Source organism: Cytobacillus sp. NCCP-133 (assembly GCF_026011715.1).
Lineage (GTDB): Bacteria > Bacillota > Bacilli > Bacillales > Cytobacillaceae > Cytobacillus.
On record NZ_BRVM01000018.1, the window covers coordinates 1 to 57671 of the forward strand.

A 57671-nucleotide genomic window follows, 5' to 3' on the forward strand; every position below is an offset into this window, starting at 1 on the left:
AAAAAACAAAAACCCCGGATGAATATTTTCATACGGGGGTGTGAGTAATTGAATCATGTGTGTTTCTTATTGTTAATAGGTTTTGTGTAATTTCTAATACTATAGATAACATTCACATAAGGAGTGATTATTAGTGGGCGCCATTGAAAGAAGCGGATACCGGTTTGAGCCCGAATTTAGTGTCATTAGCCAAAACGGGGCTATCCATGTGTACCACAATGGAGATTTCATAGAAGAAATTACATTCGAATTTACCGCAAATTTCCGGAAAACGACCAAATAGAAGACATAGTTGAACGATATTGCAATAGGCATGGCCTGTAATTTCCTCCATCCATGGCGTCCTTAGATTGATTTCAGGGGGCGCCTATACTTCCTCCATGTTCAAGACCTTTTTCTTTTCAGCTTTTTTTAAAATCAAGTACAATAATCCGTATCCTGCTAATGAAAGGATGATCAAAATGGAGCCTATTAAAGACCATTTAAAGAAAAAGCTGGATTTGCTGTTTGTCGGCTTCAACCCGAGCATTCGATCGGGAGAAACTGGCCATCATTTTGCCAATCCAAATAACCGTTTTTGGAAAATCCTCCATGAATCCGGATTAACACCACGAAAATATGATCCAACAGAAGACTTCCAATTACTTGAATTGGGTTACGGCATGACAAATATAGTATCACGGCCTACGAAAGCAGCGGATGAAATAACAAAAGAAGAATATAAAGAAGGAAGAGAAGAACTGATCAAAAAAATTAGTGAACTTAAGCCAAAAATTGTTTGCTATGTAGGAAAAGGAGTATACCAGGAGTACAGCCGCAATAAGAAACTTCCCTGGGGAGTTCAGGACGAATCGGTCGTCCCTGGCACCATCGATTTTGTGGCACCTTCTTCTTCCGGTCTTGTCAGAATGAAAATCGATGAAATAATAAAAATCTATGCTGAAATTCCCAAAGTTTTAAGATCTTTGGAATAAAAGGATTCTTCAAAAAAAATTGGATAAAAGTGCGCTAAGGATTGATTTGACAAGCATATTCCGAATCATCCAGGAGACATGGCCGTTATTACGGGATCAACTGTCATTCTTCAATCTAAGAGCTTACAAACGGTCTTGTCCGAGGTCACCTCTAACGTATCCTATAGGGCAAATGGCCCATTTTTTCCCTGTTTTTCATCCTGACTCTAGTAAATTCCCTACCAACGGTACTGTTGAAAAAGATTCAGAATTGTTAAAATGGCAATAACAACAAGAACCAGCTTCAATTTAATCTCTAAGGAGGGAAAGAAATGGAGCAATATGTTCGAGTTATCCCCTACAAGTTTATTCAGCAGGAAGAGTCTGTGAAAGAAGTTCCAAAGGGTGTTGAGTTAATTCAGGCTCCAAAAATCTGGAACGAAACAAAAGGGAAAGGCATTAAAATTGCTGTTCTGGATACAGGCTGTGATGTATCCCATCCAGATTTAAAGGATCGAATTGTTGGAGGCTGCAATTTCACGGATGATGACAGCAGCAATCCTGATATTTATAAAGACTATAATGGCCACGGCACACATGTTGCAGGCACGATTGCAGCGCAGGAAAATGATGCAGGTGTAATTGGCGTAGCTCCAGAAGCAGACCTCCTTATTGTAAAAGTGCTGAACAAAAATGGATCAGGCCAATACGAATGGATTATCAAAGGACTGCATTATGCAATTGAACAGAATGCCGATGTTATTTCAATGTCCCTTGGCGGCCCGGCGGATGTACCAGAGCTATACGATGCCATAAAAACAGCTGTTAAAAAAGATATTCTTGTGGTCTGTGCTGCAGGAAATGAAGGGGATGGAGATGACTCAACCGATGAGTTTGCCTTTCCTGGCTGCTACAATGAGGTGATTAGTGTAGGTGCAATTAATCTGGAAAGAGATTCTTCCGAGTTTACAAACTCCCATAACGAAATAGATGTTGTCGCACCTGGTGAAGGAATCCTTTCTACTTATCTTAATGGAAAATATGCGACACTAAGCGGCACTTCGATGGCTGCTCCACATGTTTCGGGTGCACTGGCACTCATCAAGGATTTTGCCAATAAACATTTTGAAAGAAAGCTTTCAGAACCTGAATTATATGCACAGTTAATTAGACGGACTGTACCGCTTGGCAATTCACCAAAGCTTGAGGGAAATGGGCTTGTCTATCTAACAGTTCCTGAGCACTTGGCCCGAATTTTTGACCAAAACTTCAAAACCATGGTTATGAACGCAATATGACCAATATAACCGCCTTTTCACAAGCATGGAAGACAGCTAAGGCTAACCTTATTGATAGTATTCAAAATAAGCCATATTATGATGCTGAGCTAGATTTAATAAAGCAAGAAGAATACTATAGGAGTCTGGATTTTGAAAAAGAAAATATCGCCGAAGAAACTCATTCTCTTCTTGTTCGTTCGCATACCCATCATTTGGATTATTCACCACATCAATACGTGTATCCTTGGGTTGATTTACAGGAAAACGGCAAGCTGAAGAGTTTATACTCGGGCTCTGGCCTTGATCCGCTAAAAGCAATTGATGAGGACTTGCAGCTTTTGCAAACGATTCGGAAAGGTGGATTTATCAGCAAAGGAAGGGTAATTTTTAATACCGAGCATGTAGTTCCCCAATCATGGTTTGGAGGAAAAGAGCCGATGAGGGGGGATCTGCATCATCTTTTTGCTTGCGAACCCGTATGCAACAGCATGAGAAGCAACTTTCCATATTACGACTTCAAGTCTTATGTCCCTGAATTCCAAACAGAGAATGTAAGAAATGGCTGCGGAATGGCCGAGGATGCAAAATTTGAACCGGAATACGGCAAGGGGATTTCAGCAAGAGCCGTATTCTATTTTTCCCTCAGGTATAAAAAAGTGATAAAAATAGAAGAAAAGATGGATATAAAACTGTTGCTGAAGTGGCATGAAGAGAATCCTCCTGCTTTATACGAAAAGCACAGAAATGCCGCCATACATGAGCTGCAGGGAAACAGGAATCCCTTTATTGATTTTCCTGAAAGAGCAAAAATAATGTTTGGTTAATGTCCGCACCCGCCTGAACTATGGCGGGTTTTGTATTATAATAACAACAAAGAAAGCAAGGAGATCATCATGTATGCAGCCATTTACAGAAAAAGTTATAAAGATTATTAAAAGCATCCCCAACGGAAAAGTAATGACATATGGACAAATCGCAAGTGCTGCAGGCAGTCCCCGAGGGGCAAGGCAGGTAATCCGCATTCTTCATTCCCTAAGCGAAAAGCATCAGCTGCCCTGGCATCGAGTGGTGAATGGAAAGGGGGAGATTGGGTTTAAAGATACCATCTCCTTTAACAATCAAAGAACACTCCTTGAAGAGGAGGAAATTTATGTATCGCCAAAAGGGACCCTGGATTTACGGGAGTATTTATATGATCCCTTAATAGACGACCTGCGGTAGATGACCAAAAAACATGCATTTCTCAAAAATGCACATCCTCCACTAAATAAAATTACCTATTTGGCTCTTGAGGCATATTCCCTAATCATCTCAATCGTTACGTACTTTCTGACAGGTATAATGCCCTGTTTTGATAGTTCATTTATTTCGGCAGTCACTTCGTTTATCTTATCAGCCGAAAATGGCAATCCTCTTTTGCATAAATCCAAAGCTTGTTCAATATAATATTCTCGTTGCTGATCTAGAGCAGCGAACCTCGTAATGATTTTATTCTGTTTTCCAACATGTTCTGATATTGCTTTATGTACACTCATTTTTTCCACCCCTATAAAAAAGTCGATTAATGCTATCATACCATTTTTTATCCCGGCCAAAAGATGATTTATTACTAATTCTATAATATTTTTAATAGACTACAGATAGATAAAAATAGCCAGTCCTAATAACTTCCAATGAAGTATATCAAAATAGTGGAGAAGCTAAAAATGCAGCTTTTTCCTCATACTGGATATAAAGGGAACTCACCTTTCAAAAAAGAAAAGGTTAAAGGAAACAGAAATGAAAGGCGGCTTATACATATGAAAAGAACGAATAAGTTAAGTTTTAGTATCCTGCTGATTTTTATGCTCGCTTTTGTTCCTTTATCCCATAACGAAACACCGCAAGTAAATGCTACGGTAGAAGGAAGCGAGCTTGTTCAGCAACTGAACCAGCTCCTTAATAATAACCCCATTTTACAGGGTGCACTAGCCGGTGTCAGTATACGGGATGCCCAAACTGGTGAGTTAATTTATGACCATATAGGAGATATTCGGTTACGGCCAGCTTCAAACATGAAGCTTCTGACAGCAGCTGCTGCTCTTGATACTTTGGGTGAGGACTTTAGATTTACAACAGAACTTCTTCATACTGGGTCAATAAATGGATCAACTCTCCAAGGCGATCTTATTTTAAAAGGAAAAGGGGATCCAACACTATTAAAACAGGACTTTGATGCATTTGCAGCAAAGTTGAAAGAAGCAGGCATTAAAATAATTCATGGCAACTTAGTGGGTGATGATACCTGGTATGATGATCAGCGCTATTCAACAGACTTATCATGGAGTGATGAATCATGGTACTACGGTGCACAGATTTCAGCATTAACGGCTTCCCCGAATGAAGATTATGATGCGGGAACTGTCATTGTAGAAGTGTATCCTGGAGAAGAAGCCGGAAAAGAGCCAACAGTAAAAATAGAGCCGGAAACAGACTACTTAAAAATTGTGAACAAAGCAAAAACGGTTGCTAAAGGTGAAAAGAAAGATCTCACCATAGAACGTGACCATGGAACATACACTGTAACGATTGAAGGAGAAATCCCTATCGACGGAAGCCGTTCCAGGGAATGGATTGCTGTATGGGAGCCAACAGGCTACGCATTGGATCTCTTTAAACAGTCGCTTGCTGACCAAGGCATTAAACATAAGGGGAAGGTAATTGCAGCTGCCACGCCTAAAGGCGCCAAACTGCTTACGGAGCATCAATCAATGCCACTTAAAGAGCTACTCATCCCATTTATGAAATTAAGCAACAATGGACATGCTGAAACGCTCATCAAGGAAATGGGTAAAGTAGAAAAAGGCGAAGGAAGCTGGGAGAAGGGGCTTGAGGTTTTAGAAGAGAAAGTGACAAAACTGGGAATGAATGAAGAAACTCTCGTACTCCATGATGGCTCAGGCATTTCACATGTAAACTTAATTCCGGCAAATGAAATCTCAAGACTGCTTTTTGAGGTGCGGGATGAAGAATGGTTCCCTTCCTACTTAAACTCCTTGCCGATTGCTGGGATTACCAATCGAATGGAGGGCGGAACACTAAGGAACCGCATGAAGAATTCTAATGCCGCTGAAAATGTTAAAGCAAAAACAGGTTCCATTTCAACAGTAAGTGCATTATCAGGATATGTTACAACCACTAGCGGTGAAGAGCTTATATTTTCAATTGTATTGAACAATGTAATTAACGGGTCAGAAGGAAAGTTAATAGTAGATAAAATTGCTACATTATTAGCTGATCAGTAAACAAAAAAAGGGCAGGAAACCGAAATTTCAAAGGTTCCTGCCTATTCTTATTATTCAGCTTTTGCTGCCTGAATTTGAAGATCAATTTTAACCTTATCGCCTACAAGGACACCGCCAGTTTCCAGTGCTGAGTTCCATGTTAAGCCATAGTCGCTGCGTTTAATTGCACCAGCTGCACTGAAGCCAACCTTTTCGTTTCCCCATGGATCCTTCCCTGATCCTTCATAAGTAACGGTGAAGGTTTCAGCCTTGGTTACTCCGCGAATAGTTAAATCACCCGTAACATCATACTCATCGTCTCCTTTGCCTACGATGCTCGTTGATTTAAAGGTCATTGCCGGATGATTTTCCACGTCAAAGAAGTCTGCGGAACGCAAGTGGTTATCACGATCTTCATTACGTGTATCAACGCTGGAAATTGAGATGCTAAATTGGATGTCAGCTGTTGTCAAATCTATTGGATCTGCTTCAATTTCTGCTTCAAAGCTGTTAAAGCTGCCTTTCACATTTGCAATCATCATATGCTTGATTGAGAAATCCACACTGCTGTGTGCCGGGTCAACTGCCCATTTTATTTTTGTCATTATTTTCTCCTCCATTTGTTTGAATTCAATTGTTTTTAGTTCGAGATATTTTAATTCTAGATAAATTATATGACCGTTTCAGTTTTCTGTCAATGGTATTTTTTCAAAAGATGGTAAAATGAAGACTACTTAATTTTTCGTGTGTATACATAACCTAATACATAATGATTACGTCACATGCTAGCAAAATGGTGATGTTAAAAGGGGAACGGACAATGAATCAACTTGACCAAACATATAATAATGCTGCTGAGCATACAAAAATCAAAATCCTTGAAGATATAGACCGATATTTGGGCAGTAAAGAGCAGATGCCGACATATCAGGAATACCTTTCTGAAAGGCTTCATTATATCGATCAAATTTGGGTAAATGTCTGGCTGAATAAAATCACTACAAAAATATCCAAACACGATAAAAAGAAATACCTTGCAGAAAAAGGCTATGAATCAGAAAATGTCGACAGGAAGTTAATCAATCATCTGTTCAGAGCAGAGATGAAGGATTATCGCCCATTTAAAACGTCAGAATGGCTCAATGATCTTTTTGAAGGAAACACGGAGGAATGGGCAGAACGTTTTCGAAAAGCAAGGGCCTTCTACCTACAAAAAGTGGAAGAGGAAAGACTGCTGCAGAAAAAATACGTAATACGGGAAACAATTGAAGAAAAAGCCGATGAAATCATCGATCAAGAGTATAGCCTTCTTTACCTTTATGTAAGACATATGACTTCAAAGCAGCTGGCTAGCGATTTTCAAAACAAGATCAGGTACCACCACGTCGATACATTTGCATTGGAGGAAAAGCTTGAGGAAACAGGCAGTTTTGATCCGGATGACTATAAGACAACAGCTGATTTTTTGGAAGAACTGACAGGAAATATCCATAAAACACTATACTGGGGTAAAGGATATTTTGAATATGAAACCTTTTACTATGTGTATAAGAGCCTTGTTTCCGGGTATCTTTCCGATATCCTGCAAACACTCTTCCTTCAAAAGCTTCCTCAACACTTATTTGATGAATACCAAGAAGCCTATGAAAAACCGATAACAGGAAAATCAATCAAGAAGCAAATTGCCCATACGCTTCATGATATTAATGAAAACTTCTTTGAAAGCATTCAAGAAGAATATGTGGAAGACTTGCTGAAACTAGCAGATATCCCATTTGACCCTCTTGTCCATAAAGAACTGTTAGAAAAAGACCTGATAGACAGGGAGCGGGAAAAAGCAGAGAAATTTGCAGAACTGCAGAGAAAAAAAGAAGAAGAAGCCCGCATGCTGGAGAATATTTTCAGTCAGGAATATAGCCCCTCACTTGAAAAAGCTAAGCGCTATATTCTTCATATTGGGGAAACCAATACAGGCAAAACCCACCATGCTCTTGAAGGAATGAAATCTGCAAGAAGCGGTATGTATTTGGCCCCGCTTAGGCTGCTGGCTTTGGAAGTGTACGACAAGCTAAACCGTGACGGAGTCCCTTGTTCTTTAAAAACAGGAGAAGAAGAAAAGGTGGTTACAGGATCAGAGCATCTTTCTTGTACAGTAGAGATGTTTCATGAGAAGGACTTTTTTGATGCAATTGTCATTGATGAGGCACAGATGATTACCGATAAAGACCGCGGGTTTTCATGGTATAAAGCTATTACCAAAGCAAATGCCAATGAAGTTCATATTATTGGAAGCCGCAGTGCAAAAAGCATCGTACTCCAGCTGCTTGGTGATGCAGATATTGAATTAAATGAGTACAGCCGGGAGATACCACTGGAAGTAGAAGCGAAGGAATTTAAATTCAATCATGTAAGAAAAGGGGATGCCCTGATCTGTTTTTCCAGAAAAAGAGTGCTTGAGACGGCTTCGAGACTGCAGCAGGAAGGTCACTCCGTGAGTATGATTTATGGTTCCATGCCGCCGGAAACCCGAAAAAAACAGGTGCAGCGTTTTATAAATGGTGAAACCTCTGTGATTGTATCCACTGATGCCATTGGGATGGGCCTTAATCTGCCAATCCGAAGAATTGTCTTTTTGGAAAATGAGAAGTTTGACGGCATAAAGAGGCGGCTGCTTACGTCACAAGAGGTGAAGCAAATTGCCGGACGAGCGGGAAGAAAAGGATTGTACAACATCGGGAAAGTTGCATTTACAAAAGATATAAAAAGAATGAAGGCCCTGCTTGAAATGGTGGATGAACCTGTCCATACCTTTGCCATTGCACCGACAAACACAGTATTTGAAAGGTTTCAAAAGTATTATCGTGATCTCGGTACTTTCTTTGAATTGTGGGATAAATTTGAAAGCCCTAAAGGCACAAAAAAAGCGGCTTTAACCGAAGAAAGAGACCTTTATGAACGAATACAAGGAACTGAAATCGAAGCAAAGCTTGGCATAATGAACCTTTATGGTTTTCTCCATTTGCCTTTTTCAAAAAAAGAGCATGATCTTATCCGTCAATGGGAAGAGACCATGTATGCAATTATCGATGGGAATGAATTGCCTGAGCCGCGCATTAAAAACCGGAATCTGGAGGAATTGGAGCTCACATATAAAGCAATTGGTCTCCACCTTCTTTTCCTCTACAGGCTGGAACAAAGAACCGAAGCCTTATATTGGGAAAGATTGAGGGAAGAAATCAGCGATCATGTTCATGAGCGATTGAAAACAGACATTAAAGAACTTTCAAGGAAATGCAGAAGATGCGGCAAAAAACTTTCATGGGAACATGAGTTTCAGATTTGTAATGATTGCCATGCTTCACGCTCAAGAGGAAAATACAATTATTATAGAGGTAATTAATAATCCGAGAAGCTTAAAAAGCAGTAGTGAAATAAGGAAACGCCCATTAAGAAAAGCCTGCTGGGAAACAGCAGGCTTTTCCTATTACGGCTTTAAAACCACCTTGATGCAATCATCTTCATGATCATTAAAAATTTTATACCCATGGGTTGCATCCTCTAAGCTGATTTTATGCGTAATAATGTCCTTTGGATTAAATTCTTTGTTGATAATTTTCTCATATAGCTTTGGCATAAAAGGAATGACTGGCGCCTGTCCCATTTTCAGGGTAATGTTTCTGGTGAAGAAGGCCCCTAACGGGAACAGATTATAATTTGCTCCATACACACCTGTAATTTGGACTGTTCCTGTTTTTCTGACAGCTTTTGTTGCAATCTGAATCGGCCCCAGGGTGCCTCCTTGGAGCTTTAACTTTTGTTCTATGAACTCAAGGGGTGACTTTTTGCCGTCCATGCCGACACAATCGATGACTACATCAGCGCCTCCATGAGTAATTTCCTTTAGGTGCTCTCCCATATCCGGATATTTAGTGAACTCGAATACTTCCACCTTATTCGTTGCCTTGGCATGATTGATCCGGTAATCGAGATAATCAACGGCGATAACCCGCTCAGCACCTTCCATCCAGGCAAATTTCTGCGCCATTAAACCTACAGGTCCACAGCCCAAAACGATAACTGTATCCCCCTTTTTAACTCCGGCATTTACGACGCTCCAATAAGCAGTCGGGAGGACATCCGATAAAAATAAAAGGGACTCATCTTCCAATTCACATGATTCTGGTACGAGAAAAGGCGTATAATTACCAAAAGGAACTTTTAAGTATTCCGCCTGTCCGCCAGGGTGGTTCCCAAATTTTTCGGTATAGCCAAAGTACCCTCCTGAATCATAATGGGGATTTGAGTTATCACATTGACTGGTTTGATCCTGCTGGCAATAAACGCACTGGCCGCAAGAAACATTAAAGGGAATAACAACTCTGTCGCCTTTTTTTACTTTTGTCACTTTAGGGCCTACTTCTTCCACAATCCCCATAGGCTCATGCCCAATGATATACCCTTCCGGAAGCGGCATGTTCCCCTGATAAAGGTGCAAATCCGAACCGCAGATGGCTGTTGAAGTAATTTTAACGATAATGTCATCTTTCATTTCTAGCTTCGGGTCATTTACATTCGTTACAGCTACACGATTTGGACCCTGATACGTTACTGCCTTCATTTTCAACACTCCAATTAGCTTTTTTGTCCTTGCTGGTATCATAAAAAAATGAAAAAAATTTTGGTTTGCTTTACTCTTTAAAAGTTATAGAAGCGTATCGGCAATAATATAAGTTTCACTCATCTGCTGTTTTTTATTCGATTTTCACTTTATGAAATGAAGGGAAAAGGTGTATATCGTAAAAATATTTAATCAGAATGCAGAGGTTCTGCGTATTGGCCCTTGGGAAGGAAAATGAAGAATCGAAAGTTTCAAAAAGTGAATCAAGATCCGGTTTTAAAAGACTCTAACATCGTTATATGCAATCCAAAAGAGGTTGCCAGCAACCTAAAAAATAGGAAAAAGCTCTATGAGGCGGACGAAATAATGACTATTCAATCGTCCGCCAATTTGAAGAAAAAAAATGATCTTATGAACTGACAGCGAACGAATTACGAAACTAAATAATAAAATTACCGAATTATGCGCCCTTTACTGGAATACATATTCATGGAAACCATCAATGAACTTCCTCAAAAGGAGCGGAAAAAATGCCAAACTCCACACATCAATCAGAAGTAAATGTGCCGATCGGTGCGTTATGGAATTTTGTCAGTGATATTGGGAACTGGGCACCATTAGTACCCGGTTATATTGAACATGAAGTACTTTGCGAGAGAGAATCTACCTGGTGCTTTAAAAGCGATATTGGGATTTTGAAGAAAAAAATTGAATTAAAGGTGGTCATTACTGGCTGGCAGGAGCCTAAAAAGGTGACATTTAATTTAACAGGGCTTAATGAGAAGTTTACGGGGCAGGGATATTTTCATGCCAGCGAAGGTAAAAATAATAAAATTGTGATGACAGGCTCCCTGGATATTAAGGCGGAGGGAATGATGGCGAGTGTAGCAAATTCTTTGCTTAACTCAACTTTACCTGAACTTACTGCCGGCCTTACTGAGGCCGTTGCTGCAAAAGTGGAACAGCAACATAAAGAACATGCTGGTGTCTAGGTTTATCCTGCATTGAAAGGAACTTATCACTTGAGTTTTCTTTACTCTTATTTCGTATATCGATTAGCATAGCTGGAGGCAACGAATGCCTCCGGCTTAATTTTTGGCTCTAAGCCAATGGATTCTATCCTCGACACCATTTCTTTTACAAATTCGCGAGTCTTATTTCTTTTGCCGGATCCAATATCCATATGTCCTTCCATTGAAAAGGAGCCGCCTTTATAAATAAACGGCAAAACGATTTCAACCATTTTATCTTTCCGTTCCTCTGTAAATAGTGAAACCACTTCTTCTGTCAGCGAGGTTTCATATGAGATTCTCTCATGAAGATGCATCATTTTTCTTGGAATAATAGTTTTCCTAATACAGGCCCAGGCACCTTTCCGCTCACTTTGAATCACAATCCCTGTAATGAACACGGTACGATTATAATGAACCTGAGAATCTGTTCCGATCATCAGACGGAAATTCCCATCCGGATTGCGCTTCATAAACAGTAAAATCCGGTTAAAAACCTGCTCAAATGTCAAATTTCGTTCCTGGAGATTTTGAAATTTATAATCAGCACACACCTATGATCACCACATTAAGTATTTTGTTTGGAAAAAACATTCTTCCACAACCTTTAACTTAATACTTTTCTTTTTATTAACATTATATTGAGAACTTTCGAACAAGTTGTTTATTTTTTTCAGAAAATTCATTAATCAAGAAAATAGAATGGATGAATGGGATTAGGGAGGTTGATAAAAACTACAGAATAAAGGAGGAAATCAAATGAACCAAACGATGATATTCATACTTAAATTTGTGTCAAGCCTGATTGCATTTGCAATTGCACTTGATTTATTTTTCGATGCAACTTTTGCCGATATTTTATCATTCAGCCTGCTTGTAACGGTTATGTCATACTTGCTGGGGGATCGAATGATCCTTCCAAGGCTAGGAAACAGGAATGCACTCATAGCTGACTTTTTTTTAGTTTATGCGTCAGTATGGGTTTTTGGAAGTGTCCTCTTAAACAGTTATTTGCAAATTGCATGGGGAAGCATTATTGCAGCAGGGATTATCACACTTGCGGAAGTGTTTGTCCATAGCTACTTATTAAACAGAATGGAAGCAAGAGAGAAGGAGAAGCGAGGTGAATCCGGAATGAATCCAAAACTTGCATATGGGATGGAAATAGCGGAAGAGCGGGAGCCAACAAAAGATTGGGAATGATTGAAAAAGGGGAAAACCCAATGCAGACTGTTTCCGTCTATATTGGGTTTTTTCATTCATTTAGCAATAAAATAGCGATAAAATTAAAACTGTATATAAGATTGCTTGCTATTTTACCGGCAAACACAGAATATAAGTAAGGGTATTACTTCCATAGTAAATTCACCTAAAATATATGCATGTAAAAGAAAGTAGGGTTTTATTTGCAGGAATTTTTAACACTTGGCATTTCAAAAGGGCTCTCTGAAATATTGCTAAATCATGGAATTCGAAACCCAACAGCCATCCAGGAGCATGCCATACCTGCTATTATGGATGGAAAGGATATCATCGCCCAGGCGCAGACAGGAACAGGCAAAACATTTGCTTTTATTCTGCCGATTCTGGAGAAAATTGATCCAACTGCAGCTTATATTCAGGCTCTGATCGTAACGCCAACAAGGGAATTGGCTTTACAAATCACAGACGAAATTAAAAAGCTTACCGCAGACAATGATCATATAGATGTCTTAGCCGTATATGGAGGACAAGATGTAAACAAGCAGCTCAAAAAGCTTCAGAAAAATATCCAGATTGTAGTGGGAACCCCAGGCCGCCTGCTGGACCATATCAAAAGGGAGACCATTAATTTATCTCAAGCCGATTTTTTAGTATTGGATGAAGCCGACCAAATGCTGCACATAGGCTTTCTGGATGAAGTGGAGAGAATTATTAAAGAAACGCCCTTCAAAAGGCAAACGATGCTTTTTTCTGCGACCATTCTGGCAGAGATAAGAAAACTGGCAAACAAACACATGAAAGAGCCGCGGTATATACAAATTGAAAAAAAACAGGGGCCAGCCCATTCAGTCAAACAAATAGCCATACATACAGTCGATCGCGCCAAGCAGGCTGCACTAATACATCTGATTCATACCCACAGACCTTTTTTAGCAGTCATATTTTGCCGCACAAAACGTAGAGTCAGCAAGTTATATGAGGTGCTCAAATCAAGTGGCTTTCAATGCGATGAGCTGCATGGAGACTTATCTCAGGCCAAACGCGAACAAGTAATGAAACGGTTCAGGGATGCTCATACCCAGTTATTAGTTGCGACAGATGTGGCCGCTAGAGGGCTTGATGTTGAAGGAGTCACACATGTATTCAATTATGATATTCCACTGGACCCTGAAAGCTATGTGCACCGAATCGGGAGAACAGGCCGGGCAGGAATGAATGGACTAGCAATCACATTTTATTCATCCGCAGATAAGCCTCTTCTGGAGGCAATCGAAAAAGGGCTTAGGATCAAAATCCCTAAACAAAACCTTGACAATATTAAAGAAACTAAAAATCCTGCCAGGGCACCAGAAACAAGCGGCCAAGCTAAAAAACGCACCTCACCAAGAGGAGAGAATAATGACAGCAGGGAAGATGGCCGCTCAAAAGCTAAAGGCGACAAAGGCTCCCATAAAAAGGGCAGAAAAGAGGGAAGCAATAAGGGGGAAACATTAAATTCAACCCGAACAAGCCGCACAAAATCAAAAGGAAAAAGGAAATCTTCACCTAAACCTACGAAAATATCATCAAAAAGACGGGGAAGGTAATTATATTTTAGGGAGGAAAAGCAAACGTGTTAAAAGATCGGATTGAAAAACACCTGAAAGAACAACCAACTGAAATTTTCAAAGAAGAAAAGGAATTTGCTGAAAAGCACCATTTGCTGTCCGATGGTAACGTAATAGAGATAAAGAATCCGGATACCCGTTTTCTAGATGCTTATATTGAGAGAGGGGACAAGGAAACAGAGGAAGTTCTCAGCAAGGAAACCGCAGAGTTTTTAAATCAGCCAATCAAATACTTCAAAAATCATAAAAATGAATTTATGTACTTGGAGTCAAAATGGTTTGACCTAGTCGGAGCAGATGCTATTTCCTTTGAAACAGATGCTGTCTTTGGCAATTATGAGGTGATGCTGGGACTGAAGCTGCCGAAAAAAGCAGAAACAGCAATAAAAACTTATATAAAGGAAAATACTCTAACAAGCACACCAAAATACAGCTTGATGTTCAGCCAGCAAGATGGGCTTTGGGATCTTAACTTTTCGTTAAACGACCTTGAAGGTTTTACAGAGGATCTATCTATTTATGATGCATATCAATCCATCTATCAATTCCTTTTTAATCTTGTGTCTGTAGTGGAGGGTAACCGTAATAATTAAAAATTATAAACAGCTATTAGGATGAACTCTTAATTTATTGTTCAAACCATGACATTTATCATGTTTTGAACATGACACCTATGTCTACTAATAATTCTGAAAACCTTTTATCATAAGGATAACCTTATGTAGAAGGGAATTAAAAAATGACTTCTAAACAAAAACAACTCAACTTAAAAAAACAGATGGCACCTTATGAAAAATCAGATATAAAACGCAGTAGCACTCAGCTGATCAATACGATTGTACCGTTTATCCTGCTGTGGTTCCTTGCTTATAAAAGCTTGAGCATCTCATTTCTGCTGACACTGTGCATATCCGTTATTGCAGCAGGGTTTCTGATCAGAATCTTTATCATTTTCCATGATTGCTGCCACCATTCATTTTTTAAAAATCGAACAGCCAATAAAATTGTTGGGACAATTACCGGGATTATGACGATGTTTCCTTATCATCAGTGGCAGCATGATCATAACGTACATCATGCAACAAGCGGAAATTTGGACAAGCGCGGAACAGGAGATATTTGGACTCTGACAGTCAAGGAATATCAAGAGGCCACATTTGCAACCCGAGCAGCATACCGGATTTACCGAAATCCCCTTATTATGTTTGGACTAGGGCCGATTTATGTTTTTGTTATAAAAAATCGCTTTAACCGTAAAAACGCAAGAAAGAATGAGCGCATGAATACGTATCTGACAAACGCAGCTATTGTTGGCTTATATGCAATTATGTGCTGGGCAATCGGCTGGGAAGCTTTCCTGATGGTACAAGGACCAACCTTTTTAATTTCAGGCGCAGCTGGAATTTGGCTATTTTATGTACAGCACACTTTTGAAGATTCATACTTCGAGGAGGATGATAAGTGGGAATATGTCAAAGCGGCTGTGGAAGGGAGCTCGTTCTATAAACTTCCAAAAGTCCTGCAATGGCTGACAGGAAACATCGGGTTTCATCATATCCACCATTTAAGCCCGCGTGTTCCGAACTACAACCTCGACGATGCACATTATAATACAGCTGAGCTTCAAAATGTACCTACCATTACACTTTCAACAAGCCTGCAGTCACTCCGCTTCAGATTATGGAACGAAGAAGTGCAGAGTTTCACTGGCTACAGGACTGCTAAAAAAGCGGCTCTTATCCAAAAACAAAACAGAGCTGGCAAAACTGCCTCTGTGAAGCCTTAATTTCTTTGGCAGATATAACCATTATTTATAATCAATAACAGCTCCTTTGTGGTATGATGACAAAGGAGCTGTTTAGTTACATATAGCAAATGAGGTTTTCAAACATGTTAAAAAAATATTTTTCCTCTTTAAAAAGCTCGGGCATATCTCCATATATCTGGAGTGTTTTTAGCATTTTGCCGTTTTATTTTATATTCAGGTCTACCTCTAAAATTGAAATAGCCGTGGGGATTATACAGACAATCCTATTTTTTATATCATTACGCTTTGCATTCATATCACGGCAATGGCCTGTCTATCTTTGGACCGGTATTTTAATCAGCATTTCCATAACAATGGCCATTCTTTTTCAATTTGTTTATTTCGCATTTTATATCGCCTATTATAATGGACATATCAAAAACAGAATAGCCTTTTTAACTTTATATCTCATTCATTTGGTCGCTACTACCATTTCGATTAACTACAATTTTGTTACACAGGAACCTTTGTTTTTAAAGCAAATCCCGTTCATTATTATTATCTGGATCAGTGTTATTTTGCTGCCCTTTAACATATACAATCGAAAAAAACATGAAAAACTTGAGTTGCAGCTAGAGGATGCTAATAACAGGATCGCTGATCTTGTCAAGCAGGAGGAGCGGCAGCGGATTGCCCGTGATCTTCACGACACACTAGGCCAGAAGCTATCGTTAATCGGCTTGAAAAGCGATCTTGCAAGAAAGCTGATATACAAGGATCCCGAACAGGCAAAGGAAGAGCTGGTGGATATACAGCAGACAGCAAGAACTGCTTTGAACGAAGTAAGGAAAATGGTTTCCCAAATGAGGGGAATCAGGCTAAAAGATGAAATTGTACTTGTTAAACAGATTCTAAAGGCGGCTTCAATCGAGTTCATTGGTAAAGAAGAGATCAAATTGACCAATGTTTCGCTCTTTCTGGAAAACATATTAAGCATGTGCATGAAAGAAGCAGTTACGAATGTTGTTAAACATAGTAAAGCTACCGAGTGTCAAATCAGCATTGAACAAACTTGGAATGAACTAAGGATTTCCGTTCAGGATAACGGCATCGGCATGGACCCGTCTAAAGATATAGGAAAGGGTTCTGGACTGCTCGGCTTAGGGGAGCGCCTCGATTTTGTCAACGGAAGCCTTGAAATTATTTCAAATAATGGTACAACGGTTATAATGAAAGTACCAACAGTTGTAAAGCAACCGGATAAGGAGGAACGTTCATGATTCGGATTGTCATAGCAGAAGATCAGCGAATGATGCTAGGTGCCCTAGGCTCTCTGTTAAACCTGGAAGATGATATGGAGGTTATCGGCAAGGCTTCCAATGGGGAAGAAGCTATTTCCCTAGTTAAAAGCCTGCATCCTGATGTATGCATTATGGATATCGAAATGCCGGAAAAAAGCGGGCTGGAAGCAGCAGAGGAATTGAAAAACTTTGGATGCAAGGTTATCATCTTAACAACCTTTGCAAGATCTGGTTATTTTCAGCGCGCACTGAAGACTGGGGTAAGTGGATATTTATTAAAAGATAGCCCAAGCGAGGAGCTGGCTAATTCCATTAGAAGTATAATGACAGGCAAACGCATCTATGCCCCTGAATTAATGGATGATGTGTACGGGGAAGAAAACCCATTGACAGACCGTGAAAAAGAAGTGCTTGAACTCATAGCTGATGGTAAAAGCACAAAGGAAATTGCAGACAAACTCTGCATTAAAACAGGGACTGTGAGAAACTATATTTCTGTCATTCTCGATAAGCTTGAAGTAACAAACAGAATTGAAGCCATTACCCAATCCAAGAAAAAGGGCTGGTTCAAATAAAGTGAAACTTCTATTAGTGGGTAGCTTTATCCCACTGATCGTTAGTTGAGGCCCAAAGGTCAAGGAATGCTTCGTCAGCAAATCTTTTGGCACGAAGAAAAAATCAGTAGCTTTTTTTGCGGATAATCATCGCACGACCAAAAGCGACAGCAAAAGGACGGCAGCCATCTAGGCTTCGCCGTCCTTTTGCAATTTCTTCATTTCTTCCATTACAACAAAGGCCAGGTCATCATTCCCAAACATGGCAAGAACCCCCAGCAGAGTCTGCTCTGGAACTTCTCCAGCTTCTTCTTTTGGAACTGTCAGTTCTATTGCTTCTTGTAATGCTCGATTCTTTGCCTGGCCTGGGTAGGCCTTTAAATAGACAATTTCCGGATCCAAATCATGATTTTTACACCACTGGGCAAAAACAAGGATCATCATTTTTTCTTCGCCTTGATAGTTTTGGATGATCTTCTCTTCCAGCTGTTTTTGATTCATCATCATTCTCCTTATTTTTCAATATATAGTTATTATAAATTTAACTCAGCGCCTTTTCATCTTTGGAGAGCAATAAATTATGAACTGAATTTTCACCTTTTCTAATTAATTCATAATTTATTGTTAATTCATATTGACATTTAATCATGACGGTATCATAATATGAGAAAAACTTACAAAAACTTTCACAGGTAACTGCACTACTGCCTTGAAGTAGAAAAGAGCGAAAGGCAACCTTTTCATTCCAAATGGAAAACAGCTTTAAAATCCTATGACTATTATCAAGCCCATTGCCGGATTTTTAAACTGTTTAACATCCATATTGGTTGTTGCCGGGAAGCAAGCCCTTTCGTCCACGCTCGGAGGATGACTGGGCGTTTTTATTTACCCTCTTTAGAGCAGCAGGAACAGCAGGCATTAGGTTTTTAAATCATCTACAGATGGGGAGTAATGAAAATGACAAAATTTAAAATTGAAATCAATCGCACAACAGAGAAAAAACAGAAACCTCAATTTGAAAGCTTAGAGTTCGGAAAAAATTTCACAGACCATATGTTTGTTATGGATTACACAGCCGGACAAGGGTGGCACGATCCAAGAATCATTCCTTACCAGCCGTTAACACTCGATCCGGCAGCAATGATATTCCATTACGGACAAAGCGTTTTTGAAGGGTTAAAGGCTTACCTTACTAACGATAATGAAGTTCTGCTGTTCAGGCCAGAAAAGAATATGGAGAGATTGAACAAATCTAATTCCAGATTGTGCATCCCCGAAATTGATGAAGAACTTGCCCTGCACGCACTAAAAGAATTGATAGCAGTCGACCGCGAGTGGATCCCGAATGTCGAAGGTACTTCATTATATATTCGCCCGTTCGTCATTTCGACTGAACCATATCTAGGTGTTGCACCTTCTAAGAGATATAAATTTATTATGATCCTTTCACCTGTTGGCGCCTACTATAAAGAAGGCATAGACCCTGTAAAAATTGCAGTCCAAAATGAATATGTCCGTGCTGTAAGAGGGGGAACAGGAACAGCCAAGACCGGCGGTAACTATGCAGCCAGTCTAAAAGCGCAAGAACTTGCGAGTTTAACGGGATACTCACAAGTTTTATGGCTGGATGGAAAAGAAAATAAATATATTGAAGAAGTGGGAAGCATGAACATCTTCTTTAAAATGAACGGTGAAGTTGTAACCCCTGAACTGAACGGAAGCATTCTAGAAGGCATTACCCGCAGCTCTGTGCTTGAATTGCTTAAATACTGGAATATCCCATTTTCTGAACGCAGAATCTCCATTGATGAGATTTTTCAGGCACATGCAGATGGACAACTGGAGGAAGCCTTTGGAACAGGTACCGCTGCTGTTATCTCCCCAATCGGCGAGTTTTTCTGGGACAATAAGAAAATTATTATCAATGATGGGGAAACAGGTTCATTATCAAAGAAAATATATGACACTTTAACAGGCATCCAGAAAGGGATTAAACCGGATCCATTTGGCTGGAGTGTGAAAATTGAGGATAAAGAAGCTGCTGCTATAAAATGAATATAATTTTAAAAGGATCGGCTAAATGGCTGATCCTTTTTATTTTTAGGCATGAAAACAACCTGAATTGGGAAAATAAAAGGAAGAATCCAATTTGGAGAGGAGACGACAAAAATGGACAAGATTGAAGTCGGTGAAATTTTTACAATCAGTGATGAAAACGGACAAGAAATGGAAGTGGAGGTTTTGGCAACTGCAGAGGCAGAAGGCAATAGTTATGCTGCTGTTAGCTTTGTTGAAGATTTAGAAGAAGAAACAGAAGAAGATATTGACGTATTCTTCTTAAAACTAGATGAAGATGGTGACTTTGCTCCAATTGAGAGTGACGAGGAGTTTAAGAAGATCTCTGCAGTATTCGATGAAATGATCGATAAAGAATAGAAGAGAAGGGTTAGCTCCTTCTTTTTTTGTTACAAAACGGATTGGAAAAATAGGTGAGAGCATGAAAATATTATGCATTGATGGCGGGGGTATTCGGGGTGTCTTTGCTATTAGTATTTTAAAGAGCCTGGAAGAAGATTTTAAACAGCCTGCTGGCATTTTTTTTGATATGATTGCAGGAACCAGCACAGGTTCCATCATTGCATCTTCATTAATTCTTGATAAGAAAATGGACGAGGTTTTAAAGGGGTATGAATTATATGGAAAGAAAATCTTTGTCAAACAGGCAAAGGTCGGACTCCTTAAAAGTGTCTACAGCGATAAATATTTACGGCGCTTCTTTCATAGGGCATTCGGGGAAATGGAACTTTCCGAAATACATAAGCCGCTTTTGATTCCAGCTGTGGATGTTACACACGGAAAGCCGTTTGTACATCGGTCCAATTACGGCCACCCTGGAAATGATAGCCTTTCCATGAAGCTTTGGGACGCTGTTCTATCCTCCTGTTCGGCACCTGTGTATTTTCCTCCCAACAATATCAGCAATAGCTACTTATCCATAGATGGGGGACTGTGGGCTAATAATCCTTCGCTTGTTTGCATTACAGAAGCCATGCATTATTTTAAGGCGGAGCTGCAAAATATCAAAATCCTTTCTCTTGGTACCGGGCTCCAAAAGATTGATTTTACTATAGATCATAATAAGGATTGGGGAGTTAAGCATTGGCTGCCTTTTCAGCTGCCATCCATGAAAGTCACACCCAAATTGCTCGACCTTGCCCTTCATTTGTCTTCAGAATCTGTCACCTATCATTGTAAGCATCTTCTGGCAGATAATTACTTGCGCCTTAATGAGAAGCTTGGAGAGGAGATGCCCTTTGATGACATTGAATTTGTGGATGAACTGATTATGCTCGGCAGGCAAGTTTATAAGGATAGGCGGGAAGAAATCAAAAATTTTTTACTTTCATGAATAAGATCATTTGAAATATTGTCAAACAGCAGTAAGATAAGAAAAAATCAATATTTGCATGAACTGTTAAACGTAATTGAGTGCAAGTAAAGCCCAAATAAGAGGAGCATGTTGATTCCCATGCTCCTCTTATTTGGCCTATTCCTTAAAAGAATTCTTAACAGAATAGTATTTAATAGGGACAGTTTCTGTATTCATAAGGACCTCTGCAATTGCACCTGTAAGGCTATTAGGGCCACTGGCATCTAGGCCGACCTCCCAGATCATCATTCCCCCAAATCCATTATTCAAGGCCAGATTCGTTTTCTTTTGCATGGTGGATTCACCATTATAGTAGTAAGTTGTCCCGTTCAAATTGATATTATCTCTGCTGGCATATTCCGGATTGCGTTTAATAATGGCTTCATAAGAAACCTGCTTAATCGCAGGATCTTCAGGTTGAGCATAAAAAGGGACACCAAGAACCAGCTTGTTTTTAGATAAATTTAGTGAATCGAAGAGAGTTGCCCAGTAGTTTACGATATTTTCAGTAAAAGGAAAGGGCGACAGGTTTGAAGCATTGTAGCCGCCATCCCACTGACCGTCGTAAGCCATGATGTTAACATAATCAACTCGCTGAAACATGGAAGGTTCATAAAGGACAAATCCAGTCTCTGTTCCTGTAACACTATGAATTTTAGCGTGAACAGCAACAGAGAGTTCTTTCTCATTTGCATGCAGCCGTTTACTTAGATTATGGATAAAAGCAGAAAGATGTTCGGCATCCTTCTTGGATCGCGGATGCTCAAAATCTATATCAATACCATCAAGATTTTCTCTTTCAGCTATACCGGCAAGCTCATTTACCAGTTTGTCCCTAGAAGTGGGATCTGCCATTGCTACTTTAAAGTACTCATATGATTCCCCGCCTTTAATATGGAACCAACCGCCCACTGCCAAAATCGCTTTCGTATCTTGATTATGGGCATTTTTAACCATTTTGCGCAGATTATTCATTGCAGTATTACCATTAAAAGATAGGCTGCCATCCCTTTCTGGGTGGGCAAATGAAAAGATTATATGGGTCAAATTTGTATAGTCTATGGCATTCGGATCACGATAATCCTGAACATATCCAATTAGCACCTTTGAAGATATATCCGACAAATCCGGAGCATTCTTCTTAACAGGACTTTTAGCTGATTGAGATGCTGTCTTTGCCAGTTTGATAGATTGAGGCTGATCATTTTTTGTATAAAATATGCCTGCAGCAAAGCCGCAGGTAAAAATAATGGCAACCAAAATGATGATTTTATAGTTATTCATTAAATGTTATCCTCCGTGTTTCAATCCCTTAAAAGTGTAACAAAAAAGGGAGGAGACAGGGAGTGGTAATATCTTGCTTCCATACCAAAACCGAGGATTAAACAAGGTATAAAGATGCAAAATAGAAAGCTTCTAAAAATCGTATGCAGTGAATTAAAATATCCCCGGCATATGATGTTCATCACATATCAATCTTTTTTCATATGGTACATTGCTAATGAGAAGTATTATCAAAATTAATTCATTGATGTTTTGTTTACAGGGGGTAAGGGACATTGAGCGAAATGATTAATAACCGTGAGCACCAAATAAAACACAATCAGATCAACCGAAAGGACACCATGCATTCCAATCCGGAGGAACAGCCGGGACATCCAATCCACACATTTATCCGGGAAAATAGTGAAATTGATAAGCACCTGCGGGAAAAGCTTAAGGTCCATTTGGAAGCTTTTATCAATGAAGATAGTGAGGAAAATGTATATAAGCTACTCGAGGACTGCACTCTTTTGCTTGACCTGGACAAGCATTACAGCCGTAAAGAAAATCTGCTTTTCCCGTACCTGGAGAAGTATGGAATTTACGGTCCAACAAACAATATGTGGACTATTGACGATTTTATTAGGGACGGAGTTAAAGAAGCTAAGCAACTGCTGGCAAACTACACCGGGGACAAGCAAAAGATTATAAACGGGGTTCAATTTGTTTTTAATGAAGTAAGTGCCATGATTTACAGGGAGGAACATATTCTATTCCCTATGGCTTTAAAAAATCTGACTGAAGATGAATGGATAAAAATTGCACATGAAAGCGATGAGATTGGTTTTTGCTTGACAGGACCCGAGGCAAAATGGAAGCCTGAAAGGAAAGATATTGGCGAAAACGCCCTTTCAGAAGGATATATCAAAATGGAGACCGGCATTTTATCCTTAAAACAGCTGGAACTCCTTTTGAACCATCTCCCAGTTGATATCACTTTTATTGACCATGACGATGTTGTCCGCTATTTCTCTCATGGGAAGGAACGGATTTTCGCCAGGACCAAAGCTGTCATCGGCCGTACCGTGCAAAATTGCCATCCGCCGCGAAGTGTCCATATAGTAGAGGATTTGCTGAAAGATTTTAAGTCAGGCCAGAAAGATTCGGAAGATTTTTGGATCAAATTTAGAGATAAATATGTGTATATTCGATATTTTACAGTTAGGGACGAAAACGAATCCTACATTGGCACCCTGGAATTTACACAGAATATCAGCCCTATTCAGGAAATTGAAGGAGAAAAAAGGATTCTTTCCTAACGGCTAAAAAGCTAAAGAGCATTGATACGCTCTTTAGCCTTTTTTAATTTTGGATAGGTTATTGATTTTAAATGAAACCGGCTCTTCTATAATGAATTCCTCATCACAGTCTTTCGCTTTTGGCAATTTCTTTTTAACAATCTTTCCATCAAATTCAAGACTTTCTCCAGGCTCCAATTCAAACTTCTTCAGTGTTTTCGAGTGTGAACACCAGGCAAGTCTTACTTCTAAAGGCGCTTCCTGTTGAATAACAACACCCTCGAGAACCACTACTTCGTCATTCTCTTCATTAAAATGGTTCCAGCTTAAAGCAAATTGTTTTACCTTTGCAGTAAAGTGAACCTTTTCAGTTGGAATCTCCAATGCTGGCTGCTTTTCTTTCTTTATTTTATTGGCAGAAGGTTTTTTCTCTGGTGTCTCTTCTGATTTCTTTTGGTCTGCAGAAGGCTTCTCTTTTTCTCCTTCCTGTTTCTGTTTAGAGATTAAGGAAGTTGAACTGCTAAAGTGTGCTGTCAAAGCTTTACCAAAGCTGGGAGACTGCATCTCCTTTAAATACGCAGGGTGGATACAGCTTAAATTCCCATCCTGGAATTCGATCACAATGGTATGAAAATCCCCTGATTGCCCGTACGCCAGATAACCTTTGACTGTAACAAGGCGCTGATGGGTTTTTTCTTTATACCAAAATTCTTTTTTGACTTCTATCGTCGTCGATAGTCCCCACTCCCGGACCATCTTTTCATAGTGGGCATCATCTTTAAATGTTTCGTATTTACATTTGGGCGGAAAATAGGAAGTGTTTGCATCTTCAATATGAGGCAGTGTAGTAGCCAAACTGTCCACATCCTTTCCTGAATATTTTAATGGCCAAATGAGATAAAATCAAAAAAGATGGAGGTTATTGCAGATAAATTTTGAATATAGTTAATAATTTTAGAATGACAGCGATTTCTGTAAAGGAGTTTAGAAGATGATTACATACAAAAATAGAAATGAAGTACCCGAGAATGAAAAATGGAATCTGGAAGATATTTATCCGAATTTGGATAATTGGGAGGATGACTATCAGCAGGTTGAAAAAATAGCAGAAAAACTGAAGCAATTTGATGGCCAAATAACGAATGGATCGTCTTTGTATCAATATCTTGAACAAAAAGAAAAGCTTTCCTACTTATTTAATAAGCTTTACGCCTATGCCATGCTTAAAACAGACGAAGACACAAGAGTGACGGAATCTCAATTCTATGTGGACAAAGCTAAGCAACTAAGCGTAAAAATCAGCTCGTACACCTCATTTTTCATGCCTTTTCTGTTAAGCCTGGATGAGGGAACGCTAAAGGGCTATATTGCACAAGAGAAGGGCTTGAAATACTTCGAGGAAGACCTGCTTGAATCTTTTCGATACAAACCACATGTCCTCAATAAAGACAAAGAAGAGGTCCTTTCACAGCTGGGTGAAGCACTATCAGCTCCCAGCCGTACGTTTGGCATGATCAATAATGCTGATATGAAATTTGGGGAAGTAACCGGTGAAGACGGGAAAAGAGTTGAACTGACCCGAGGAATGTATGCAAAAATCCTGGAAGACGAAGACCGTGCAAAGCGCAAGGAAGCGTACAAGGCGTATTATCAGCCTTACGTCCAGCTGAAAAACTCGATAGCATCCACTTTGTCTGCAGCCATTAAAAACAATGTCACGATGGCTAAAATCCGGAACTACCCATCCGCTCTGGAAAAAGGACTGTTTGGAGACAAGGTGCCAAAAGAAGTCTATGAAAATCTGATAGAAACAACCAAAAAAAATATCAAGCCTTTGCATCAATATACCAGAATCCGCAAAGAAAAACTTCGCCTTGAAACATTGCGCCAATATGATATGAATGTACCTTTAGCAGAAGGCGTTAAGCTTGTTATAACGTATGAAGAAGCCTACGAGACCATGTGCAATGCCTTGTCTCCTTTAGGAGCAGATTATATCAGCATTCTAAAGGAGTTTAAAACGGACCGCTACATCGATGTTCGCGAAACCCCAGGGAAGCGGTCAGGCGCTTATAATTTAGGCATTTATGGCGTTCACCCATATATTTTGCTGAATCACCGTAATGATCTCGATAGTTTATTTACACTTGCACATGAATGCGGGCATGGCGTACACAGCAAACTGAGCTCTCAGCATCAGCCTCAAATCACAGCCCGGTACAGCATCTTTGTCGCTGAAGTAGCTTCAACAGTAAACGAAGTATTGCTGATCAACTACTTATTAAACAACGAAAAAGACGAATTGGTACGGAAGCATCTTCTGAACCATTTTATTGATCAGTTCAAGGGAACTTTTTTCACTCAAGTCATGTTTGCCGAGTTTGAGATGAAGACGCATGAATTGGCAGAAAAAGGACAGCCGCTGAATGCTGACGTATTCAGCCGGATGTATGAGCGTTTATTTCGTGAGTATAATGGGAATGAAATCGTGTTTGATGAAGAAGTCAAATATGGCTGGTCCAGAATCCCGCATTTCTACCGCCCATTCTATGTTTTCAAGTATGCGACCGGTTTTGCATCAGCTATACACCTGGCAACAAAAATTCTTGAGGGGGATCCAGAAACTCTTAAGTGCTACCTTGAATTTTTAAAAAGCGGAAGCTCGGATTATCCGCTTGAGCTTCTAAAAAAAACGGGTGTAGATTTGACAACTCAATACCCGATTGAAAACTCACTCAAAAAGTTCCGCGAGCTAGTAGAGGAATTCGGAGAACGATAAGGAAATAAGACCGGTCTGCTTCAAAGGTATAGGAAGCAGACCTTTTGATTTTTCCCCGTATCTTTTGCTATATGCTATATAAATAATAGACAGAAAGAAATTTTCCTGCAATAATTGATGCAGACTTTTAATAGATCCATTAATAAATAAACTCAATGGCAAAGGATGAAATCATGAAAGTACTTCTGGCAAGTCCGAACTTTCACCAGCCCAGAGGGAATACTGTCACTGTTCAACGCATATCCAAGGGACTTGAAAAGCTCGGCATAGAGACTGAAATAATAAGTATGACAAAAGACATAAGAATGTCCAACCTGCCCCACACAGACATCGTTCATGGATTCCATGCTTACCGGTTCGGCAAATTTATTGAAGGGTTAGGCAAGATTCCGGAAACCTACATGGTTACAATCACTGGAACAGATTTAAATATGGATCTTTTTGATGAATCTAAAAGAGTAGATGTCATTCGGACACTAATCAATGCATCAGCCATCCATGTGTTCGATGAAGAAGCAAAGCTTGTCCTGTCCAATGAGATTGCCGGAATTCAAGAGAAAATATTTGTCATTCCTCAGGGGACTGTTACATTTCCAGTAACTTCACTTGATTTTAGGAAGGAGCCCGGCACCTTTTTATTTGTTCTTCCTGCAGGCATCCGCAAAGTGAAAAATATCCCATTCGCCATCGAGCAGCTTGAATATCTATATATGAAGAAACCTCATATTCGCTTATGGATAGTGGGACCTGTTATTGAAGAAGATGAGGGGCAAATTGTTAAAGATCTGGCAGATAAGCATAATGATTGGGTTCAATATCTGGGACAGGTACCTCATAAGCAGATGGGAGAAATCTATAAACTAGCAGACACGGTCTTAAACACCTCCCACTCAGAAGGCCAGCCTGCAGCTATTTTGGAAGCAATGGGCTACAGTGTGACCGTACTGGCATCCAATAATTTAGGCAATAGAAATATCATTGTGAATCAAGAAACGGGTTTTATCTATACTAATCCGATCGAATTTCTTGATTACGCAGAAAAACTAGTGAATAATTACGAAATGAGGACTAAAATTGGGCAGGCTGCTAAATTCTATGTAGAGTGTAATCATTCCTCTGAATACGAAGCAAGAACATTGCAGAAAATCTATAAGAGTATTTTAGGAAAGTCCCCATGCAAAGGAGAGAGAAACATGTCGAGAGAAGAAATTGTTAAATTAACTTCCCTATCCTCTAAAGGCGGTTGAGGATGCAAAATTGGTCCTGAGGACCTGGCGCAGGTTCTGCGTCATTTGCCAAAGTCTTTACCTGATCCAAACCTGCTAGTAGGACTGGATACTTCCGATGATGCAGGCGTATATAAAATTAATGATGATACTGCACTTGTTCAGACACTTGATTTCTTTACTCCTATCGTTGATGACCCATATATGTTTGGTCAAATTGCTGCCGCAAATTCATTAAGCGATATATATGCAATGGGCGGAAAGCCGATCACTGTCATGAATATTGTCGGCTTCCCAATTAATAAATTGGATAAAAGCATTCTGGCAGACATATTGGCAGGGGCATCAGACAAAGTAAGAGAATCAGGGGCTGTCTTGGTTGGCGGGCACTCCATTGACGACCAGGAACCAAAATTCGGTTTATCTGTTACAGGGATTGTTCATCCTGGGCGTGTACGAACGAACGCGGGAGCTAAACCTGGTGACAGACTGATCTTAACGAAGCCAATTGGTGTCGGGATCCTTACACAAGCGATTAAGAAAGACATGCTTGACGAGGAAGGCATTGACCTTGTAATGGATGTGATGGCTGCTCTAAATAAAGATGCTGCCGAAGCGATGGATCCATACAGCGTTAATGCTTGTACAGATATTACTGGTTTTGGATTGCTTGGACATGCCATGGAAATTGCGAAAGGAAGCTGCACCGGCATTACCATCGACAGTAAAGCAGTACCTGTCCTTCCAAAAACAAGAGAACTTGCTGAACAGAATGTCATTCCTGGCGGCTCCAAAAAGAACCATAAGTGGCTTTCAGAAAACGTTCATTATGAGAATATCGACGAAGTAGATCAATGGATCCTTTGTGATGCAATTACATCCGGTGGCCTGCTTATCACGGTGCCTGAGGCCGAAGCTGAATCTCTTCTCAAGGCTCTTTATGATAAAGGGGTACATTCAGCTGCCATTATAGGAAAAGTGACAGACGAACAGCCTGGATGTATTACAGTTATCTGATAAAAAGGACTCGTACAGGGTCCTTTTTATCTTCATTTAGACCTGTATCTTTTTATCATTTTATAAGGAGGTAGAGACATGAAGAAATTATTATTGCTGGTTGTTATTTTGACATTAATGCTTTTAACCGCATGCGGTGGAAATGAATCAGAGAACACAAAAGAAAGTAAAGAAAAAACAGGTGAAGCTTTTACAATTGGTGTCATTCCGGTTCAAACGGAAGGATCCATGGAAGGTGCCATGGAGAAATTACAGTCAACTCTATCTGAAAAACTTGATCGCGAGGTAGCGGTTGAAGTCTACCCAGATTATAACGGTGTTGTTGAGGCAATGAATTACGACAAGATTGATATGGCTTACTTTGGGCCATTAATTTATGTAGTTGCCCATGAAAAAAGCGGTGCAAGAGCAATCATTACGCAGCTGATAGACGGGGAGCCATTTTATTACTCTTATATAATTACACACAAGGACAGCTCGTGGAATTCACTTGATGAAGTACTGGAAAATAGCGGCGAAGCGGACTTTGCCTTTGGTGACATTAACTCCACTTCCGGATCTTTAATTCCTTCTATCGAACTGAAAAACCGTGGAGTTTATGAATCTGAAGATACGCATAGTTTTAAGTCAGTCAGATTTACTGGTTCTCACGATGCAACAGCATTGGCTGTCCAAAATAAACAAGTTGACGCAGGCGCTATCGATAGTGCCATATATAATCAATTAGTTGAATCCGGGAAAGTGGATGGCGACAAAATCAAAACGATTTGGCAATCAGAAAAGCTTTTCCAATATCCTTGGGCTGTTCATAAAGATACGGATGAAGAAACCATTACCGCTCTTAAAGAGGCATTCTTAGCCATCGATGATCCTGAAATCCTCGAAGCATTCGGCGCAAGCGGTTTTACTGAAGCAAGCAATGAAGATTATGAAAGCATTCGCCAGGCAGCTCTTAAAGAGGGAATTATTAAAGAATAGGGCTGATTATATTGTGGTTTAAAAAGCGGAGCATTATCTCTTACGTTCTGTTAGCCTTATTTCTTTATATAAGCATGAAGCTTACAGAATTTGATTTATCAAAATTCAGGGATTTTCGGAATATGATTGATTTCCTGTCACATTGGTTTCCAATGGATTTCTCCCTTCTACCAAGAATCCTCAAAGACAGCCTGGAAACACTGGCAATGGCATTCCTGGGAAGCTTCTTCAGTTTGCTAATTGGTCTGCCATTAAGCTTTTTAGCTGCCAAAAATACAGCGAGATCGCCATTTGTTTATCATTTAACCCGAGTAGGACTAAGCTTTGTACGATCAATCCCTGAAATTGTATTTGGCTTGATTTTATTAACGGCACTAGGTCTCGGACCTTTTCCGGCAGTGCTCGCCATTATGTTTCACAACATTGGTGTATTGGGAAAATTAATATCAGAGCTGATAGAGGCCTCAGATCCAGGTCCGCAGGAGGCTATGAAAGCGGTTGGAGCGAAAAGCTGGTTTGCTTCCCTTTTTAGTATCCTGCCGCAAATCTGGCCGAATGTTTTATCTAATTATTTCTATCGGTTTGAGGTAGCAATCCGTACTTCGCTTATTCTTGGTTTTATTGGTGGTGGAGGCATTGGCCAAAGGCTTTTTAATGACTTTAAAACGTTTCATTATACCGCTGTGTCGCTTGATGTACTAGTAATCATGATCATCGTTATTCTGGTAGACTTTTTCGGAAGCTATGTAAGGAATCGAGTAATCTAAGGGAGGACAGACAGATGATTGAGATTCGGAAAATTACAGTCCTTTACCCTGGTATGAAAGAGAATGCATTAAATTCTATTAACCTCACACTCCAAAATGATGATTTTATCTGTATTCTGGGCAAAAGCGGGGCAGGGAAGTCGACGTTAATCCGCTGCCTAAATGGACTCCAGACCCCCACCTCAGGTGAGGTTATCTGGGATGGCCTGTCACTATCCTCTTTAAATGAAGAGCAGCTCCGAAAGGTCAGGAGGGAGATGGGAATGATTTTTCAGCATTTTAACCTAGTACCCAGATTGACCGTTTTACAAAATGTGCTGACTGGCATGTTTGGTTACAGGAGCAGCTTTAAAAATCTGATGGGCTGGTTTACTGCTGGAGAAATGGATCAGGCTAAACAAGTTATTCAGGAGGTCGGATTAATCGATTTCATGGACCGGAGAGTGGAGCATTTAAGCGGAGGACAAAAGCAGCGAGTAGGCATTGCCAGGGCCTTGCTGCAGCAGCCACGTGTTCTCCTGGGAGATGAACCTGTTGCCAGCCTTGATCCCGGTACTTCTGACCGAATCTTTAATCTGCTGCAAGAAATGCATCTTAAGCATAATTTGCAGACCGTCATAAATGTGCATGATGTCCAATTAGCCAAACGCTATGCTACAAGGATAGTCGCTCTTAAAGACGGGGAAATTGTCTTTGATGGGAAACCGGATGAGTTTACAGATGAAATGTACGTATATACGTATGATTCCTTTGGATATAGCAGAATGCCATATACAGTGACGACCTAGAGGAGGTATTGAAATGGCAAACTGTCCATGAGTGGTTGATAGCTCGAACGTCGTGTACGCTTCGAATGATTCAGATATCCTGTTATTTAACAAGCGTGAACCCTTAAAGAAAACAGTTACTTTAACATTTGACGATGGACCTGGCAGAGTGCTGCCGGAAATCCTCGATATTCTAAAAGATGAAAAGGTACCGGCCATCTTCTTTTGGCAATCAAGACTTCTATATCCAAGCCGCCCTTGGATGAGGGTGGTAGATGAAGGTCATATTATAGGAACCCATTCAACTAAGCATGTGAATCTTGCAAAGGTGGTGCAGTATAAACAGCTACAAGATCTTCAATACAGCAAACAAAAAATTGAATCGATTACTGGACAGGAAGTAAAATACTTTCGGCCCCCATTCGGTCAGTTTAACAAAGATACGATTTCTGCAGCACAAAAGCTTAATTTAAAGACAGTAATGTGGAGAATCTCCTCGATGGATTGGGAGCTAAAAGAAAGACCGGAGCAAATCATTAAAAATGTTATTGATAATCTTGAAGCTGGTGCCATTATTTTGTTGCATGAACTTCCGCAGACCGCGGCAGTTCTTTTAGATTTAATTTCTGAGATTAGGAATAAAGGGTACGAGCTTAGCCTCTTAAACTGAATCCTATAGCATTATGCTATAGGATTTTTTGCTATTTGAAGACAATCATATATTATTGACATTAGAAAAATATTATGGTATTTAATTATTGGGTTAGCACTCATACGACCAGAGTGCTAATATAGAGATTTCAGTATTTAAAAGGAGAGGTTGATATGGAAAGGAAACAGTTTCAGGCAGAGTCTAAAAGATTATTGGAAATGATGATCAACTCCATCTACTCTCAGCGAGAGGTATTTTTAAGGGAGCTCATTTCCAACAGCAGCGATGCCATCGATAAAATTTACTACAAAGCGCTGACAGATGACTCATTAACGTTTGATAAAGATAGCTATTACATAAAGGTTATACCTAATAAAGAAAACAGAACCTTAACGATCAAGGATACAGGTATAGGGATGACAAAGGAAGAGCTGGAGAACAACCTTGGAGTCATAGCAAAAAGCGGTTCTCTATCATTTAAGAAAGAAAATGAAACCAAAGATGGCCATAATATTATCGGCCAATTTGGAGTAGGCTTTTATGCTGCTTTCATGGTAGCCGATGTCGTCACAGTCATCAGTAAAGCACTCGGAAGCGATGAAGCCTATAAATGGGAATCAGAAGGAGCGGATGGTTACACTATCAATCCGTTTGAAAAAGATATCGTAGGCACCGAGATTATCCTCAAGATGAAAGAAAACACCGAAGAAGAGAACTACGACGAGTATATGGAAGAGTACCGCTTGAAATCCATTATAAAAAAATACTCTGATTTCATACGCTATCCGATCAAGATGGATGTAAAGAACCGAAAATTAAAAGAAGGTACAGATAGTGAGTATGAAGAAATTACTGAAGAGCAAACCATCAATAGCATGATTCCAATTTGGAGAAAAAACAAAAACGAACTGACTGAAGAGGACTACGAAAAGTTTTACCAGGAAAAGCATTATGGCTTTGATAAGCCGTTAAAGCACATCCATATTAGTGTAGATGGTACGATCCGCTATAATGCAATTCTATTTATTCCTGAAAACAGCCCCTTCGATTATTACTCAAAAGAATATGAAAAAGGGCTTGAGCTTTATTCAAATGGCGTGTTAATCATGAACAAATGTGGAGATCTGCTGCCAGACTACTTCAGTTTTGTAAAAGGCATGGTGGATTCAGAGGATCTTTCATTAAATATCTCGAGAGAAATGCTGCAGCATGACCGCCAACTGAAGCTAATCGCCAAAAACATCAGCAAGAAAATTAAAAATGAATTGCAAAGCCTGATGAAAAATGAACGGGAAAAATACGATCAATTCTATAAGTCGTTTGGCAGACAGATAAAATATGGTGTATACAGCGATTTTGGGGCAAATAAAGAAACTCTTCAGGATCTATTAATGTTCTACTCCTCCAAAGAGAAGAAAATGGCCTCACTTGAAGAATATGTTTCACGAATGAAAGATGACCAAAAGTATATTTATTATGCTGCAGGCGAGTCCTATGAAAGAATTGAAAAGCTTCCACAAACTGAGCTGGTGGCTGATAGAGGTTACGAAATTCTTTATTTCACAGAGGACATTGACGAATTCTCCATTAAAATGCTTATGTCCTATAAAGACAAAGAATTTAAATCTGTTTCAAGCGGCGACTTAGGCATAGAGGAAGAAAATCAAAAGCCAACTGAAGCAGAAGAAAAAGAAAACGAAGAGCTTTTCAGCACCATGAAGGAAATACTCGCCGGAAAAGTGACCGATGTAAGAATATCAAAAAGACTGAAAAGCCATCCTGTCTGCTTATCAGCAGATGGGGAAGTAACCATCGAAATGGAAAAAGTACTCAGCATCATGCCTGACAGCCAAAATGTAAAGGCAAATAAGGTACTGGAAATCAATCCAAGCCATGAAGTATTCCAATCCCTAAAAAATGCACTGGAAAAGGATCAAGATAAATTAAGCTTATATACGAATCTGCTATTCAACCAGGCGCTATTAATAGAAGGCCTGCCAATAACTGACCCTGTTGAGTTCACGAATAATATCTGTAAAGTGATGGTTTAGCCCCTCCAAAAACAGCCCGAGACAGAGGGCTGTTTTTTTGGACCCAAACTCCATTTTACACAGCATCCCCTAACAAAATATACATTTAATTCCAAGAGAAAAATATTTACTTAAGGTTACATTAATAGTGTATGGCTGGATATGCTTTATTAATTAAAATGCACTAAAATAATGAAAAATGGAGGGAAATCATGCAGCATGGGAAAGCATAAAGTTTATTGCAAGTCTTGTCCTTTTGTTTGTCATTCTTGGCCTTTTTTATAAAATGAGCTTTGTAAATGTATTTCTAATTTCAGCTGTTTTGGGAATCGTTTCATATGTATTAGGCGACATGGTTATTTTGCCAAGAACCAACAATACAATTGCTGCGGCAGCTGACTTTGGACTGTCATTGATACTTATCTGGTATTTAAGCTCCATTTTAACCTACGGTAATAATCCTTTTACGATGTCGTTAGTTACATCGGCAAGAGTAGCCTTATTCGAGTACTTTTTCCATGGTTATTTAGTGAAGAACCTAACTGAGGACAGTACGGAGAAAGGAACATTTAACCAAGGAAACCTTCGCTATAACACGGAAGCTTCTGAGGAATTGGCACCTGTAAAACCAGACGTTAGAAGTGATGATAAAGAGTAAAGCAAAGCTGGCATTAAGACTCCCTGTATTCAGGGAGTCAAAAAATACATTCCAAAAGAAATTGGGAAGGAGATTCGCATGTCTGTTTTCGTTTATCAAACCTTTGAAGTAAAGCAGGATCAATTCGTAGAGGCATTAAAAAATTTGAGAATGATACAAAGCTACCGAAATGAAAATTATGATCATAAAGTTGAGCTTTTATCCCCAATATCTGGAGCGGACCATTCCTATGCCTTTCTATGTACATATGAAGGACTTGCGGAAATGGAACTTCAAAACAAAAAAATGTTTGAAGATGAAGAATACAAAAAGCTTATTGAGCAATTTTTTCTGGAGGATATTGTGCAGGGAAGCATGAATACCCAGCTGTTCCGATCAGTGACAGGGATGAAGAGTGATAGTTCAGAAAAAGATAAATAAATGGATTTGAAAAAAGACCTTTGCATTAACAAACGGAGGCCGATCACCATAAGGAATCGGCTTATTCATTTGGTTGTTAAAATAGAGATGCAAAAGATAACAGCAAGTTAACAATGCATAATAGAGGAGGTACACCATGGATTTTTTTCTTCCAAGCGGAGATTCTTCAAAAGGAAGTGAATCCGGAGATTTAAAATGGTGGCAATTATCACTAATTGGTGTCGGATGTACAATCGGTACCGGATTTTTTCTTGGATCCGCAATCGGTATTAAAATCACCGGACCCTCCATTGTATTTTCATTCATATTAGCGGCAATCGGAACGTATATCGTGTATAATTTGCTGGCAAAAATGACAGCAGAGGACCCGCAGGAAGGCTCCTTCTGTTATTATGCCAATAAAGCATATGGCAAATGGGCAGGATTTAGCTGCGGCTGGAATTATTGGAGTTCAAACATTTTAATCATGGGGAGCCAATTAACTGCGCTTTCTATTTTAACGCGTTTCTGGTTTCCGCATATTCCTCTCTGGATTTTTGCAGCAGGATACGCCGTTCTTTCCATCATTGTCGTTTTAACTGGCAACAAGGGCTTTGATAAAGTGGAGGACCTTTTCGCTGTAATTAAAACAGCTGCGATCATTATGTTTATCATATTGGCTATAGCATCACTAACAGGCATAATAGCTGGGAATGCCAAGCACCCGGGATTCCCAGGGGTAGCTGGTGAATGGTTTCCCGAAGGCCTGAAAGGGTTTTGGTCATCTTTAATTTATGCTTTCTATGCATATGGGGGAATTGAAGTAATCGGGCTAATGGCTACAAGGTTAAAGCAAAAGGAAGACGCGCCAAAAGCTGGAATTATTATGCTCATTGTCCTTGTAATCATATATGTTATTTCCCTTGGTTTAGCCGTCTATATGGCCACACATGGGGCTTTCAATGAAAAAGAAAGCCCTTTTGTCACAGCAATGGATAAATACCATCTGGACTTTTTTCCACATGTGTTTAATGCTGCAATCATTATTGCAGGCTTTTCTACTATGACTGCCTCTTTGTTTGGAGTCACTGCATTGCTCGTTACATTAGCCAAAGATGGAGATGCGCCTGCTGTTTTTTCGAGAAAAATTAAAAAATGGAAGGATCTCCCTTTACCTTCACTTGGGCTGGCAACTGCCGGCTTAATCGCCTCAATCGTCACGGCTTTGCTGCTTCCTGGTAAAATTTATGAGTATATCACGACAGCAGCAGGAATTTTAATCTTATTTAACTGGTCTTTCATTATTATCTCTGCACTGCGGATTTTAGAAAATAAGATATTTGGAAAAATAATGGCGTTTGTGGGTTTAATATTGATCTTAATAGCTGTAAGCGGCACGCTACTGGAAAAGTCGATTAGATTTGGCTTCTTTGTCAGCTTAATATTCGTATCCGTTATTGCGGTGATTGCTGTAATTATGCAGAAAAAGGTATGGAAAAACAAAAGCCAGGGGAGTTGTTAATAGAATAGAAGCAACCAACACCAGATTTTCTATGGTGTTGGTTTGAGTTTTAAGATAAAACTCTTTTACAGAGTTTAATGGAGGGAGGAGAAGTTTTATTTCTGGATGTAATAAATTCAGCTGGAAATGTCATAACTTTTTTAACAAAAGGTTTCTATTTTAAATATGGTGACAATTTTTGTAAGACTTGATTTAGCTTCTCAGCATTTTTTTCATACATTTGCTGAGCTTTCTTAGAATCAGTCTGCAAAGAGAAAATTTCCATGTCTGCTGCACATTTTTTTATCATAGCTAAGAGAAGTGGACGCTGCTGAGGAGCAGGAACATTAATGGTATCATCATAAACATCAACCGTTAATTCCCCATATGAATCAATTTGGCCCAGGAATACATTATCAAGTGTTAATCCGAGTTTTTCCACCTCCATATTTAGCCATTTTCTTGTTTTTCCGGATACAGATAGTGGATCGTTTAGTATTTTCCCATCCATAATCACCGTTTGCGGCTCTTTTTCCTGTGGCAGGTTCAAATTAAGATCTTTCGGAGTTAGAGGCTGATTTTCTTTTTTAAGCATAATACTAAGATCACCACGGGGTTCTAAAACCGCAAACTCAACATCCGCTGCTTTAAAAACCTTTTGTTGACGCAGTAAAGAAGATAAATCATCAATTGAGTATCTTTCTTTTTTGAGATTGTCTTCTAATATTTTTCCATCTTTAATAAAAACCGTTCCCTTGCCTTCAAAGAAATCACGAAAACTTTTGCTTTTAAGTGAAAGAATATCTGCAAATAGAGTAACAAGGCCAAAAATCATAATAGAAAGGATGCCGCTTGCCCAATGATTATCCAGTCCCATAATGATTTCTCCCGCAATACTGCCAATTGTAATTCCAGCAACATATTCAAAAAATGAGAGCTCAGATATTTGTTTTTTTCCTATAAGTTTTGTAATGACGAACAATACTCCAACAAACAAAAGGGAACGGGCACCTATCAGGAGCCAATCAGGCATATTTTCATCTCCATTTTTTTAATTAGGTTTATATTGTGGTTCTTCAAATTCAATAACCTTTTTCCGATCCTCAAGATCTTTTTTTACTTCGCCAATTTCCAACATTGCTTCATGAAAGAGACGTTGAGCTTCCTCGTCCAAAGAAGTTAAGGAAAGGCTAGATAATTGGGCTTCAATAGAACGAATTGCAGCCAGACTTTGATTCACATTCGAAGCAATTGTCATATCAAATCACACCATTCAAGTTAAGTATAGAAAACGGGCTGGCAAATGCCAGCCTGGATTTGTTTATTGATTATATTGTGGCTCTTCCTGCTGAATCTCCTGCAGCCTAGGTTCCAGGCTTTCAATAATGGATTGTGTTTGCTGTGCAGCATTCTGGTACAGCTGTTTAGCATTTTGGTTATCAGTAGCAAGAGCAAAAGTCTCAAAGCTGGCCTGGGCACTTTTTAGCCCAACGATTGCTTGTTTCACTTGAGTACCAACTGTCACCGTCAATTCCTTCTTTCTATATAAGAATATTTACACAAGTATTATGTCTTTTTTTTTAGTTTGATATGTGATTGAATATCCTTGTCTTAATCCCAAAAAAAGCAATATTTAACTAAATAAATAGCAGTAAACCTACACAAGGTCCCCAAAAAAATTGCCAGCATATTTGTATTCGTGCAAGTGAAAATTAAGAATCGGAAGAGAAAATCGCTCTTCCAAAAATGCTTTTAATAAGGGAGTGCTTGCTGTTGAACAACTGGATATCAGCGCTTTTTAATAATATGGGCGACATGCGCAAGCCCTTGATGAATATGATAGGCAAAAAAAGAAAAAACAACTGGGGGGGATGGCTATGGGGATCATTGCTTAGCCTAATTTTAAGTACAGCAGCATATACATTCACACGAACAAGGAATCAAAATGGAAATGTTCATCCTATGCAGCAAATCATGAACAGCTCTGGAATGGGGAATGCATTTCAAAAGCAAAATCTGGCAGGATTAACTGAATTTGCGGATGAGATGGGGTTTGAAAAGAAGAAGCAATAGCCAAAAGTGCCCACATAAATGTGGGCACTTTTGGCTATTAGACTAAAACATGCGTTCGGTGTATGAAGAGAGATTTACACTGGCTAGAAATCTCGGTAGGAATTTATGGAGATTATTAAGATGTATTAAAGCGGAATGAGTTTTAAAATGCTCCAAAGGGAAAAACCACCTACCTAAATTAGCAAAGATCCTATATAATGATGCTGTTGAACACGTAGCAACACAAAAAAAAGTAAATAGGATGAAACATTCAGTCATCAAATGAAGGGTGAGCTCTAATGTGGCAATTAGTTAATGGTAAATTAATTCAAAAAACAGATGAATCAAGAATAAAATTTCGAACCAATATCAGCAAGGCAATTCTTGACCATTTAGACACCTTAGCAAAAGATTACGATACACATGTAAATTACCTACTTGAAAGTGGATTGCAAACCGTTTTAGATCAAGGCGTAATTACATACGATAAAAAAGTGAGACCACAAGATCGAGTGCAATATAAAACAACATATGACAAAGTGCTACTAGAAAAAGTGAAACTATTCGCCAAAGCACACCAATTATTTATCAATGATGTCATTGAATACAGCGTTAACCATATCGATTTTGAAAAGATAAAAAGCAGCGGCTACAAAAACAGAGTAGAGTAGCTATAGCTGCTTTATTTCTTCATTTCATAAAACGCCCCGAACATAATATATATTATAGGAAGTTACAAAAAAATGAAATTGACTGTCTCATTATCTAAGTATACTTAAGATAGTGAGATAAAATAAAAATTTTAGCTTTTTTGATTTAATGCAAAAAATTCATAAATCTGTTATCAATTTACTTTTGTTTTATATTGGATATTTGTATAAACAATCCTGGGCTGACAATTTTCCAGTACCGGTCAATCTGAGTAATGTGTTGTCAGGATTTTGAATTTAGATAGTGATTTTGCGACTTCTTCAAACCCTAACATAATCCCCCTGCTATTTTTAAAACTTTTATCTTTAGTTAACATAATATTATTATTTGAATCTTGACTGCATTCAAACCCAAATTTTCCGTTTGTTTATTCACTATCCTGCGTGCTGTTAAAAAATATCTTTGCAGCATCCTTCTTTTTCTCATTATTTTTCACATTCTTCCCCTTCTTTCCATCCGATTCATAGCTTAACTTTAAGGTATTTTCTTCTTTTTTCTTCATCACCAACACTCCTTTGCTCCTATGGTTTGTTTTGTTGGATTTTTTATTCCGCTAAAATTAACAACACAGCAGACCCTATTTTTTGTCAAACTGGCTGCAATGCGGCTTTAAGATATTGTCTTGGTGTACCATAATAGAGAATCTTGCTGAATTGCGGATACACCGATTCAAAGTGTATAAAGATAGGCGAATCAAGCAGCCATGGATAGTTAGAATAAAAGTCTTTATCTCCATACACTATCGCAGTAAGCGCCAGATCCAATTCTTTTTGGAAAATCAAAAATCTTATTTTAGAGTATTGTTCATCAAACTCCCCGCCGCTGATATACACCTTGCCGCTTAAGACATACTGTCCCATTTGAGGCAGCCACTCGGCAAAAACTTCATCACGGAATTTGGGGTTTATGTCATTTACATCGTAATAGCTTCCTACCGCAAGAAATAATTCTCCTGTAGCATCTGAATGCGTAAGTGTGTATTTCCTGCGATCAACTGGCCTGAATTCCGTCGCAGTAGGCAAATATTTAACCGAAAGCTTGGATGGATAAAATTTGCTCATAAAAGCGCCCCCCATATACCTATTTCCATAAGATAGTATATGGGATCAAATTATTTATGTGACAAATGCCTAGTTCTTGCTAGAGCCTCGTGAATTCATTTTCATTACTTTTATGTTTTTTAGCATCCATTTACCTTCTTCATATAACCAGAATGATTCCACGAACGCGATTGTATCAGCATTGTACGCCCCGCTGATTCTCTGTACGCCCATTAATCCTTTTTTTCCTTCCACAGAAGTGACTTTTAAAGTACTATAGGGATTCACGATTAGCTCCGTTGGTTCACTAAGCTTGCCATTTATATACAATCCGAGACGTTCGTATTCTTTCCTGCGATCCCTTAGATCAAAGAAATATGATTTACCGGTTTCCTGTATGCTGACAGTTGCTTTATATTCATTTTCATATTGGCTATTGATCACCAAAGAGCCTGGTACCGTGAGATCAGTCAATTGAAAATCCCTCAATGTGTATAAATAATAATTGGATAATCCGCCGCTTCCGCCTGTTGGAATACTGATATATATATCTCTAATATTATCCTGATTCAAATCTTCAAACTCCAGCAATGGTTCATAGCCGCCTGAAAGCTCTGCTTTGTAGGTCTTCCCGTCAGAAGCCGCAACTTCCAAAAAGATCTCCTTTAAAAAGGCCGCCCCTTCTTCGTAAAAAACACCTTTTATGTAAACTGTATCATCCTTCTTATCACCTGATACGTCCATTTTATCTTTTGAAATGGTTATAATTTTTTCTTCCTCTTTACCAGCATATACCCCTGTTATGGCTGATAAAGACATAAAAAAGAAAGCAGCAAAAGCAAAGAGCATCTCTTTTTTCATCATGAAGTCCTCCCTTTTTTTAATAGTTTTTCCACTAAAGGAAATTTCATGTAAAAAAGCAAAAAAAAACCTTCCATCTCGAGGATAGAAGGCTGTAAATATTATTTTTCTGCTTTCTTTAAAGCACTCTCTTTTGTTTCCCAAGATTCAATTCCATCAAGACCCGGAATTGAATCTGCATAAAATACGGGGTCTTTTCCTTGTTTACGCTGTGCTATATAATCCTTCAGTGCAGAAAAGGCAATTTTCCCAAGCATCGTGATGGCAATCAAATTGATTAGCGCCATAACGCCCATGGATAAGTCCGCAAGGCCCCATACAGTAGCCAAGTCGACTAAAGCACCGAACATTACCATACCGATTACACATAGACGATAAATGAATATTGCCAGACGACTCTCTTTAATGAATTCAATATTCGTCTCGCCATAGTAATAGTTGCCGATGACAGAACTGAATGCAAAAAGGAAAATGGAAATGGCTACAAAGATATGTGCCCATGTTCCAATATGTGAAGACAGTGCTGTTTGTGTTAATTGAATTCCGGATAAATCAGGAGTTGTGTATGCTCCGGAAAGAATGATGATAAATGCTGTTGCAGAACATATCAAAATCGTGTCGACAAATACACCTAAAGTTTGAATTAAGCCTTGCTTAACAGGGTGTGTGACAGCTGCAGTAGCAGCAGCGTTTGGCGCACTCCCCATACCTGCTTCATTTGAAAATAAGCCTCTCTTAATCCCCATCATAACAGCAGCACCCATTGCACCACCGAATGCCTGATCCATGCCGAAAGCGCCTTTCACAATAGTAGCGATTAAGCTTGGTACTTCAGTAATATTCGTTACTACAATGACTAAAGCAACAATTAGGTAGATCACTGCCATTATTGGCACAATAACTTGAGATACATAAGCAATTCTTTTAATGCCACCGAAGATGACAATGGCCGTTAATACAGCAAGAATCAGCCCAATTGTTAAACGGCTGGTGCCAAATGCTTCATTGAATGCCAATGAAATCGTATTGGATTGGACTGAATTAAACACGAGGCCGAAACAAAAAGTGATGATCACAGCAAACAAAATCCCCATCCATCGTTTCTTAAGTCCTCTCTCCATATAGTAAGCTGGACCGCCGCGGAATCCATCTTTATCTTTAATCTTATAGATTTGTGCTAAAGTACTTTCTACAAAGCTTGAAGCTGCTCCCAGAAAAGCGATTACCCACATCCAAAACACTGCCCCAGGTCCACCGGCTGCAATTGCAGTAGCAACACCTGCCATATTACCTGTACCAATTCGGGATGCAGCACTTATGGTGAAAGCCTGGAAAGAAGATATTCCGCGCTTCCCTTCCGCAGATACCATTGTTTTATCTCCGAGTATTCTGAACATTTCTCCAAAATAACGAAATTGTACAAAATTGCTTTTAAAACTGAAATAAAGGCCTAAAATGATTAAGACGGCAATTAATATATATGTCCATACAATGTCATTTAAAAAGCCTACAGTTGAATTTAATCCTTGTAAGAAAAAATCCATGCATTTCCCCCCTAGTTAATTTTTTGTATTAATTACTATCTTGCAAAAGCAACACCTTTCTAATCTATCAAAAGAATTTTTAATAGACAAGTCGTATATTAATCCCAAACAGCAAAAAATCTCATTTAGGACTAATCCTAACGAAAAACACCCTATCTTTTTTACCCTAACCAATCAAATTTTAAACGGTTTCATTTCACTTGATATTCTTTTTTTATACAAACTCTTTAATTTACATAATATTTTTTCAAAACTCTTTTTATATTAAAAAAGGAATTCCTGACAAATGCGGTAAGGCCTATTAAGAAATAATGGATTTACCTACTCCGTTTACCTGATTCCCAAATCAGCAAACAACTTGTTAATTCAGTACCTCGGCCATATTCTTTGTAGTCCTGACAGTCTCTTCACCTGATTCATCAGTATCAACATAAAAAGCCCCTGCAACGGCAGGGGCTGCTTTAACTTTATTGTAATGTTTGGCCGTTTTCGTCTTGCTGGTCAACGGTCTTCGAGACGCATTGAGCTTTACCGCTCTCTGATTCATCAATTATGAACGAACCATTGGAGTACCGGTCATTAAATCGGATGGCTGAAGCTTTGAGAGCTTCTACATGTCCTTTTTCAGTTTCAATGATTATGTCATCATGGCCTCTTACAATTACAGATCCAACAATGCGGTGTGGGTTAGATTTTAACTCACGGAGCATTACCACGCCACGTTTGGCTCTGGATGTCCGTTCAAATTCGCTTAGCTTCATTTTTTTTATGGAACCGCGCTGCGTTACGATGACAACTGCCTGTTCCTTTGGATACTCAATAAGCTGGGCACCCGTGACATAATCGCCTTCTTTCAGGTTGATGCCCTTAACGCCGGCTGCCCGGGGACCAACGATGCTCACTTCTTCTTCATGGAACCATAGCCCATATCCCTGGTGGGTGGCAAGGAAAATTTCCTTCGTTCCATCTGTTAAATAGACATCCAGTACATCATCATCGCCTTTTACATTGATGGCAACCAGCGGCTTGGAATACCTTTGAGCCTTATATTGCTTCAGCTCCGTCTTTTTCACCATACCGTTCTTCGTCATAAAGAGCAGGAATGACTCAGATTCAAAATCCTTCACAGGAAGTGCCCGAATAATGGATTCGTTCCGGTCGATCGGAATGATATTTGCAATATGCTGGCCAAGATCCTTCCAGCGTATGTCTGGCAACTGATGCACCGGACAGTATAAATAATTACCTTTATTCGTAAACAAAAGGAGAACATCGGTTGTGTTCATATCCAGCTGGGCAATCAGCCTGTCGGAATCCTTCATGCCGAAATCCTGTCCGTTTGAAGCGGCAAAGGATCGCTGGCTTGTACGCTTCACGTAGCCTTCCTTAGTAACGGTAACGATGACATCCTCACTTGCCACCAGCACTTCAAGGTTGATTTTTATCTCTTCAATTTCCGCTTCAATTCTGGTGCGGCGTTCATCAGCAAAACGCTTTTTAACGTCTTTAAGTTCCTTTTTAATCACATTGTAAAGCTTCTTCTCACTTTCAAGAATGGCCTTTAACTCCTGGATCTGCCTGAAAAGCTCTTCAGCCTCTGCTCTCAAAGCTGTTATGTCTGTATTTGTTAAACGATATAGCTGTAAGGAAACAATGGCTTCCGCCTGTGGCTCTGTAAAATCAAACTTGGCAATCAAATTATCCTTTGCATCCCGTTTATCCTTGGAAGCACGGATGGCTGCTATTACCTCATCTAGAATGGAGAGAGCCTTCATCAAGCCTTCCACGATATGCTGTCGGGCTTCTGCCTTATGCAGGTCAAACTGTGACCTGCGGGTTACAACGTCTTTGCGGTGGCCGATGTAGGCATCCAAAAGCTCCCTGAGACCCATTAATTTTGGATGCCTGTTGTGAATGGCTACCATGTTGAAATTATAGGTTATTTGCAAATCGCTGTTTTTGTATAAATAATGCAGCACGCCTTCAGGATCCGCATCCTTTTTCAGTTCTATTACAATGCGGAGGCCTGTGCGGTCCGTTTCGTCGCGGACCTCGGCAATGCCTTCCACTTTGCGGTCCAGGCGGAATTCATCTATTTTCTTCACGAGGTTGGCTTTATTTACTTCAAAAGGAATCTCGGTGATGACGATTTGCTTTTTCCCTCCGCGCAGGTCTTCAAATTCGGATTTTCCGCGGATAATGATTTTGCCTTTGCCTGTTTCGTAGGCTTTTTTAATGCCATCAACGCCCTGGATAATGCCTCCGGTAGGAAAGTCAGGTCCTTTAATATGCTCCATCAGCTCATCAATTGAGCAGTCAGGTTTGTCCATACGCAAAATAGCACCATCGATGATTTCATTTAAATGGTGAGGCGGAATTTCAGTTGCATACCCCGCTGAAATCCCTGTGGAACCATTGACAAGCAGGTTAGGATACCTGGCAGGCAGGACTGTTGGCTCGTTGGATGTGTCGTCAAAGTTAGGGATAAAATCAACGGTCCTTTTTTCGATGTCCTTCAGCAATTCAGATGAAATAGCAGAAAGCCGGGCCTCCGTGTAACGCATGGCTGCCGGTGGATCTCCGTCTATGCTTCCGTTATTCCCGTGCATTTCAACAAGAAGGTTTCGGACCTTCCAATCCTGGCTCATCCTCACCATAGCATCATATACAGAAGTATCACCATGGGGATGATAGTTGCCGATTACGTTTCCTACTGTTTTTGCTGACTTTCTGAAGCCTTTATCCTGGGTATTCCCCTCAACATGCATGGCATATAAAATACGTCTTTGAACCGGCTTTAACCCGTCACGCGCGTCAGGAAGTGCACGGTCCTGGATAATATATTTACTGTAGCGGCCAAAACGGTCACCCAGTACATCTTCAAGAGGAAGATCGCGGAATTTTTCTGCAGAACTCATGATTCAGCCTCCTCCTCTAAAACAGAAATATTTTCATTTTCAAGTATGCTTCCGTCTTCTTCAAGTCCGAATGCAACATTTGATTCGATCCACTTGCGGCGCGGTTCTACCTTATCGCCCATTAATGTTGTAATCCGGCGCTCCGCCCTTGCTGCATCGTCAATCTTCACGCGAATAAGCGTTCGTGTTTCAGGATCCATCGTCGTTTCCCATAACTGGTCTGCGTTCATTTCGCCAAGACCCTTATATCGCTGAATCATATAGCCTTTTCCGACTTTTTTAATGGTGTCCTGAAGTTCATCATCACTCCAGGAATACTCAACCACTTCTTTTTTGCCTGCTCCTTTGCTGACTTTATACAGAGGGGGTAGAGCAATAAATACTTTACCAGCCTCAAGAAGAGGCTTCATATAACGGTAGAAGAAAGTAAGAAGCAGCACCTGTATATGCGCTCCATCTGTATCGGCATCTGTCATGATAATTACCTTATCATAATTGACATCATCTAAATTAAAGTCAGCTCCAACGCCTGCTCCGACTGCATGGATAATCGTATTAATCTCTTCATTTTTAAAGATATCCTGAAGCTTCGCTTTTTCTGTATTGATCACTTTACCTCTTAGCGGAAGCACTGCCTGGAACCGTCTATCCCTTCCTTGCTTGGCTGATCCGCCGGCAGAATCTCCCTCTACGAGATATATTTCATTCCTTTGCGGATTGCGTGATTGGGCTGGAGTCAGTTTGCCTGATAGGACCGTTTCTGATCTCTTCCTTTTTTTTCCGCTCCTGGCTTCTTCACGAGCTTTGCGGGCAGCTTCTCTGGCCTGGTAGGCCTTGATTGCTTTTTTAATTAGTAGGGAACTTGTCTCAGGGTTTTCTTCAAAAAAGTAAGACAAATGCTCAGAAACAACAGAATCAACAGCCGAGCGCGCTTCGCTTGTTCCAAGTTTGCCTTTCGTCTGTCCTTCAAACTGCAAAAGCTCCTCAGGCACACGAACAGAGACAATCGCGGTAAATCCTTCACGGATATCGGCCCCATCCAGGTTTTTATCTTTTTCTTTTAACAAATTCACCTTTCGTGCATATTCGTTAAAGGCGCGTGTCATAGCTGTTTTTGAACCCGCTTCATGTGTTCCGCCGTCTTTTGTCCGGACGTTATTGACAAAGGACAATACATTTTCCGAATAGCCGTCATTGAATTGAAAAGCGAAATCAACTTCAATTCCATTGCTTTCTCCTTCAAAATTAACTACCGGGTGAAGGACATCCTTTTCCTCATTCAAATATTCAACGAAAGCCTCTATGCCGTTTTCATAATGAAAAATGTCATAAAAATCATTCCGTTCATCAAGGATTTCAATTTTCATTCCCTTTAGGAGGAAAGCTGACTCACGAAGACGTTCACATAGAGTCTCATAATTGTAAGTAGTAGTCGAGAAAATCGCCGGGTCCGGCTTAAAATGGATTGTTGTGCCCGATTGGTTTGTCTTGCCTACTTTCTCAAGAGTGGTAACCGGTTTTCCGCCATGCTCGAACCGCTGTTCGTATATAAAACCGTCCCGCTTAATTTTTACAACCAGCCACTCGGAAAGGGCATTAACAACCGAAGCACCAACACCATGCAGTCCGCCACTTGTTTTATAGCCACCCTGGCCAAACTTTCCGCCGGCATGAAGGACTGTCAAAATGACTTCTGGAGTCGGTTTGCCCATCCGATGCATCCCGGTTGGCATACCGCGTCCTTTATCTTGAACACTAATTGAGTTATCTTTATGTATTTTGACAATGATATGATCCCCGTAACCTGCCAGCGCTTCATCGACAGCATTATCGACAATCTCATATACAAGATGGTGCAACCCCCTTGCATCCGTACTTCCAATGTACATCCCAGGGCGTTTTCTTACAGCCTCGAGCCCTTCAAGTACTTGTATGGCATCATCATTGTAGTCAAATGCTTCCTGATTTCTTGCCACGAACATACCCCTTTCATTTCTTGCAGCAACACTTTCCGCAATAAAGTGCCGCAAAGAACACCCGTAAAGTATTCGGCTCTTAGCCTGATTTTCCTTTAAAAAATATAGAATTTTAACACTAGGAACAGGTGTTCTATATTCATATTTTACCATATAAATTAATAAGGTCTATGCTTTATTTTATCTATTTATTTGGTTTTGGCAAATAAGTTCATGAAACTTATTGGATTTAACAAGATTATTTCCGCCAGCCGAACCCTTTATATACGCGGATACTAAAAAAAGAAAAACATGAGATCTTTTAAAGACCTCATGCTGTTATTATTTCGTTAATGCATGTTCAACTTTAATGCAGCGGTCCATGATGACCGTGTAGCCCTTTTCCTTTAAGAAATCATATGCTTCCTGGTTTGCAACACCAAGCTGGGCCCAAAAGATATCTGAGTCAATTTCCGCAAATTCCATTGCAACCTCGGGAAGATACTCAGAACGCCTGAATACATTAACAATATCCACATGCCCTTCAATCTCTTTCAGACTTGGAACTGCTTTAACTCCGAGAACTTCCTCAACCGTTGGATTCACCGGGATAATTTCATAGCCAGCCTTTTGCATTGCTTCGGAAACCATGTAAGATGTGCGATCAGGATTTCCGCTTAAACCGACAACTGCAATCCGCATAGATTTTTTCAAAAGTTTGCCGATTTCTTCCCGGCTTGGGTTTTCAATAGTCATTGTTCAACACTCCTATATCATATAGTTACCACTTATTTTACCTAAAAATCCAAATGTGTTCTAACTTATTGCATTTTCTTCTGCTCTCAGTTTATTAAAGTTCAAAGAACGTACAATTCTAAAGCCAGATTTTTATATATAGATAAAGCCTTTTTATTCTTTGAATCGACACATAGCTTAACTGTCTCTGCGCCGTAGTTTCCTAATAGGTCTGCAGCTGCCATTTCGAGCAATTTACTCCCTATTCCGGCTTCCCGATCATTTTTACTCACTCCCATAAACTCGATGCTCCCCTCTTTTTCTTTAGGATTGTACTTAGCATATATAGCCTTTCAAGAAGACATCATTTCCAGCTGTGTTTACTTTATGATTAGCATCCAAACCTTTCAATAATTTCTTTTCCTGAATAAATTTGTATTTGGAAACACAGAATCATGCAATGTTATTAATTCGTTATGTTGATGCGGGAACAATAAGGTAATCCCGTTACCATCTTTTTGTTTACTTTTGCTGCTTGCAATAGTTCTTCTTTTCCATCAAATTTATTTTCTCAACATCACGCGCTCTTTTTATCATTTTTACTATATATTACCATAAACACAGCCGGCTGTGTTTAGTAAACTACTGTCTCAAGTCTTTTTATTAATCTTTTTATGCTGGTATTCGCTTCTTTTAAAACAATGTCTTTATCCACCGTCTTTAACTTTCTATTTTCCATCAGAATGTTCCCATTCCCAATGGTTGTTTCTACATCTGCCCGGGTGGCCGAATAAACGATCCTTGATATGGTATCAATATCAAAGGAAGGGTATACATGAAAGTCATTAAGATTAAGTATGGCTAGATCCGCTTTCTTCCCCTTTTCCAGACTTCCGATTTCATCCTCCATACCAACAGCTTTTGCTCCGCCGATTGTAGCCATCCTGAAGACGGTTTGAGCATTCATGGCGGTTGGCCCATGTACAGGCTTTTGAATGATTGCTGCCAATCTCATTTCATTAAACATATCCAGGTTGTTATTGCAAGGTGCCCCGTCCGCTCCCAGGCTGACAAATGCCTGCTGCTCCAAAAGGGAAGGAACTTCAGCCACTCCGGAGGCTAGCTTCAGGTTAGAGCCTGGGCAATGGCTAACCTTTACACCACGCTCTTTTATGATTTTCTTCTCTTGCTCATCAAGCCAAACACAGTGTGCAAGAATCAGTCTGTCATTGGCAAGGCCAATGCTGTCCAAATAGACAACATTTCTCATTCCATATTCTCTTTCCACCAGCAAAATTTCGCTTGCATTCTCTGATGCATGAGTATGAACTCTAACATTATAGCCGGCAGAAAGATCCCGGACATTCTTCAGCAGTTCCTCTGTACAGGAGACGACAAAACGGGGGCAAAAAGCATATTGTATACGGCCATTATCATAGCTATGCCATTTTTCAAGAAGGTCCACACTCTCCTGGATTGATTTTGATGTTACTTCCCTAAGCGGCACAGGGACCTCGTCACCTTTATCCATCATAACCTTGCCAGCAAGCGCCCTAATCCCGCTCTGCGCAATTGCCTGGAAAGCATATTCTGTATGATTCACCGTTTCCATGTCCACAACAGTCGTCGTCCCGCTCTGCAAAAGTTCGCCGATTCCGAGCATGGCGGAATAATAGATTGATTCTTCATCATGTGATGCTTCGAGCGGCCAGATTTTTTGTTTTAGCCAGTCCAGCAATTCAAGATCATCCGCTTGCCCGCGGAATAATGTCTGGCAGAGGTGGATATGAGTTTGGATAAATCCTGGAATGACCGTTTTTCCAGTAGCATCTATCACCTTATCTGCTTCCCGGTTTAGATTTGGCCCTATTTCCGCAATACGATCATTCACAATATATAGATCGCCATAAATAATTTCTTCTTTGTCATTCATTGTTACGATTTCGGCATTTTTAATCAGGATACTGCTCATTACACTCCGCCTCCTTGCGCAGGGGTCGACTGTACTGTCTTCTGCTTGCCGTAATTTAATATAAGCTGTTTATAAAATTGGATGGATCGTCTGTACGCTTCAATGCTTACCCATTCATTTGGCTGATGAGCCAGTTTTTCGTCACCGGGACCGTAGATTAAGGTAGGGATCTCGCTTCGTGGATTCAGGACAGCCCCGTCGGTATAATAGGAGACCCCAAAATGCCTTGTATTGGGGGCATCTTTTAACTTTTGCGCTACTTGAATGATTTCCTCAGATGGCTCCGTTAATATTGACGGGCGATCCAGAAGGGGATCTACATTATATTTATAAATTTCTTCAGCCGCAATCAGCTGGTCAAGCTTGCCTTTCAGCAGTTCCACAAATTGTGAATGAGACTGGGGCGGAACTGTCCGGATATCTGCCCGAATACTGCATTGATCCGGAATGACATTGGTTTGTACTCCGCCTTCAATCATCGTGACAGCAAGACTGCTGTTTCCAAGCGGCTCTTTCATTGCTTTCCATTCAACTTTCATTTCATCCAGAACTTTTATAACCTTTAGCATATGATCAACCGCATTAATCCCTTGTTCAGGCATGGAGCCGTGTGATGTCTTTCCAAAAGTCTTAATTTCAAGCCAAAGGGCGCCTTTATGGCCAATCACAATTTTTTCATCAGTCGGTTCTGCTATGACCAATGCATCAATCGTTCTTCGTTCATTTTCTTTCAAAAATGCCCTTGCGCCGCAGCTGTCGACCTCTTCACCGGCTGTTGCTAAGAAGGTAACGGTGGCAGGAGGCACTTCATTTTTAAGAAATAAATCCTCCAATGCCAGAAACATTCCGGCAAGGCCGCTCTTCATATCTGAAGCTCCTCTCCCATAAATCCGTCCATCTGCGATTTCACCTGAAAAAGGAGAATAGTCCCACTCTCCTGAACCAGGAGAAACAGTATCCATATGACCGCATAAAAAGAGCTGTTTATCTGTTTTTCCCTGAAGGGTTATTTCAAAATTGCTCCTGTTATGCCCAAGGAAAGTAAGCTTATAGGAGAGACCCTTTTCCTTACAGCGTTCGATAAAAGCTTCGGTAACAAGGTGCTCATTGCCTGGCGGATTGGAGCTGTTGATTTGGAGGAGATGCTGAAGAAATTGAAGATCATTCATCAATTTTCCTCCACAATTTGCATTTTTATCGGCGTAACACTAAATCCATTTACAGGAGCCATATCTTGTGAACAAGTGGTGCAGGCAATGACCACATCACAAAGTGCTTTTAGACGAACATAATCACCTGGTTTGGAAAGGGGCTCCGATATGACATAATCACCCATATCATCAAGAACATTATTCATGAACAAATTGATGGGATCCGGAATAACTGGGGGATGGATTTGAAAAATCTGCAGAGCGCTTTCAAGATTATCATGGCAATTCGGATGATCCTCTTTGCCAAAGTCCACTTTATAACGGTAATAATCACATGCCGGGAAGAAGAAATCATGCTTTCCTACTGTATCTTCTACCAACTGCATCAGCGGCCGTCGCTTATTGCTGTAAAGATAATCTCCTATTTTCAATCTAATGCTGCTTAATGAGGCCCGCATATGTACGGGTGAGACATGCTCTGATGAGTCTTCATAGCTGAAACAGACAAAATCTCCTACCTGTTTTCCTTCCATATCAATTATGATCAATTCTTCGCCTTTATTAAGTCTGGCGCTTCTTCCTTCATATGGAGGAATGATGATTTCCTCACGGATTCTTTCTTTTTTATAAACTTCTCCCAAGAGATGGCCTCCTTTGCTTTTTATTTCTCTATTAAATGATTGCCTAGTGATTTCTTTTTCAAATCAAAATAGTTTCTGAATCAAGATGGAGCTGTACGCTAGCCTATTCAATAAATACGGCTACAGCTCTTATCGGGGAGCCAGTGCCTTTTCGGATCCTCAGCGGCAAGCCGAAATATAAGAACCGCATGCCTGCGACTTGATCAAGATTACAGAGGTTTTCAGTATTGGTAATTGCGTATTCCCTGCAAATCAGGTGCCCTGAATACTTAGGGTCATCCGGATGGTCAATCGCTGGTGCATCAATGCCTATGTTGACAGCACCTTTATCAGCCAGCCATTTAGCAGCGTGATAGTCGAGTCCTGTATAGGTTGTCAGCCAATTTTCCGTACCATATGAACGTTTATAATGGCCCGTATATAAGAGAACAATGTCACCGGTTTCAATAAATTGCTGAGAATTTCGCAGTGCATCTTCTAAATCACGGCTGGTAATTGATCTGTCCGGGGGAACGTGGGATACATCAAGGCAAACAGCAGGCCCATAGAAATATTCAAGCGGCATTTCATCAATGTATTTACCGTCTGGATCGTATTCGTATGTGGCATCACTATGGGTAGGGCCGTGTTCATTGATTAAAAGATTATTAGTGGCAAACATGAAGCCAACCTGTTTTTCGCTTTCCTCGTGGGAGATGTTCGGGAAAATCATCGTTTTTTGGTGGAGGGGAAAGACCGGCATGCCTTGATAAATTTCCTGTGTTAAATCAACTAATTTTACTCCCATGGTTTTCCTCCTTTTAAAAAGTAATGTATATGAAAAGCGGCAGACCTGCCGCTTTTATGTTCAATTGATAATGGTCGAAATGATTTCAAACTTATCGACATCAACTAAGCCCATATCTGTAATCTTCCATTTCGGACTCGTGACAAGCGACCAGAAAGATAAGTGCATAAATGGAACATCCATTCCGCAGCCCAGCACCTCTTTTGCCAGCCGCGATAATTCATCAACCTTTTCACTCATTTCTTTGCCGGTTAATTCATCTGTCATTAGGCCGCCAATCCGCAGCGGCAGATCTCCTACAACCTTACTGTCCTTGATCATGGCAATTCCGCCATCCATGGCGATTACCCGATTAACCGCCATTGCCATATCTTCATAATTGGTGCCGGTAACGATGATATTATGTGTATCATGTGCCACACTCTCTGCAATGGCACCGCTTTTCAAATCAAAACCATGCAGAAATGTTTTTCCGATTTTTCCTGTCCGGCCGTGGCGCTCTAGCACTAGAAGCGGCAAAACATCCTGCTTTAGGCAAGGCTGAACAACAGTTTCTTTTACATTGAGGGTAAACGCCCGCCCGCCGGTTAGATTTTGATAAGGAATTGCTTCAATTGCCCTGACTTTTGCAAGGCTTCCTGGCGCTTCAATAGTTAAATCCCTCCAAGTAACTGGTTTGCGCTTTACCGACTTTTTCACACTTTCCGGATATATGTAAGGCGCAATGTCCATTGTCAATTCACCTTTTTCAGCCGCCTTTTTACCAGCCAGGTATACTTGATCAACAGTCATACTTGGCAGGTCGCTAATCACTACAACATCCGCCCTTTTCCCTGGTGCGATCACACCTACATCTTTAAATCCAAAATGTGTGGCAGGGTTAATGGTTGCCATTTGGATTGCCTCTACTGGATCAATCCCCTCTGCAATGGTGCGGCGTATGATGTCATTCATATGGCCGTAATTCAATAAGTCAGCAGGCACCATATCATCCGAAACCAATATGGCCCTTCTTGAATCGAGTCCATCTTCCGTTATCGCGCGGATGCAATCCGCCATATTTCTCTGAGAAGAGCCTTCACGCATAAATACACTTACTCCGTATCGGAGTTTTTCCACTGTTTCTTCTTTTGTCGTCGTTTCATGGCAGGAAACATGGGATCCGCCGCTAATAATATGGGCTGCCAGCTCTTTTCCAAAAAGTCCAGGTGCGTTGCCTTCCACTGTTTTTCCAATTGAGTTCGCATAAGATACTGCAGAAACCAGGTCATCAATCAGCTCAGGTGCATGCTCGTAAACAGGTCCAATGTTGCTGAAGCTTTGAATCTCGCCGATCCCCTGAACATAGTCATCCGCAAGAAGCTCCTTCATATCTTTGGAAGTGATATCAAATCCTGATGTTTCTAATCCTGGAGCATCCGGCACAGCACAAGGAACCGTAAACAAAATCCGGTTTGGCAATGTTTTAGCTTCCTCAATCATAGCCTGCATGCCTTTCACTCCAAGCACATTGCCTATTTCATGCGGGTCGCCGATTAACGTCGTCGTTCCTGTAGGAATGGACAGCTTCGAAAATTCCGTGCATGTCAGCATGGCACTTTCAAAATGCATATGCGAGTCGATAAAACCTGGAGAAATAAACTTGCCCTTTACATTTTCCACTTTCGTTTTAGGCCCGATCAGCTCTTTTGCTTCACCAGCCATTAAAATATATTCACCCTTAATGGCAACATCTGCTATATAAATTTCACGGGTGATCACATTGATAAAATACCCGCCTTCGAGAACCAGATCTGCAAATTGATTAGCATCCAGCAAAACATCAATCAGTTTGCGGTGCTGGATTGCCTCTTTAATTCTTTTTACGTCCACTGTTTAACCCCCTGTCTTCGTTCCTTCCACACTATCAATGATTCCAATAATCGCTGCATCAATGGGAGCCTCTTTATTTTGGACTGCTCGTGAAGCCATGCTGCCAGTCACATAGATGACTTTTTCTCCTATTCCTGCTCCAACAGTATCAACGGTAATAATGGGGTTCGGCAACATACTCCCGTCCAATCCAATAGGCTGAGTGATTAATAGTTTGGTGCCTGTTAAATGTTCATCTTTCCTTGTGGCAGTTACACGGCCCACCACCATTCCCATTTGCATACTAACCTTCTCCCTTAATTGATTTTGCCTAAATAGACGCTAAAGTGTTTTTAGCAAAATATTTAATTCCCTGGCTGTATCCCTGGCAAGAGGCGTAATGATGCTTCCTCCCTGGATTTCTAACTCTGTCATATTTCTTTGATGAGCATTTCGGACTATTCCCTCTGTGATGACTGATTTTTTGAATGCAGTTGAGAAATCAGCATTTTCGTGAACAGCTATTACACTTATTCCCATGGATTTTAACTGAAGAAGCTGATTGTGCAGTTTTCTTTTTAATAGCACAGGCCCCTTGTCCATGCCTTCCATTTTCCAATAGGAGTCATATGGATCTGCGCCGGTTTTTAAAGCCACGACCTTTTTACCTTTTAAAAGAGCTTCCAAAATCAGACGGACGAAAGGCCTTTGTTCGTTAAGACTCAGAAGGTCATTTATCAAAGAAAAAGAAAGGATTGGGAGAAAAATGCCGTTTATCTCACTTATATAGGATTTTTTTATGTTTCTCAGTGGAATCCAATCATCATTTCCAATACTCCTAATTAGCTCTCCCGGCTGCATATTGGCAAGGAATGACTCATCACCAGAAACTCGAAATCTATTAGATTTTTTATTTAAATTCCTTAAGTAAGATAGCCCTGGTTCCATTCCGATCATATGAAAGGTTAATAGAGCCAGGACATATGGTTTCTTATGAAAAACTTCTCTACGATGGTAAATCTCCTGCAGAGTGTGTATGGCCATTTCACTCTGCATCACTTGCTCCATGTTTATTCACCGATCTTTTTGGATAGCAAGGCTCTTTCAACTTCACTGTGCGGACGGGGGATTACATGGACAGATACCAGTTCACCTACGCGGCTCGCGGCTTCTGCCCCTGCGTCCGTTGCAGCTTTAACAGCTCCGACATCCCCTCTGACCATTACGGTTACAAGTCCGAAGCCCACTTTTTCATAACCGCAAATCTCAACATTTGCAGCTTTTACCATTGCATCCGCTGCTTCAACAGCACCGACAAGTCCTTTTGTCTCAATTAATCCCAATGATTCTCCCATGATATTTCCTCCTTATAAATGGTGGTTACTCTTTATCGGCATCCGTACTGTTATGGCTCTTTTTCTTTTCTTTCTTTTTCGAAGCAGTTTTTGCTTTCGGTTCACCCTCATTATCAGCCTGAGCTTTTGTTTCTTCAGAGCCTGTTTCCGTACCGCCGGTCATTTTTTCATTCAGCTTAAATTTTTGAAGAAGCTTCCCGGAAACCTCACTATGGGCTCTTGGTATAACATGTGAAGATATGACCCTGCCAACCCTTTCAGCCGCACTTACACCTGCATCTACAGCTGATTTTACCGCAGCCACATCTCCATTAAAGTGAATGGTAACCCCTAGATAGCCGTTAACACCGATTACTTTTTCGATTCCTGCAATTTCTACATCAGCCGCTTTTACCGCAGCATCCGCTGCAGAAACAGCTGTGGTGAAACCAACTGTTTCGATCAACCCTAATGCCTGCAACCCTTTTGCCTCCTTCCTGGTAAATTACTTCTGCGTAAAGTACTTAATTCTTAATTGATTCTTTGCGCTTCCTTTTTAAGATCCTCTGAAACCTTTAAGACCGAATCATATTCCCCATGAATCAGAAGATAGTTTTTCTCAAAAGAAAATCCTGCAGAAGGAATAGGATTTCTCTTTAAATAACGGTCCGCCAGTAATATGCCTGTGTAGTAATCAATCCCTTCAAGCACTGCAGCTCCGCTGACAGAAGCCTTTATATCAAGCTGCTTAGTCAGCCAGGCGCTTGGGGACTTTGTTACCTGAGTTTGAACAGGATGATAAGTTCGCTGGGAAGCTTGCTTGTAAAAATTCTTAACCGCATTTAAAAGGTTTTGCTCATTTTCTTCATACAGTTCTAAAATGAAGCTTTGCCGGCTTTCTTTATCCCAAGTTAGACAATACTTTAGTGAAGGGTTTTCTCTGAGAATGTCATTCAAATAAAACAGTTGAGAAACTGTGCATCTTTCGGAAGTAATTACTCCAATTGAAGCGGATTTTAAGGACCGTTGGAAAGCATTTTGGAGACTGTGAGCCAAATCTTGGAAAAGCCAGGCCTTTATGCCATCTCCTGTCTGGCCAATAAGCTTGCTTTCCCCGGCTTTGCGGCTTTCTTTTGAAAGAAAAGATGGATTGGTGCCTGCTGGCCTTTTTCCCTGAACAAGGGAGATGGTCTGAAGCTTTGAGAGCGTTTCTTTTGCATTGACTTTTGCCTGGAATCCTGATCCTTCATAAGATTTATGCCCGATTACTGGTTTTGTTTGCTGGGTTCTTTTATCGATATTTGCAGCAGAAACTGAAGCTGAAAGTCTTTTATCCATATTGGCCCTTTGGTAGTTGGGCCGGTTAATCCCCGGTATTTTCTCTTTTACAGTCATCTCCTTTAAAGGGAGATATTCTCTTCTTTGGGTTTGGGGAGGTTTGGCCGTAATAGGATTACTTTTCGGCTTTTGATACGGCTTCATAACTTCTTGTACAACGCTTTTTATGAAATCCGACACCTATTTCCAGCCTCCTTTATAAAATTTTGCTCAATTCAGAATGAGGGCGGGGGATTACGTTTGCAGATACAAGCTCTCCTCCCATCATGCTATGGGCTGTTTTCCCGACCTCCACAGCTGCCATTACCGCGGCTACATCACCTTCTATGATAACCGTAACCAGACCGGATCCCACCCGTTTCATATCAACTAAACTTACATTTGCAGCTTTAGCCATTGAATCGAGAGCTTCAATCGCAGCTGTTAACCCCCTTGTTTCGATCATGCCAATTGCTTTCATTTTAATCCTCCTCTATAGAG

Annotated in this window: 60 protein-coding genes and 2 pseudogenes; 32 read left to right on the forward strand and 30 right to left on the reverse strand. The window is 40.2% G+C overall.

Annotated features, from left to right (window positions below; genetic code table 11):
- Positions 1 to 133: 133 nt before the first annotated feature.
- The 5 genes and pseudogenes from NCCP133_RS17260 to NCCP133_RS17280 all read left to right on the forward strand — a co-directional run bounded on the left by NCCP133_RS17260 (position 134) and on the right by NCCP133_RS17280 (position 3454).
- Positions 134 to 324, forward strand: a pseudogene (locus NCCP133_RS17260) (YbxH family protein).
- Between the two features lie 137 nt (positions 325 to 461).
- A complete protein-coding gene (locus tag NCCP133_RS17265) occupies positions 462 to 974 on the forward strand; it encodes a mismatch-specific DNA-glycosylase (RefSeq protein WP_264806340.1) in 513 nt (170 codons plus the stop codon).
- Positions 975 to 1285: 311 nt separating this feature from the next.
- A complete protein-coding gene (locus tag NCCP133_RS17270; protein WP_264806341.1) occupies positions 1286 to 2251 on the forward strand; it encodes a S8 family peptidase in 966 nt (321 codons plus the stop codon).
- Positions 2248 to 3057 carry an endonuclease I family protein gene (locus NCCP133_RS17275; RefSeq protein WP_264806343.1) on the forward strand — a complete coding sequence of 270 codons (810 nt, stop codon included), beginning with the start codon at positions 2248 to 2250 and terminating at the stop codon, positions 3055 to 3057. Before NCCP133_RS17270 ends, NCCP133_RS17275 begins: the two co-directional genes overlap by 4 nt.
- Positions 3058 to 3130: 73 nt before the next feature.
- Entirely contained in the window at positions 3131 to 3454 is a 324-nt protein-coding gene (locus tag NCCP133_RS17280; protein WP_264806344.1) for an MGMT family protein, read from the forward strand.
- A 56-nt stretch (positions 3455 to 3510) separates the two neighbouring features.
- Here NCCP133_RS17280 and NCCP133_RS17285 read toward each other — a convergent pair whose 3' ends face one another.
- Positions 3511 to 3768, reverse strand: a complete 258-nt coding sequence (locus NCCP133_RS17285; RefSeq protein WP_264806345.1) for a YpbS family protein — start codon at positions 3766 to 3768, stop codon at positions 3511 to 3513.
- A 264-nt stretch (positions 3769 to 4032) separates the two neighbouring features.
- Between NCCP133_RS17285 and dacB the strand changes: the two genes are divergently transcribed.
- Positions 4033 to 5517: a D-alanyl-D-alanine carboxypeptidase/D-alanyl-D-alanine endopeptidase gene (gene dacB, locus NCCP133_RS17290; RefSeq protein ID WP_264806346.1), complete on the forward strand. Its 1485-nt coding sequence runs from the start codon at positions 4033 to 4035 to the stop codon at positions 5515 to 5517.
- A 50-nt stretch (positions 5518 to 5567) separates the two neighbouring features.
- Here the strand turns inward: dacB and NCCP133_RS17295 are convergent, their stop codons facing one another.
- Positions 5568 to 6101: a YceI family protein gene (locus tag NCCP133_RS17295; protein ID WP_264806347.1), complete on the reverse strand. Its 534-nt coding sequence runs from the start codon at positions 6099 to 6101 to the stop codon at positions 5568 to 5570.
- Between the two features lie 215 nt (positions 6102 to 6316).
- Between NCCP133_RS17295 and NCCP133_RS17300 the strand changes: the two genes are divergently transcribed.
- Complete coding sequence (locus NCCP133_RS17300; protein ID WP_264806348.1) at positions 6317 to 8896, forward strand: DEAD/DEAH box helicase; 2580 nt, start codon at positions 6317 to 6319, stop codon at positions 8894 to 8896.
- Between the two features lie 84 nt (positions 8897 to 8980).
- On the opposite strand, the gene NCCP133_RS17305 is transcribed toward NCCP133_RS17300, so the two are convergent.
- Positions 8981 to 10114, reverse strand: a complete 1134-nt coding sequence (locus NCCP133_RS17305; RefSeq protein ID WP_264806350.1) for a zinc-dependent alcohol dehydrogenase — start codon at positions 10112 to 10114, stop codon at positions 8981 to 8983.
- Between the two features lie 234 nt (positions 10115 to 10348).
- On the opposite strand from NCCP133_RS17305, the gene NCCP133_RS17310 reads away from it, so the two are divergent.
- Together NCCP133_RS17310 and NCCP133_RS17315 are read left to right on the forward strand one after the other, a co-directional pair.
- Positions 10349 to 10534 carry a hypothetical protein gene (locus NCCP133_RS17310; protein WP_264806351.1) on the forward strand — a complete coding sequence of 62 codons (186 nt, stop codon included), beginning with the start codon at positions 10349 to 10351 and terminating at the stop codon, positions 10532 to 10534.
- Positions 10535 to 10644: 110 nt separating this feature from the next.
- On the forward strand, positions 10645 to 11106 hold the full coding sequence (locus NCCP133_RS17315; RefSeq protein ID WP_264806352.1) for a CoxG family protein: 462 nt from the start codon (positions 10645 to 10647) through the stop codon (positions 11104 to 11106).
- 47 nt (positions 11107 to 11153) lie between these two features.
- Here NCCP133_RS17315 and NCCP133_RS17320 read toward each other — a convergent pair whose 3' ends face one another.
- Positions 11154 to 11678 carry a ribonuclease H-like YkuK family protein gene (locus NCCP133_RS17320; protein ID WP_264806353.1) on the reverse strand — a complete coding sequence of 175 codons (525 nt, stop codon included), beginning with the start codon at positions 11676 to 11678 and terminating at the stop codon, positions 11154 to 11156.
- A gap of 205 nt (positions 11679 to 11883) precedes the next feature.
- Between NCCP133_RS17320 and NCCP133_RS17325 the strand changes: the two genes are divergently transcribed.
- The 6 genes from NCCP133_RS17325 to NCCP133_RS17350 all read left to right on the forward strand — a co-directional run bounded on the left by NCCP133_RS17325 (position 11884) and on the right by NCCP133_RS17350 (position 17557).
- Complete coding sequence (locus NCCP133_RS17325) at positions 11884 to 12327, forward strand: YndM family protein (RefSeq protein WP_264806354.1); 444 nt, start codon at positions 11884 to 11886, stop codon at positions 12325 to 12327.
- Between the two features lie 203 nt (positions 12328 to 12530).
- Positions 12531 to 13913: a DEAD/DEAH box helicase gene (locus NCCP133_RS17330; RefSeq protein ID WP_264806355.1), complete on the forward strand. Its 1383-nt coding sequence runs from the start codon at positions 12531 to 12533 to the stop codon at positions 13911 to 13913.
- A 26-nt stretch (positions 13914 to 13939) separates the two neighbouring features.
- Positions 13940 to 14527 carry a branched-chain amino acid aminotransferase gene (locus NCCP133_RS17335; RefSeq protein WP_264806356.1) on the forward strand — a complete coding sequence of 196 codons (588 nt, stop codon included), beginning with the start codon at positions 13940 to 13942 and terminating at the stop codon, positions 14525 to 14527.
- Between the two features lie 146 nt (positions 14528 to 14673).
- Positions 14674 to 15720 carry a fatty acid desaturase gene (locus NCCP133_RS17340; protein ID WP_264806357.1) on the forward strand — a complete coding sequence of 349 codons (1047 nt, stop codon included), beginning with the start codon at positions 14674 to 14676 and terminating at the stop codon, positions 15718 to 15720.
- Positions 15721 to 15824: 104 nt separating this feature from the next.
- Positions 15825 to 16961 carry a sensor histidine kinase gene (locus NCCP133_RS17345; RefSeq protein WP_264806359.1) on the forward strand — a complete coding sequence of 379 codons (1137 nt, stop codon included), beginning with the start codon at positions 15825 to 15827 and terminating at the stop codon, positions 16959 to 16961.
- Positions 16958 to 17557 carry a response regulator transcription factor gene (locus NCCP133_RS17350; RefSeq protein ID WP_264806361.1) on the forward strand — a complete coding sequence of 200 codons (600 nt, stop codon included), beginning with the start codon at positions 16958 to 16960 and terminating at the stop codon, positions 17555 to 17557. Before NCCP133_RS17345 ends, NCCP133_RS17350 begins: the two co-directional genes overlap by 4 nt.
- A gap of 168 nt (positions 17558 to 17725) precedes the next feature.
- On the opposite strand, the gene NCCP133_RS17355 is transcribed toward NCCP133_RS17350, so the two are convergent.
- Positions 17726 to 18037, reverse strand: coding sequence for a hypothetical protein (locus tag NCCP133_RS17355; RefSeq protein WP_264806362.1), 312 nt, complete (start codon positions 18035 to 18037; stop codon positions 17726 to 17728).
- A gap of 456 nt (positions 18038 to 18493) precedes the next feature.
- Between NCCP133_RS17355 and NCCP133_RS17360 the strand changes: the two genes are divergently transcribed.
- From NCCP133_RS17360 to NCCP133_RS17370, 3 genes are all read left to right on the forward strand, one after another.
- Positions 18494 to 19591 carry a branched-chain amino acid aminotransferase gene (locus tag NCCP133_RS17360; protein ID WP_264806363.1) on the forward strand — a complete coding sequence of 366 codons (1098 nt, stop codon included), beginning with the start codon at positions 18494 to 18496 and terminating at the stop codon, positions 19589 to 19591.
- A gap of 114 nt (positions 19592 to 19705) precedes the next feature.
- Positions 19706 to 19972: a DUF1292 domain-containing protein gene (locus NCCP133_RS17365; RefSeq protein WP_264806364.1), complete on the forward strand. Its 267-nt coding sequence runs from the start codon at positions 19706 to 19708 to the stop codon at positions 19970 to 19972.
- A gap of 61 nt (positions 19973 to 20033) precedes the next feature.
- Positions 20034 to 20945 carry a CBASS cGAMP-activated phospholipase gene (locus tag NCCP133_RS17370; protein ID WP_264806365.1) on the forward strand — a complete coding sequence of 304 codons (912 nt, stop codon included), beginning with the start codon at positions 20034 to 20036 and terminating at the stop codon, positions 20943 to 20945.
- A 138-nt stretch (positions 20946 to 21083) separates the two neighbouring features.
- Here the strand turns inward: NCCP133_RS17370 and NCCP133_RS17375 are convergent, their stop codons facing one another.
- Positions 21084 to 22250, reverse strand: coding sequence for a glycoside hydrolase family 18 protein (locus tag NCCP133_RS17375; RefSeq protein WP_264806366.1), 1167 nt, complete (start codon positions 22248 to 22250; stop codon positions 21084 to 21086).
- 275 nt (positions 22251 to 22525) lie between these two features.
- On the opposite strand from NCCP133_RS17375, the gene NCCP133_RS17380 reads away from it, so the two are divergent.
- Positions 22526 to 23548: a DUF438 domain-containing protein gene (locus tag NCCP133_RS17380; protein ID WP_264806367.1), complete on the forward strand. Its 1023-nt coding sequence runs from the start codon at positions 22526 to 22528 to the stop codon at positions 23546 to 23548.
- 33 nt (positions 23549 to 23581) lie between these two features.
- Here the strand turns inward: NCCP133_RS17380 and NCCP133_RS17385 are convergent, their stop codons facing one another.
- Positions 23582 to 24391: a hypothetical protein gene (locus tag NCCP133_RS17385; protein ID WP_264806368.1), complete on the reverse strand. Its 810-nt coding sequence runs from the start codon at positions 24389 to 24391 to the stop codon at positions 23582 to 23584.
- Between the two features lie 127 nt (positions 24392 to 24518).
- On the opposite strand from NCCP133_RS17385, the gene pepF reads away from it, so the two are divergent.
- Positions 24519 to 26306 (forward strand): oligoendopeptidase F, encoded by a 1788-nt coding sequence (gene pepF / locus NCCP133_RS17390; RefSeq protein ID WP_264806369.1) that lies wholly within the window; start codon positions 24519 to 24521, stop codon positions 26304 to 26306.
- Here the strand turns inward: pepF and NCCP133_RS21995 are convergent.
- Complete coding sequence (locus NCCP133_RS21995) at positions 26280 to 26468, reverse strand: DUF2949 domain-containing protein (protein WP_442874287.1); 189 nt, start codon at positions 26466 to 26468, stop codon at positions 26280 to 26282. The two genes, pepF and NCCP133_RS21995, sit on opposite strands and share 27 nt — an antisense overlap.
- Positions 26469 to 26737: 269 nt before the next feature.
- On the opposite strand from NCCP133_RS21995, the pseudogene NCCP133_RS17395 reads away from it, so the two are divergent.
- From NCCP133_RS17395 to NCCP133_RS17440, 10 genes and pseudogenes are all read left to right on the forward strand, one after another.
- Positions 26738 to 27433: pseudogene (locus tag NCCP133_RS17395) on the forward strand (glycosyltransferase); the annotation flags it as partial.
- Between the two features lie 66 nt (positions 27434 to 27499).
- A complete protein-coding gene (gene selD, locus NCCP133_RS17400) occupies positions 27500 to 28549 on the forward strand; it encodes a selenide, water dikinase SelD (RefSeq protein WP_264806417.1) in 1050 nt (349 codons plus the stop codon).
- Between the two features lie 78 nt (positions 28550 to 28627).
- Positions 28628 to 29527, forward strand: coding sequence for a phosphate/phosphite/phosphonate ABC transporter substrate-binding protein (gene phnD, locus NCCP133_RS17405; protein ID WP_264806370.1), 900 nt, complete (start codon positions 28628 to 28630; stop codon positions 29525 to 29527).
- Positions 29528 to 29538: 11 nt separating this feature from the next.
- Positions 29539 to 30294: a phosphonate ABC transporter, permease protein PhnE gene (gene phnE, locus NCCP133_RS17410; RefSeq protein ID WP_264806371.1), complete on the forward strand. Its 756-nt coding sequence runs from the start codon at positions 29539 to 29541 to the stop codon at positions 30292 to 30294.
- A gap of 14 nt (positions 30295 to 30308) precedes the next feature.
- On the forward strand, positions 30309 to 31082 hold the full coding sequence (phnC, locus tag NCCP133_RS17415; RefSeq protein ID WP_264806372.1) for a phosphonate ABC transporter ATP-binding protein: 774 nt from the start codon (positions 30309 to 30311) through the stop codon (positions 31080 to 31082).
- A gap of 31 nt (positions 31083 to 31113) precedes the next feature.
- A complete protein-coding gene (locus NCCP133_RS17420) occupies positions 31114 to 31731 on the forward strand; it encodes a polysaccharide deacetylase family protein (RefSeq protein WP_264806373.1) in 618 nt (205 codons plus the stop codon).
- A gap of 155 nt (positions 31732 to 31886) precedes the next feature.
- Complete coding sequence (gene htpG, locus NCCP133_RS17425) at positions 31887 to 33764, forward strand: molecular chaperone HtpG (RefSeq protein ID WP_264806374.1); 1878 nt, start codon at positions 31887 to 31889, stop codon at positions 33762 to 33764.
- 178 nt (positions 33765 to 33942) lie between these two features.
- The gene (locus tag NCCP133_RS17430) at positions 33943 to 34401 is read left to right on the forward strand and encodes a YndM family protein (RefSeq protein ID WP_264806375.1); all 459 of its coding nucleotides are present in this window, start codon (positions 33943 to 33945) and stop codon (positions 34399 to 34401) included.
- Positions 34402 to 34479: 78 nt separating this feature from the next.
- Positions 34480 to 34821 carry a hypothetical protein gene (locus NCCP133_RS17435; RefSeq protein ID WP_264806376.1) on the forward strand — a complete coding sequence of 114 codons (342 nt, stop codon included), beginning with the start codon at positions 34480 to 34482 and terminating at the stop codon, positions 34819 to 34821.
- A 136-nt stretch (positions 34822 to 34957) separates the two neighbouring features.
- Positions 34958 to 36322 (forward strand): amino acid permease, encoded by a 1365-nt coding sequence (locus NCCP133_RS17440; protein ID WP_264806377.1) that lies wholly within the window; start codon positions 34958 to 34960, stop codon positions 36320 to 36322.
- 154 nt (positions 36323 to 36476) lie between these two features.
- On the opposite strand, the gene NCCP133_RS17445 is transcribed toward NCCP133_RS17440, so the two are convergent.
- From NCCP133_RS17445 to NCCP133_RS17455, 3 genes are all read right to left on the reverse strand, one after another.
- Positions 36477 to 37334: a DUF421 domain-containing protein gene (locus tag NCCP133_RS17445; protein WP_264806378.1), complete on the reverse strand. Its 858-nt coding sequence runs from the start codon at positions 37332 to 37334 to the stop codon at positions 36477 to 36479.
- Positions 37335 to 37352: 18 nt separating this feature from the next.
- Positions 37353 to 37559 (reverse strand): DUF1657 domain-containing protein, encoded by a 207-nt coding sequence (locus NCCP133_RS17450; RefSeq protein ID WP_264806379.1) that lies wholly within the window; start codon positions 37557 to 37559, stop codon positions 37353 to 37355.
- Between the two features lie 63 nt (positions 37560 to 37622).
- Entirely contained in the window at positions 37623 to 37826 is a 204-nt protein-coding gene (locus NCCP133_RS17455; RefSeq protein ID WP_264806381.1) for a DUF1657 domain-containing protein, read from the reverse strand.
- A 248-nt stretch (positions 37827 to 38074) separates the two neighbouring features.
- Between NCCP133_RS17455 and NCCP133_RS17460 the strand changes: the two genes are divergently transcribed.
- A complete protein-coding gene (locus NCCP133_RS17460) occupies positions 38075 to 38374 on the forward strand; it encodes a hypothetical protein (RefSeq protein ID WP_264806382.1) in 300 nt (99 codons plus the stop codon).
- 278 nt (positions 38375 to 38652) lie between these two features.
- Positions 38653 to 39024 carry an rRNA methyltransferase gene (locus NCCP133_RS17465; protein ID WP_264806384.1) on the forward strand — a complete coding sequence of 124 codons (372 nt, stop codon included), beginning with the start codon at positions 38653 to 38655 and terminating at the stop codon, positions 39022 to 39024.
- 407 nt (positions 39025 to 39431) lie between these two features.
- Here the strand turns inward: NCCP133_RS17465 and NCCP133_RS17470 are convergent, their stop codons facing one another.
- The 19 genes from NCCP133_RS17470 to NCCP133_RS17560 form a co-directional block, all read right to left on the reverse strand.
- Entirely contained in the window at positions 39432 to 39566 is a 135-nt protein-coding gene (locus NCCP133_RS17470; RefSeq protein ID WP_264806385.1) for a hypothetical protein, read from the reverse strand.
- An 85-nt stretch (positions 39567 to 39651) separates the two neighbouring features.
- A complete protein-coding gene (locus tag NCCP133_RS17475; RefSeq protein ID WP_264806387.1) occupies positions 39652 to 40125 on the reverse strand; it encodes a staygreen family protein in 474 nt (157 codons plus the stop codon).
- Between the two features lie 69 nt (positions 40126 to 40194).
- Positions 40195 to 40968, reverse strand: a complete 774-nt coding sequence (locus tag NCCP133_RS17480; RefSeq protein WP_264806388.1) for a hypothetical protein — start codon at positions 40966 to 40968, stop codon at positions 40195 to 40197.
- Positions 40969 to 41066: 98 nt separating this feature from the next.
- Positions 41067 to 42509 carry an alanine/glycine:cation symporter family protein gene (locus NCCP133_RS17485; RefSeq protein WP_264806390.1) on the reverse strand — a complete coding sequence of 481 codons (1443 nt, stop codon included), beginning with the start codon at positions 42507 to 42509 and terminating at the stop codon, positions 41067 to 41069.
- 467 nt (positions 42510 to 42976) lie between these two features.
- Positions 42977 to 45427, reverse strand: coding sequence for a DNA topoisomerase IV subunit A (gene parC / locus NCCP133_RS17490; protein WP_264806391.1), 2451 nt, complete (start codon positions 45425 to 45427; stop codon positions 42977 to 42979).
- Positions 45424 to 47403 carry a DNA topoisomerase IV subunit B gene (gene parE, locus NCCP133_RS17495; protein WP_264806392.1) on the reverse strand — a complete coding sequence of 660 codons (1980 nt, stop codon included), beginning with the start codon at positions 47401 to 47403 and terminating at the stop codon, positions 45424 to 45426. Before parE ends, parC begins: the two co-directional genes overlap by 4 nt.
- Before the next feature lie 321 nt (positions 47404 to 47724).
- Positions 47725 to 48138, reverse strand: coding sequence for a CoA-binding protein (locus NCCP133_RS17500; protein ID WP_264806393.1), 414 nt, complete (start codon positions 48136 to 48138; stop codon positions 47725 to 47727).
- A gap of 101 nt (positions 48139 to 48239) precedes the next feature.
- On the reverse strand, positions 48240 to 48464 hold the full coding sequence (locus NCCP133_RS17505) for a GNAT family N-acetyltransferase (protein ID WP_264806419.1): 225 nt from the start codon (positions 48462 to 48464) through the stop codon (positions 48240 to 48242).
- A 287-nt stretch (positions 48465 to 48751) separates the two neighbouring features.
- A complete protein-coding gene (locus NCCP133_RS17510; protein ID WP_264806394.1) occupies positions 48752 to 50089 on the reverse strand; it encodes a 5'-deoxyadenosine deaminase in 1338 nt (445 codons plus the stop codon).
- The gene (locus NCCP133_RS17515; RefSeq protein WP_264806395.1) at positions 50089 to 51258 is read right to left on the reverse strand and encodes a M20 family metallopeptidase; all 1170 of its coding nucleotides are present in this window, start codon (positions 51256 to 51258) and stop codon (positions 50089 to 50091) included. The genes NCCP133_RS17510 and NCCP133_RS17515 overlap by 1 nt, the downstream gene beginning before the upstream one ends.
- Positions 51258 to 51881: an urea carboxylase-associated family protein gene (locus tag NCCP133_RS17520; RefSeq protein ID WP_264806396.1), complete on the reverse strand. Its 624-nt coding sequence runs from the start codon at positions 51879 to 51881 to the stop codon at positions 51258 to 51260. Before NCCP133_RS17520 ends, NCCP133_RS17515 begins: the two co-directional genes overlap by 1 nt.
- Positions 51882 to 51984: 103 nt before the next feature.
- Positions 51985 to 52668 carry a cyclase family protein gene (locus NCCP133_RS17525; protein ID WP_264806397.1) on the reverse strand — a complete coding sequence of 228 codons (684 nt, stop codon included), beginning with the start codon at positions 52666 to 52668 and terminating at the stop codon, positions 51985 to 51987.
- A gap of 60 nt (positions 52669 to 52728) precedes the next feature.
- Positions 52729 to 54540, reverse strand: coding sequence for an adenine deaminase (gene ade, locus NCCP133_RS17530; RefSeq protein ID WP_264806398.1), 1812 nt, complete (start codon positions 54538 to 54540; stop codon positions 52729 to 52731).
- 3 nt (positions 54541 to 54543) lie between these two features.
- Positions 54544 to 54822: a EutN/CcmL family microcompartment protein gene (locus NCCP133_RS17535; protein ID WP_264806399.1), complete on the reverse strand. Its 279-nt coding sequence runs from the start codon at positions 54820 to 54822 to the stop codon at positions 54544 to 54546.
- A gap of 39 nt (positions 54823 to 54861) precedes the next feature.
- Positions 54862 to 55587 carry a hypothetical protein gene (locus NCCP133_RS17540; protein WP_264806401.1) on the reverse strand — a complete coding sequence of 242 codons (726 nt, stop codon included), beginning with the start codon at positions 55585 to 55587 and terminating at the stop codon, positions 54862 to 54864.
- Positions 55588 to 55589: 2 nt separating this feature from the next.
- The gene (locus NCCP133_RS17545; RefSeq protein WP_264806402.1) at positions 55590 to 55874 is read right to left on the reverse strand and encodes a BMC domain-containing protein; all 285 of its coding nucleotides are present in this window, start codon (positions 55872 to 55874) and stop codon (positions 55590 to 55592) included.
- 25 nt (positions 55875 to 55899) lie between these two features.
- Positions 55900 to 56334: a BMC domain-containing protein gene (locus tag NCCP133_RS21905; RefSeq protein ID WP_309298088.1), complete on the reverse strand. Its 435-nt coding sequence runs from the start codon at positions 56332 to 56334 to the stop codon at positions 55900 to 55902.
- 50 nt (positions 56335 to 56384) lie between these two features.
- Positions 56385 to 57371 carry a hypothetical protein gene (locus NCCP133_RS17555; RefSeq protein ID WP_264806404.1) on the reverse strand — a complete coding sequence of 329 codons (987 nt, stop codon included), beginning with the start codon at positions 57369 to 57371 and terminating at the stop codon, positions 56385 to 56387.
- A gap of 16 nt (positions 57372 to 57387) precedes the next feature.
- Positions 57388 to 57651: a BMC domain-containing protein gene (locus NCCP133_RS17560; protein ID WP_309298089.1), complete on the reverse strand. Its 264-nt coding sequence runs from the start codon at positions 57649 to 57651 to the stop codon at positions 57388 to 57390.
- Between the last annotated feature and the right edge of the window lie 20 nt (positions 57652 to 57671).

Coding starts and splice junctions, on each gene's coding strand:
- NCCP133_RS17265 (WP_264806340.1), top strand. CDS start 462: ATGGAGCCTATTAAAGACCATTTAAAGAAAAAGCTGGATTTGCTGTTT.
- NCCP133_RS17270 (WP_264806341.1), top strand. CDS start 1,286: ATGGAGCAATATGTTCGAGTTATCCCCTACAAGTTTATTCAGCAGGAA.
- NCCP133_RS17275 (WP_264806343.1), top strand. CDS start 2,248: ATGACCAATATAACCGCCTTTTCACAAGCATGGAAGACAGCTAAGGCT.
- NCCP133_RS17280 (WP_264806344.1), top strand. CDS start 3,131: ATGCAGCCATTTACAGAAAAAGTTATAAAGATTATTAAAAGCATCCCC.
- NCCP133_RS17285 (WP_264806345.1), bottom strand. CDS start 3,768: ATGAGTGTACATAAAGCAATATCAGAACATGTTGGAAAACAGAATAAA.
- dacB (WP_264806346.1), top strand. CDS start 4,033: ATGAAAAGAACGAATAAGTTAAGTTTTAGTATCCTGCTGATTTTTATG.
- NCCP133_RS17295 (WP_264806347.1), bottom strand. CDS start 6,101: ATGACAAAAATAAAATGGGCAGTTGACCCGGCACACAGCAGTGTGGAT.
- NCCP133_RS17300 (WP_264806348.1), top strand. CDS start 6,317: ATGAATCAACTTGACCAAACATATAATAATGCTGCTGAGCATACAAAA.
- NCCP133_RS17305 (WP_264806350.1), bottom strand. CDS start 10,114: ATGAAGGCAGTAACGTATCAGGGTCCAAATCGTGTAGCTGTAACGAAT.
- NCCP133_RS17310 (WP_264806351.1), top strand. CDS start 10,349: ATGAAGAATCGAAAGTTTCAAAAAGTGAATCAAGATCCGGTTTTAAAA.
- NCCP133_RS17315 (WP_264806352.1), top strand. CDS start 10,645: ATGCCAAACTCCACACATCAATCAGAAGTAAATGTGCCGATCGGTGCG.
- NCCP133_RS17325 (WP_264806354.1), top strand. CDS start 11,884: ATGAACCAAACGATGATATTCATACTTAAATTTGTGTCAAGCCTGATT.
- NCCP133_RS17340 (WP_264806357.1), top strand. CDS start 14,674: ATGACTTCTAAACAAAAACAACTCAACTTAAAAAAACAGATGGCACCT.
- NCCP133_RS17345 (WP_264806359.1), top strand. CDS start 15,825: ATGTTAAAAAAATATTTTTCCTCTTTAAAAAGCTCGGGCATATCTCCA.
- NCCP133_RS17350 (WP_264806361.1), top strand. CDS start 16,958: ATGATTCGGATTGTCATAGCAGAAGATCAGCGAATGATGCTAGGTGCC.
- NCCP133_RS17355 (WP_264806362.1), bottom strand. CDS start 18,037: ATGAATCAAAAACAGCTGGAAGAGAAGATCATCCAAAACTATCAAGGC.
- NCCP133_RS17360 (WP_264806363.1), top strand. CDS start 18,494: ATGACAAAATTTAAAATTGAAATCAATCGCACAACAGAGAAAAAACAG.
- NCCP133_RS17365 (WP_264806364.1), top strand. CDS start 19,706: ATGGACAAGATTGAAGTCGGTGAAATTTTTACAATCAGTGATGAAAAC.
- NCCP133_RS17370 (WP_264806365.1), top strand. CDS start 20,034: ATGAAAATATTATGCATTGATGGCGGGGGTATTCGGGGTGTCTTTGCT.
- NCCP133_RS17375 (WP_264806366.1), bottom strand. CDS start 22,250: ATGAATAACTATAAAATCATCATTTTGGTTGCCATTATTTTTACCTGC.
- pepF (WP_264806369.1), top strand. CDS start 24,519: ATGATTACATACAAAAATAGAAATGAAGTACCCGAGAATGAAAAATGG.
- phnD (WP_264806370.1), top strand. CDS start 28,628: ATGAAGAAATTATTATTGCTGGTTGTTATTTTGACATTAATGCTTTTA.
- phnC (WP_264806372.1), top strand. CDS start 30,309: ATGATTGAGATTCGGAAAATTACAGTCCTTTACCCTGGTATGAAAGAG.
- htpG (WP_264806374.1), top strand. CDS start 31,887: ATGGAAAGGAAACAGTTTCAGGCAGAGTCTAAAAGATTATTGGAAATG.
- NCCP133_RS17430 (WP_264806375.1), top strand. CDS start 33,943: ATGGAGGGAAATCATGCAGCATGGGAAAGCATAAAGTTTATTGCAAGT.
- NCCP133_RS17435 (WP_264806376.1), top strand. CDS start 34,480: ATGTCTGTTTTCGTTTATCAAACCTTTGAAGTAAAGCAGGATCAATTC.
- NCCP133_RS17440 (WP_264806377.1), top strand. CDS start 34,958: ATGGATTTTTTTCTTCCAAGCGGAGATTCTTCAAAAGGAAGTGAATCC.
- NCCP133_RS17445 (WP_264806378.1), bottom strand. CDS start 37,334: ATGCCTGATTGGCTCCTGATAGGTGCCCGTTCCCTTTTGTTTGTTGGA.
- NCCP133_RS17450 (WP_264806379.1), bottom strand. CDS start 37,559: ATGACAATTGCTTCGAATGTGAATCAAAGTCTGGCTGCAATTCGTTCT.
- NCCP133_RS17465 (WP_264806384.1), top strand. CDS start 38,653: ATGTGGCAATTAGTTAATGGTAAATTAATTCAAAAAACAGATGAATCA.
- NCCP133_RS17470 (WP_264806385.1), bottom strand. CDS start 39,566: ATGAAGAAAAAAGAAGAAAATACCTTAAAGTTAAGCTATGAATCGGAT.
- NCCP133_RS17475 (WP_264806387.1), bottom strand. CDS start 40,125: ATGAGCAAATTTTATCCATCCAAGCTTTCGGTTAAATATTTGCCTACT.
- NCCP133_RS17480 (WP_264806388.1), bottom strand. CDS start 40,968: ATGATGAAAAAAGAGATGCTCTTTGCTTTTGCTGCTTTCTTTTTTATG.
- NCCP133_RS17485 (WP_264806390.1), bottom strand. CDS start 42,509: ATGGATTTTTTCTTACAAGGATTAAATTCAACTGTAGGCTTTTTAAAT.
- parC (WP_264806391.1), bottom strand. CDS start 45,427: ATGAGTTCTGCAGAAAAATTCCGCGATCTTCCTCTTGAAGATGTACTG.
- NCCP133_RS17500 (WP_264806393.1), bottom strand. CDS start 48,138: ATGACTATTGAAAACCCAAGCCGGGAAGAAATCGGCAAACTTTTGAAA.
- NCCP133_RS17510 (WP_264806394.1), bottom strand. CDS start 50,089: ATGAGCAGTATCCTGATTAAAAATGCCGAAATCGTAACAATGAATGAC.
- NCCP133_RS17515 (WP_264806395.1), bottom strand. CDS start 51,258: ATGAATGATCTTCAATTTCTTCAGCATCTCCTCCAAATCAACAGCTCC.
- NCCP133_RS17525 (WP_264806397.1), bottom strand. CDS start 52,668: ATGGGAGTAAAATTAGTTGATTTAACACAGGAAATTTATCAAGGCATG.
- NCCP133_RS17535 (WP_264806399.1), bottom strand. CDS start 54,822: ATGCAAATGGGAATGGTGGTGGGCCGTGTAACTGCCACAAGGAAAGAT.
- NCCP133_RS17540 (WP_264806401.1), bottom strand. CDS start 55,587: ATGGAGCAAGTGATGCAGAGTGAAATGGCCATACACACTCTGCAGGAG.
- NCCP133_RS17545 (WP_264806402.1), bottom strand. CDS start 55,874: ATGGGAGAATCATTGGGATTAATTGAGACAAAAGGACTTGTCGGTGCT.
- NCCP133_RS17560 (WP_309298089.1), bottom strand. CDS start 57,651: ATGAAAGCAATTGGCATGATCGAAACAAGGGGGTTAACAGCTGCGATT.